Annotated in this window: 51 protein-coding genes and 2 pseudogenes (1 of these 53 running past the window's edge); 12 read left to right on the top strand and 41 right to left on the bottom strand. The window is 69.7% G+C overall.

Features of this window, described 5'->3' with window-relative positions:
* From flhB to Tther_RS02520, 19 genes are all read right to left on the bottom strand, one after another.
* On the bottom strand, positions 1–210 hold the start of the coding sequence (gene flhB / locus Tther_RS02610) for a flagellar biosynthesis protein FlhB (RefSeq protein ID WP_143900594.1). It extends 930 nt beyond the left edge of the window; only the first 210 of its 1,140 coding nucleotides appear in the window; its start codon is at positions 208–210; its stop codon lies off the left edge, out of view.
* Positions 211–324: 114 nt separating this feature from the next.
* Entirely contained in the window at positions 325–975 is a 651-nt protein-coding gene (locus Tther_RS02605; protein WP_143900592.1) for a protein phosphatase CheZ, read from the bottom strand.
* 23 nt (positions 976–998) lie between these two features.
* Positions 999–1,385: a chemotaxis response regulator CheY gene (cheY, locus tag Tther_RS02600; protein ID WP_143900589.1), complete on the bottom strand. Its 387-nt coding sequence runs from the start codon at positions 1,383–1,385 to the stop codon at positions 999–1,001.
* Between the two features lie 23 nt (positions 1,386–1,408).
* Positions 1,409–2,395: a flagellar motor protein MotB gene (gene motB, locus Tther_RS02595; RefSeq protein ID WP_143900587.1), complete on the bottom strand. Its 987-nt coding sequence runs from the start codon at positions 2,393–2,395 to the stop codon at positions 1,409–1,411.
* Between the two features lie 68 nt (positions 2,396–2,463).
* On the bottom strand, positions 2,464–3,321 hold the full coding sequence (motA, locus tag Tther_RS02590; protein ID WP_143900585.1) for a flagellar motor stator protein MotA: 858 nt from the start codon (positions 3,319–3,321) through the stop codon (positions 2,464–2,466).
* A 72-nt stretch (positions 3,322–3,393) separates the two neighbouring features.
* Entirely contained in the window at positions 3,394–3,723 is a 330-nt protein-coding gene (locus Tther_RS02585; protein WP_143900583.1) for a YqjK family protein, read from the bottom strand.
* Positions 3,710–4,126 (bottom strand): phage holin family protein, encoded by a 417-nt coding sequence (locus tag Tther_RS02580; protein WP_143900581.1) that lies wholly within the window; start codon positions 4,124–4,126, stop codon positions 3,710–3,712. Before Tther_RS02580 ends, Tther_RS02585 begins: the two co-directional genes overlap by 14 nt.
* A gap of 40 nt (positions 4,127–4,166) precedes the next feature.
* Positions 4,167–4,478 (bottom strand): ElaB/YgaM/YqjD family protein, encoded by a 312-nt coding sequence (locus Tther_RS02575; RefSeq protein ID WP_143900578.1) that lies wholly within the window; start codon positions 4,476–4,478, stop codon positions 4,167–4,169.
* A gap of 45 nt (positions 4,479–4,523) precedes the next feature.
* Positions 4,524–6,317: an aspartate--tRNA ligase gene (aspS, locus tag Tther_RS02570; protein WP_143900576.1), complete on the bottom strand. Its 1,794-nt coding sequence runs from the start codon at positions 6,315–6,317 to the stop codon at positions 4,524–4,526.
* A 43-nt stretch (positions 6,318–6,360) separates the two neighbouring features.
* Positions 6,361–7,008: a DUF502 domain-containing protein gene (locus tag Tther_RS02565; protein WP_143900574.1), complete on the bottom strand. Its 648-nt coding sequence runs from the start codon at positions 7,006–7,008 to the stop codon at positions 6,361–6,363.
* 13 nt (positions 7,009–7,021) lie between these two features.
* Positions 7,022–7,327: an FmdB family zinc ribbon protein gene (locus tag Tther_RS02560; protein ID WP_143900572.1), complete on the bottom strand. Its 306-nt coding sequence runs from the start codon at positions 7,325–7,327 to the stop codon at positions 7,022–7,024.
* Between the two features lie 92 nt (positions 7,328–7,419).
* Positions 7,420–8,973 carry a ubiquinone biosynthesis regulatory protein kinase UbiB gene (gene ubiB / locus Tther_RS02555; protein ID WP_143900570.1) on the bottom strand — a complete coding sequence of 518 codons (1,554 nt, stop codon included), beginning with the start codon at positions 8,971–8,973 and terminating at the stop codon, positions 7,420–7,422.
* The gene (locus Tther_RS02550; protein WP_185974981.1) at positions 8,970–9,614 is read right to left on the bottom strand and encodes a hypothetical protein; all 645 of its coding nucleotides are present in this window, start codon (positions 9,612–9,614) and stop codon (positions 8,970–8,972) included. The genes ubiB and Tther_RS02550 overlap by 4 nt, the downstream gene beginning before the upstream one ends.
* A 42-nt stretch (positions 9,615–9,656) precedes the next feature.
* On the bottom strand, positions 9,657–10,652 hold the full coding sequence (locus Tther_RS02545) for a Tim44 domain-containing protein (protein ID WP_143900645.1): 996 nt from the start codon (positions 10,650–10,652) through the stop codon (positions 9,657–9,659).
* A 74-nt stretch (positions 10,653–10,726) separates the two neighbouring features.
* Positions 10,727–11,458, bottom strand: a complete 732-nt coding sequence (gene ubiE / locus Tther_RS02540) for a bifunctional demethylmenaquinone methyltransferase/2-methoxy-6-polyprenyl-1,4-benzoquinol methylase UbiE (protein WP_143900567.1) — start codon at positions 11,456–11,458, stop codon at positions 10,727–10,729.
* Positions 11,459–11,481: 23 nt separating this feature from the next.
* On the bottom strand, positions 11,482–11,895 hold the full coding sequence (locus Tther_RS02535; protein WP_143900565.1) for a gamma-butyrobetaine hydroxylase family protein: 414 nt from the start codon (positions 11,893–11,895) through the stop codon (positions 11,482–11,484).
* 18 nt (positions 11,896–11,913) lie between these two features.
* Complete coding sequence (locus tag Tther_RS02530; RefSeq protein WP_143900563.1) at positions 11,914–12,375, bottom strand: HIT family protein; 462 nt, start codon at positions 12,373–12,375, stop codon at positions 11,914–11,916.
* Complete coding sequence (locus tag Tther_RS02525) at positions 12,372–16,280, bottom strand: DUF3683 domain-containing protein (RefSeq protein WP_143900561.1); 3,909 nt, start codon at positions 16,278–16,280, stop codon at positions 12,372–12,374. The genes Tther_RS02530 and Tther_RS02525 overlap by 4 nt, the downstream gene beginning before the upstream one ends.
* 132 nt (positions 16,281–16,412) lie before the next feature.
* On the bottom strand, positions 16,413–16,685 hold the full coding sequence (locus Tther_RS02520; RefSeq protein WP_143900559.1) for a hypothetical protein: 273 nt from the start codon (positions 16,683–16,685) through the stop codon (positions 16,413–16,415).
* Between the two features lie 34 nt (positions 16,686–16,719).
* Between Tther_RS02520 and hemA the strand changes: the two genes are divergently transcribed.
* The 5 genes from hemA to Tther_RS02495 all read left to right on the top strand — a co-directional run bounded on the left by hemA (position 16,720) and on the right by Tther_RS02495 (position 21,639).
* Complete coding sequence (gene hemA / locus Tther_RS02515; protein WP_143900557.1) at positions 16,720–18,036, top strand: glutamyl-tRNA reductase; 1,317 nt, start codon at positions 16,720–16,722, stop codon at positions 18,034–18,036.
* Positions 18,033–19,145, top strand: coding sequence for a peptide chain release factor 1 (gene prfA / locus Tther_RS02510; RefSeq protein ID WP_143900555.1), 1,113 nt, complete (start codon positions 18,033–18,035; stop codon positions 19,143–19,145). The genes hemA and prfA overlap by 4 nt, the downstream gene beginning before the upstream one ends.
* Positions 19,146–19,159: 14 nt before the next feature.
* Entirely contained in the window at positions 19,160–20,161 is a 1,002-nt protein-coding gene (gene prmC / locus Tther_RS02505) for a peptide chain release factor N(5)-glutamine methyltransferase (protein ID WP_143900553.1), read from the top strand.
* Positions 20,162–20,197: 36 nt separating this feature from the next.
* Entirely contained in the window at positions 20,198–20,524 is a 327-nt protein-coding gene (gene grxD, locus Tther_RS02500) for a Grx4 family monothiol glutaredoxin (RefSeq protein WP_143900551.1), read from the top strand.
* Positions 20,525–20,631: 107 nt separating this feature from the next.
* Positions 20,632–21,639: an AAA family ATPase gene (locus tag Tther_RS02495; RefSeq protein WP_143900549.1), complete on the top strand. Its 1,008-nt coding sequence runs from the start codon at positions 20,632–20,634 to the stop codon at positions 21,637–21,639.
* 33 nt (positions 21,640–21,672) lie between these two features.
* Here the strand turns inward: Tther_RS02495 and Tther_RS02490 are convergent, their stop codons facing one another.
* Positions 21,673–22,353: a lytic transglycosylase domain-containing protein gene (locus tag Tther_RS02490; RefSeq protein ID WP_246098878.1), complete on the bottom strand. Its 681-nt coding sequence runs from the start codon at positions 22,351–22,353 to the stop codon at positions 21,673–21,675.
* A gap of 3 nt (positions 22,354–22,356) precedes the next feature.
* On the bottom strand, positions 22,357–24,102 hold the full coding sequence (locus Tther_RS02485; RefSeq protein ID WP_143900548.1) for a proline--tRNA ligase: 1,746 nt from the start codon (positions 24,100–24,102) through the stop codon (positions 22,357–22,359).
* Between the two features lie 62 nt (positions 24,103–24,164).
* On the opposite strand from Tther_RS02485, the gene Tther_RS02480 reads away from it, so the two are divergent.
* Together Tther_RS02480 and Tther_RS02475 are read left to right on the top strand one after the other, a co-directional pair.
* Positions 24,165–24,860: an RNA pyrophosphohydrolase gene (locus Tther_RS02480; protein ID WP_143900546.1), complete on the top strand. Its 696-nt coding sequence runs from the start codon at positions 24,165–24,167 to the stop codon at positions 24,858–24,860.
* 16 nt (positions 24,861–24,876) lie between these two features.
* Positions 24,877–25,416, top strand: a complete 540-nt coding sequence (locus Tther_RS02475) for a CNP1-like family protein (RefSeq protein WP_185974980.1) — start codon at positions 24,877–24,879, stop codon at positions 25,414–25,416.
* Between the two features lie 93 nt (positions 25,417–25,509).
* Here Tther_RS02475 and proB read toward each other — a convergent pair whose 3' ends face one another.
* The 4 genes from proB to rplU all read right to left on the bottom strand — a co-directional run bounded on the left by proB (position 25,510) and on the right by rplU (position 28,561).
* Positions 25,510–26,724: a glutamate 5-kinase gene (gene proB / locus Tther_RS02470; protein ID WP_425472794.1), complete on the bottom strand. Its 1,215-nt coding sequence runs from the start codon at positions 26,722–26,724 to the stop codon at positions 25,510–25,512.
* 25 nt (positions 26,725–26,749) lie between these two features.
* Entirely contained in the window at positions 26,750–27,865 is a 1,116-nt protein-coding gene (gene cgtA, locus Tther_RS02465) for an Obg family GTPase CgtA (protein WP_143900542.1), read from the bottom strand.
* Between the two features lie 112 nt (positions 27,866–27,977).
* On the bottom strand, positions 27,978–28,235 hold the full coding sequence (rpmA, locus tag Tther_RS02460) for a 50S ribosomal protein L27 (protein WP_143900540.1): 258 nt from the start codon (positions 28,233–28,235) through the stop codon (positions 27,978–27,980).
* A gap of 14 nt (positions 28,236–28,249) precedes the next feature.
* A complete protein-coding gene (rplU, locus tag Tther_RS02455) occupies positions 28,250–28,561 on the bottom strand; it encodes a 50S ribosomal protein L21 (protein WP_143900538.1) in 312 nt (103 codons plus the stop codon).
* Positions 28,562–28,766: 205 nt separating this feature from the next.
* Here rplU and Tther_RS02450 point away from each other — a divergent pair, with 205 nt between their 5' ends.
* Positions 28,767–29,981: an MFS transporter gene (locus Tther_RS02450; protein ID WP_143900536.1), complete on the top strand. Its 1,215-nt coding sequence runs from the start codon at positions 28,767–28,769 to the stop codon at positions 29,979–29,981.
* Positions 29,982–30,025: 44 nt separating this feature from the next.
* Here Tther_RS02450 and Tther_RS02445 read toward each other — a convergent pair whose 3' ends face one another.
* From Tther_RS02445 to Tther_RS02385, 13 genes are all read right to left on the bottom strand, one after another.
* On the bottom strand, positions 30,026–31,135 hold the full coding sequence (locus Tther_RS02445) for a YeeE/YedE family protein (protein ID WP_143900534.1): 1,110 nt from the start codon (positions 31,133–31,135) through the stop codon (positions 30,026–30,028).
* Between the two features lie 206 nt (positions 31,136–31,341).
* Positions 31,342–31,647, bottom strand: coding sequence for a hypothetical protein (locus Tther_RS02440; protein ID WP_246098877.1), 306 nt, complete (start codon positions 31,645–31,647; stop codon positions 31,342–31,344).
* 26 nt (positions 31,648–31,673) lie between these two features.
* Complete coding sequence (uvrA, locus tag Tther_RS02435) at positions 31,674–37,505, bottom strand: excinuclease ABC subunit UvrA (protein WP_143900530.1); 5,832 nt, start codon at positions 37,503–37,505, stop codon at positions 31,674–31,676.
* Positions 37,506–37,594: 89 nt separating this feature from the next.
* Positions 37,595–38,038, bottom strand: a complete 444-nt coding sequence (locus Tther_RS02430; RefSeq protein ID WP_143900528.1) for a universal stress protein — start codon at positions 38,036–38,038, stop codon at positions 37,595–37,597.
* Positions 38,039–38,130: 92 nt separating this feature from the next.
* Positions 38,131–40,998, bottom strand: a complete 2,868-nt coding sequence (gene fdhF / locus Tther_RS02425; protein WP_143900526.1) for a formate dehydrogenase subunit alpha — start codon at positions 40,996–40,998, stop codon at positions 38,131–38,133.
* Positions 40,995–42,752, bottom strand: a complete 1,758-nt coding sequence (locus Tther_RS02420) for an NADH-ubiquinone oxidoreductase-F iron-sulfur binding region domain-containing protein (protein WP_143900524.1) — start codon at positions 42,750–42,752, stop codon at positions 40,995–40,997. The genes fdhF and Tther_RS02420 overlap by 4 nt, the downstream gene beginning before the upstream one ends.
* 95 nt (positions 42,753–42,847) lie before the next feature.
* Positions 42,848–43,090, bottom strand: a complete 243-nt coding sequence (locus tag Tther_RS02415) for a DUF1289 domain-containing protein (RefSeq protein WP_143900522.1) — start codon at positions 43,088–43,090, stop codon at positions 42,848–42,850.
* Positions 43,091–43,099: 9 nt separating this feature from the next.
* The gene (locus Tther_RS02410) at positions 43,100–43,606 is read right to left on the bottom strand and encodes a YbaK/EbsC family protein (protein WP_143900520.1); all 507 of its coding nucleotides are present in this window, start codon (positions 43,604–43,606) and stop codon (positions 43,100–43,102) included.
* Position 43,607: 1 nt separating this feature from the next.
* Positions 43,608–44,540 (bottom strand): hydroxymethylglutaryl-CoA lyase, encoded by a 933-nt coding sequence (locus Tther_RS02405; RefSeq protein ID WP_143900518.1) that lies wholly within the window; start codon positions 44,538–44,540, stop codon positions 43,608–43,610.
* A gap of 33 nt (positions 44,541–44,573) precedes the next feature.
* On the bottom strand, positions 44,574–45,494 hold the full coding sequence (locus Tther_RS02400) for a 2-hydroxyacid dehydrogenase (protein ID WP_143900516.1): 921 nt from the start codon (positions 45,492–45,494) through the stop codon (positions 44,574–44,576).
* Between the two features lie 45 nt (positions 45,495–45,539).
* Positions 45,540–47,579 (bottom strand): acetyl/propionyl/methylcrotonyl-CoA carboxylase subunit alpha, encoded by a 2,040-nt coding sequence (locus Tther_RS02395; RefSeq protein WP_143900515.1) that lies wholly within the window; start codon positions 47,577–47,579, stop codon positions 45,540–45,542.
* Between the two features lie 13 nt (positions 47,580–47,592).
* Entirely contained in the window at positions 47,593–48,372 is a 780-nt protein-coding gene (locus tag Tther_RS02390; protein ID WP_143900513.1) for an enoyl-CoA hydratase/isomerase family protein, read from the bottom strand.
* Between the two features lie 10 nt (positions 48,373–48,382).
* Positions 48,383–49,990: a carboxyl transferase domain-containing protein gene (locus Tther_RS02385; protein WP_143900511.1), complete on the bottom strand. Its 1,608-nt coding sequence runs from the start codon at positions 49,988–49,990 to the stop codon at positions 48,383–48,385.
* A gap of 78 nt (positions 49,991–50,068) precedes the next feature.
* On the opposite strand from Tther_RS02385, the gene Tther_RS02380 reads away from it, so the two are divergent.
* Positions 50,069–51,166: an AraC family transcriptional regulator gene (locus Tther_RS02380; RefSeq protein ID WP_143900508.1), complete on the top strand. Its 1,098-nt coding sequence runs from the start codon at positions 50,069–50,071 to the stop codon at positions 51,164–51,166.
* A gap of 72 nt (positions 51,167–51,238) precedes the next feature.
* Positions 51,239–51,613 carry a carboxymuconolactone decarboxylase family protein gene (locus tag Tther_RS02375; RefSeq protein ID WP_143900506.1) on the top strand — a complete coding sequence of 125 codons (375 nt, stop codon included), beginning with the start codon at positions 51,239–51,241 and terminating at the stop codon, positions 51,611–51,613.
* Between the two features lie 67 nt (positions 51,614–51,680).
* Here Tther_RS02375 and Tther_RS02370 read toward each other — a convergent pair whose 3' ends face one another.
* The gene (locus tag Tther_RS02370; RefSeq protein WP_143900504.1) at positions 51,681–53,141 is read right to left on the bottom strand and encodes a TrkH family potassium uptake protein; all 1,461 of its coding nucleotides are present in this window, start codon (positions 53,139–53,141) and stop codon (positions 51,681–51,683) included.
* A 54-nt stretch (positions 53,142–53,195) separates the two neighbouring features.
* On the bottom strand, positions 53,196–54,587 hold the full coding sequence (gene trkA, locus Tther_RS02365) for a Trk system potassium transporter TrkA (RefSeq protein ID WP_143900502.1): 1,392 nt from the start codon (positions 54,585–54,587) through the stop codon (positions 53,196–53,198).
* Positions 54,588–54,840: 253 nt separating this feature from the next.
* Here trkA and Tther_RS13410 point away from each other — a divergent pair.
* Positions 54,841–55,332: pseudogene (locus tag Tther_RS13410) on the top strand (IS630 family transposase); the annotation flags it as partial.
* 442 nt (positions 55,333–55,774) lie between these two features.
* Positions 55,775–55,942 carry an ATP-binding protein gene (locus Tther_RS13720; RefSeq protein WP_425472793.1) on the top strand — a complete coding sequence of 56 codons (168 nt, stop codon included), beginning with the start codon at positions 55,775–55,777 and terminating at the stop codon, positions 55,940–55,942.
* 150 nt (positions 55,943–56,092) lie between these two features.
* Here the strand turns inward: Tther_RS13720 and Tther_RS02345 are convergent.
* Positions 56,093–56,702: pseudogene (locus Tther_RS02345) on the bottom strand (IS5 family transposase); the annotation flags it as partial.

Genomic DNA, 56,702 nt, shown 5'->3' with positions numbered 1-56,702 from the left:
CACCGTGGCGGCATCAAAGCGCAACCCCACGCGCATGACGCCGCGCAGCCGTTCGTACGCCCAGGGCAGCGTCGTCCACAGCAAGAGCAGCCCGCCGCCCAGCACCGCCAGGTGCGTCAGGTCGCGCGAGCGCGGCACCTGGCCCTCTTCGCGCGCCTTTTGCAGGCGCCGCGGCGTGGCGGGTTGGTTCTTGTCCTGGGTGGATTCCATGGCGGCCGATCGGGTCTGACGGCCGCATTGTCCCGGCGTGGCCGGGGTTTCTAAAGCGCCAAAAGGCGGTCAAAACCGGCTACTTTCCCCGCTGGGATCGCCAGAACCGAACGCTCAAAACCCCAAACTGGCCAGCAGGTCGTCCACCTGTTGCTGGTTGGTGACGACGTCGCTGCGGCCTTCGGGGTTGACCACGGGGCCGGAGAGCTCCGAGCGGCGTTCATTGGGTGACGGGTGCTCGGTGGGGGCCACCGGCTCCATCGAGCCGGGCGGGGCGGTCTCGATGAGCAGCTGCACCAACTGCTGCTCGAGCGTGCCGGCCAGCGCCACGACCTTTTTGATCACCTGACCGGTGAGGTCGTGAAAATCCTGCGCCATCATGATTTCGGTGAGGTGGTGGTCGGTGCGCTCGGCCGCCGTCTGGATTTTGTGCGACCACTCCAGCAGCTCGGGCATCGCCCACTTCAGGCCCGGGACGGCGCCGATCGTTTCGACCAGTTGGCGGCTGCTGTCGATGACGACCTGCTGCTCGGCCTTGGCCTCATCGACCCGGTTGAGCACCTTCTCTGCCGCCTCGCCGGTCAGGCGCGCGATGTATTCGAGCCGACTGCGCGCATCGGGCAGCTCACCCACCGCATCCTTGAGCGCGGGCATGTAGCCCAACGCTTTGAGGGCCTCGTGCAGCTCGCGCGTGATTTCGCCAAGCCGTTGGTAAATGTCGCCCTTGCCATCGGTCTTGGGCGCTTCGGACGTGGTGTCGGTCATGGCCTCCCCTTCCGGACCCATCCTCAGGCCCAGCCCATCTTGCGAAAGATGTTGGTGAGCTTTTCTTCCAAGGTTGCTTTGGTAAACGGCTTGACGATGTAGCCGGCCGCGCCGCCCTGCGCGGCAGCGATGATGTCCTCCTTGCGCGCTTCGGCGGTCACCATCAGCACGGGCAGGTGCTTGAGCTTTTCGTCCGACTTGATCTGCGTCAGCAGCTCAAAGCCGTTCATGTTCGGCATGTTGATGTCGGTGATCACCATGTCGAATTTGCCGTTGCGCAGCTTGTGCAGCGCCGCCGCACCGTCCTCTGCCTCGTCGGCGTCGGCATGCCCGAGCTCCTTGAGCAGGTTGCGCACGATGCGGCGCATCGTGGAAAAGTCATCGACAATCAGAAAACGCACATCGGCCATGGAAGACTCCGTCCGGGATCCTCTTAGTTTAAGGGCACGCTCTGGCGTGCGGCAGCGCCCGGCGGCGGCGCAGCGGGTTTTCCCTGGCCCTGAACGGCCGCCGGCACGTCCTGCGCGTCGTCCACCACCGGCGCGGCCTCGAGGGACTTGGACATGCGCTCTTCCGCCTCCCGCGTGAGCACGAGGATGCTGATGCGACGGTTGCGCGGGTCGAAGGGCTGATCGGGCAGGAGCAACTGCTTGTCCGCCATGCCCACCACGCGCGCCAACTTGCCCTCCGGCAGGCCGGCAGCCACCAATTCGCGCCGGCTGGCGTTGGCCCGGTCAGCCGACAGCTCCCAGTTGCTGTAGGCGCGTTCGCCGCTGCCGTACGGCGTGGCGTCCGTGTGGCCGGAGAGCGAAATGCGGTTGTCCACCTCGGCCAGCGCCTGCGCGATGGCGCGCAGGATGTCGCGCATGTAGGGTTTGACCAGCGCGCTGCCGGTGTCGAACATGGCGCGGTTTTGGTCGTCGACGATCTGGATGTTGAGGCCGTCTTGCACCATCTCCAGGCGGATCTGGTTTTTGTATTCCGCCAGTTGGGGGTTGATGTTGATGATGTTTTCGATCTTGTCGCGCAGCGTGGCGATGCGCTGCTTGTCCTGGCGGATGGCTTCGGCACGCGCCAGTTGGGCGCCAAGCTCGCGCACCTTTTGCTCGACTTCGCCGCTGGCCACTTCACCCACGCTCTTGGTCAGGTCGTCGCCGCCGCCGTCCAGGATGCTGGTGGCGCCGCCCGAGCCCGGCCCGCCAAAGAGCATGACCTTGAGCGGCTGGTTGAAGTAGTCGGCAATCCCCTTGCGGTCGCCTTCGGTGGTCGAGCCGAGCAGCCACATCAGCAGGAAGAACGCCATCATCGCCGTCACGAAGTCGGCGTACGCGATCTTCCACGCCCCCCCGTGCGCGCCGTGCCCGCCTTTTTTGACGCGCTTGACGATGATCGGTTGCAGCGGCTTGCCGGAGGCGGCCATGGGCGGTGCGGTAACGGGGTTTGGGGTAGGGGATCGGTGGGCGCAACGGGGTCAGACGCTGCGCCGCATCACTTCTTCTTGACGTGGGCTTCGAGTTCGCTGAAGGTCGGCCGTTCGGTCGAGAACAACACCTTGCGACCAAATTCGATGGCCGTCATCGGCGCGTACCCCTGCATGCTGGCCAGCAACGTGGTCTTGACGCACTGAAACTCCTTGCTGGCCTCCTCCACCTTTTGCTCGAGCAAACTGGCCAACGGCTCGGCAAAACCGTACGCCAGCAAGATGCCAAGGAATGTGCCCACCAGCGCCGAGCCGATCATCCCGCCCAGCACGGCGGGCGGCTGGCCCACCGACCCCATGGTGTTGACCACCCCCAACACCGCCGCCACGATACCGAATGCCGGCAGCGCACCGGCCAGGCGCTGCAGCGCCGCCACCGCCGCGTGCTCCTCGGCGTGGTGGGTTTCGAGCTCGGCGTCCATGATGGACTCGATCTCGTGCGCGTTGAGGTTGCCCGAGACCATGAGCCGCAAATAATCGGTGATGAACTCCACCGTGTGGTGGTCGCTGGCGATGGTGGGGTATTTTTGGAACAGCGGCGAGGCGTCGGGGTTTTCCACATCGCCCTCGATCGCCATCAGCCCTTCTTTGCGCGCTTTTTGCAAGATGTCGTAGAGCAGCGCCAGCAGATCCATGAAGCGCGCTTTGGTGTACTTGGAGCCTTTGAAGCACGCGCCCAGGCCGCGGCCCACGCCCTTGAGCACCTTCATCAGGTTGCCGGCGATGAAAGCGCCGATCGCCGCCCCGAAGATGGTGATCATCTCGAAGGGCAGCGCCTTCATGATCACCCCGATGTTGCCACCGTGGATGATGAAGACACCAAAAATACAGCCGATGGCCACCAGCCAGCCGACGATGACGAACATGGACGCGTCTCAACTAGTCAGTCGAACCCATTCTATCGGCATGGACGGATGCATCATGAAGCGGCGTGCGGCTCAACGGGGCGGCCAACGACCGCCAGCGCCAGCGCGCCAGCCCCGCACCATGCCACCGTAGAGCAGCCACAGCCGCCAGCCGCGCCAGGACAGTCGCAGACCGCGCCACAGCAGCCGCGGCCGGCGCAGCACCAAAACGCCCGTCAGCGCCAGCGGCACCCAGGGGTGCGCCCGCACCCAGCGCCAGCCGTCGCGCGCACGGTCGGCCCAGGTAAAGGCCGGCGCCAGCGCCACCGCGTGCCCGGCCAGGCGTTCGCGCAACTCGGCCGAGCGCTGCTGCAGCGTGTGCTGGCGCGCCGCCAGGCGCTCGCGCAGGTCAGGCGGCGCCATCTCGGTCACCGCGCAGCCGCTGCACGTCGCGCTGCAGCTCGGCGGCGCTGGCGGCAAACCAGCGCACACCCAGCAGGCGGCGGCGCGCCCACAACAGCGTCACCACCCCCAGCGTGAGGAAGACGGCCGCAAACAGCGCCAGCGCCAGCACGCGCTGCCCCTCCCAGAGCAGCACGGTCAGCAGCACGGCCAAAAACCCCAGCCCAAGGCAGAGCAACACCGCCGCCGCCACGGCGGCGGCCAGCGCCTGGACGACATCGAGTGCATGCGCGCCAGCCTCGACGCCCAGCAGCGCCAGGCGCACGCGCAGCAGCTCCGCCGCGTCGCGCAGCCAGCCGCGGCTGGCGCTCCAGAGCGACTCGCGCGTCGCGGCATCGTGCGCCGCGTCGGTTTGCCGTGCCATGCCGGCGGCGTACCCGCAATCCCTGCCTCGGTCGGCAGGATCAGCGACGACCGATCAGCATGCCCACCAGCAGGCCAATGCCCGCGGCCACGCCGATCGCTTTCCAGGGGTGTTCGTGTACGTAGTGGTCGGTGGCCTTGGCCACTTCGCGCGTGCGCTCGCGCAGCGCCGCTTCGGCATCGGCCAGGCGGTAGCGCGCCGAGCGCAGGTTTTCCTGCAGCCGCTCGCGCAGCTCGGCCACCTTCTCGCCCGTCGAATGGGCGGTGGCCGCGAGCAGCTCCTCCGCGTCGGAGACGACGACCTTGAGGTCGGCAACCAGCTTGTCTTTCGGGGCCATCGTGGTATCGGTCATGACACGCTCCTTCCTGTGCGTTGATGGGGAACTCGGCTCACTGTATCACGCCGGCTGCGGGTTGCGCAGCCGGATGTGGAGCTCGCGCAACTGCTTTTCGTCCACGGGGCTGGGAGCATGGGTCAACAGGCACTGGGCGCGCTGGGTTTTGGGGAAGGCGATCACGTCGCGGATCGACTCCGCCCCGGTCATGAGCGTGATCAGGCGATCCAGCCCAAAGGCCAGCCCGCCATGCGGTGGCGCGCCGTACTGCAACGCGTCGAGCAGGAAGCCGAATTTGGCGCGCGCCTCCTCCGGCCCGATCTTGAGCGCCGCAAACACCTTGCTTTGCACATCGGCGCGGTGGATGCGTACCGAGCCGCCGCCGAGCTCCCAGCCGTTGAGCACCATGTCGTAGGCCTTGGCCAGGCAGGCGCCGGGGTTGGTGTCCATCAGGTCCTCATGGCCGTCCTTGGGCGCGGTAAAGGGGTGGTGCACCGCAACCCAGCGCTGCTCGTCCTCGTCGTACTCGAACATCGGGAAGTCCACCACCCACAGCGGTGCCCAGCGGTCTTCGAACAGGCCATGAGCCTTGGCAAAGGCACTGTGACCGATCTTGACGCGCAGCGCCCCCATCGCGTCGTTGACGATCTTGGCCTTGTCCGCGCCGAAAAACAGCAAATCGCCGTTGGCCGCCCCGGTGCGCTGCACAATCGCCTGCAGCGCCGCGTCGTGCAGGTTTTTGACGATGGGCGACTGCAGCCCGTCGCGGCCGGCCGCCACGTCGTTGACCTTGATCCAGGCCAACCCCTTGGCGCCATAGATCTTGACGAACTCGGTGTAGGCGTCGATCTCGCTGCGCGTAAACGCCCCGCCGCCCGGCACGCGCAGGGCCACCACGCGCCCACCGGCCATTTGCGCCGGCGCCGAGAACACCTTGAAGTCCACGTCCTTCATGACGTCGGTGAGCTCGGTGAACTCGAGCTTGACGCGCAGATCCGGCTTGTCCGAGCCAAAGCGCGCCATCGCCTCGGCATACGGCATGACCGGAAACGTCCCCAGGTCCACGCCCAAGGTGTTGGCAAACACGGTCTTGATCATGCCCTGGAACAGGTCACGTATCTCCTGCTCGGTCATGAACGACGTTTCGATGTCGATTTGCGTAAACTCGGGCTGCCGGTCGGCGCGCAGGTCCTCGTCGCGGAAGCACTTGGTGATCTGGTAGTAGCGGTCAAACCCCGCCACCATGAGCAGCTGCTTGAACAACTGCGGCGACTGCGGCAAGGCGTAGAACATGCCGTCGTGCACGCGGCTGGGCACCAGGTAGTCGCGCGCGCCCTCGGGCGTGCTCTTGGTCAGCATCGGCGTTTCGATGTCGATGAAGCCGTTGGCGTCCAGGAACTTGCGCACCTCCATCGCCACGCGGTAGCGCAGCATCAAATTGCGCTGCATGTACGGCCGGCGCAGATCCAGCACGCGGTGGGTCAGGCGCGTGGTCTCGGAGAGGTGCTCGTCGTCGAGCTGAAACGGCGGCGTCACCGAGGGGTTGAGCACCGCGATCTCGTGGCACAGCACCTCGACCTTGCCACTGCGGATCGATTCGTTGACCGTGCCCTCGGGCCGGGCGCGCACCACCCCTTTGACCTGAATGCAAAACTCGTTGCGCAGCCCTTCGGCGGTGGCAAACATCTCGGGGCGGTCGGGGTCGCAAACGACTTGCACGGTGCCCTCGCGGTCGCGCAGGTCGACGAAGATGACGCCGCCGTGGTCGCGGCGCCGGTTGACCCAACCGCACAGGGTCACGGTCTGCCCCATCAGGGCCTCGGTCACCAGACCGCAGTAGGTGGTGCGCATGTGCATGGAAATAACCTTCGATAGCAACGGTCAACAGGGTCCGGGCGGCTCATGCCGGCCCGGCGGGTGACACCGGGGCCGCCAGCGGGGGCTTGCGCCCCCCGGGCACGATGACCCCCATGGAAATGACGTAGGTCAGCGCCTCGTCCACGCTCATCGCCAGCGGCACGACATCGCGCCGGTGCACCATGACGAAGTAGCCGCCGGTCGGGTTGGGCGTGGTCGGCACGTACACGCTGTAGTAGTCCTGCGGCGGCAGGTGGCGCGCCACATCGCCGCCCGGGGCGCCGGTCAAAAAAGCGATGGTCCACATGCCCTCGCGCGGCCACTGCACCAGCAGCGCCTGGCGAAAGGCATTGCCCTTCTCGGACAGCAACGTGTCCGACACCTGCTTGACGCCCGAATAAATCGAGCGCACCACGGGGATGCGCTGCAGCAACGCGTGCCACCACGCGATGAGCTGGTTGCCCACGTAGTTGGACGCGATCGCGCCGATGCCCAGCACGATGGCCAGGGCCAGCAGCACACCCATGCCGGGCAACCGCATGCCCAGCCAGCGCTCCGGCTGCCAGGCCGCGGGCAGGATGTTGAGCGTCTGGTCCAGGGTCGAGACGACCCAGTCCAGCACCCACAGGGTGACGATCAGGGGGACGAGGACGAGCAGCCCGGACAGCAGCCAGCGCCGCAGGGCGCCCACGACCCGCGACCGCTCAATGACAGCCACAGGCGGCCCCGCACGGCGTCGCGCCTGCATCGCTGCTGGACGACGCGCTGCTTTGCGCGCTCGCCGTCGTGGCCGCAGCGCCCGCACCCGCGGCCGCCCCCGAGTCGCCGCTGTTGCGGAAATCGGTCACGTACCAGCCGGTCCCTTTGAGCTGAAAACCGGCAGCGGTCAACTGCTTGCGAAACGTCGACGCGCCGCACGCCGGGCACGTGGTCAGCGGCTCGTCCGACACCTTTTGCAACACGTCCTTGGCGTGGCCACAGGACTCGCACTTGTACGCGTAGATGGGCATGGCTGCACCTGCAAGGAAGTCTGGGTTGGAACCGGGATTCAGCAAAACTTTGCATTATAAGTGGGGCGCACCACCCCACCCTTCAAGCCCACCTACCACAGGCGCAGCCGCAACCACCACTGCATGGCCATGAGGCCGGCGACGAACCCAAACAGCACGTAGATCACCATCATCAGCAGGCGCTGGGTGCGCCGCTGCTCCCGCACCAGGCGGTCGATCTCGTGACGCAAGTCGGTGGGCCGCTGGCGCAGGTAGTCGTGCAGCAAGCGTGGCAGCTCGGGCAACAGCTTGGCGTAATGCGGCGCCTCGGCCTGGAGCTGGCGCCAGAATTTTTTCGGCCCAACCTGCTCGAGCATCCACTTTTCCAGGAAGGGCTTGGCCGTGCTCCAGAGGTCGAGGTCGGGGTCGAGCTCGCGGCCCAGCCCCTCGATGTTGAGCAGCGTCTTTTGCAGCAGCACCAGCTGCGGCTGGATTTCGACATTGAAGCGGCGCGAGGTTTGAAACAGCCGCATCAGCACCAGCCCCAGCGAAATGTCCTTGAGCGGCCGATCGAAGTACGGCTCGCACACGGCGCGAATGGCGGCTTCGAGCTCGTCGACACGCGTGCCGGCCGGCACCCAACCCGATTCGATGTGCAGCTCGGCCACGCGCTTGTAGTCGCGCCGAAAAAACGCCGTGAAGTTTTGCGCCAGGTACTCCTTGTCGAACTGCGTGAGCGTGCCGACGATGCCAAAGTCGAGCGAAATGTAGCGCCCAAAGGTTGCCGGCTCGAGCGAGACCTGGATGTTGCCCGGGTGCATGTCGGCGTGGAAAAAGCCGTCGCGAAACACCTGGGTGAAAAAGATCGTGACGCCGTCGCGCGCCAGGCGCGGGATGTCCACGCCCGCCTCGCGCAGGCGCTGCACCTGGTTGATCGGCACGCCGCGCATGCGCTCCATCACCAGCACGTCGCTGCGGCACCAGTCCCAATACATCTCGGGGATGAGCACCAGGTCCAGCCCGGCCATGTTGCGGCGCAACTGGGCGGCGTTGGCCGCTTCGCGCAAGAGGTCGAGCTCGTCGTGCAGGTATTTGTCGAACTCCGCCACCACCTCGCGTGGCTTGAGACGGCGGCCGTCACGCGACAAACGCTCCAGCCATGCGGCCATGGTGCGCATCAAGGCCAGGTCTTTTTCGATCACCGGCAGCATGTTCGGGCGCAGCACCTTCACCGCCACCTCGCGCCCATCGCGCAGGGTGGCAAAATGCACCTGGGCAATCGAAGCGCTGGCCACCGGCTGGCGCTCGAAATGGGCAAAGACCGCATCCAGCGGCCGCCCAAAGGCGCGCTCGATGGTGGCGATGGCCACGTCACTCGGAAACGGCGGCACGCGGTCCTGCAGCCGTGCGAGCTCGTCCGCGATATCGGCCGGCAGCAAATCGCGCCGGGTGGAGAGCACCTGGCCAAACTTGACGAAGATCGGCCCCAGCCGCTCCAGCGCCTCGCGCAGGCGCTGACCGCGCGGGGCCGACAGGTCGCGCCCGATGGTCAGCACACGGCGCACCAGCCCCAGCACCGGGTGCCGAAAGCCCGACAGCGCCAACTCGTCCAGGCCGTAGCGCAGCACGACCCAGACAATGAACCAGCCGCGCAGCCAGCGCCTCATGCGTCGGCTCCGCCCGCGGGCGCCGCCGACGGCGGCGCTGGCCGCACACCCGCGCGCAGGGCCTGCGCGCGCTCGCGCGCGGCCTGCACGGCGGGTTGCAGCCCGGAGCGCAACGCCGCCACCGCACGGCGCACCGTCTGCACCAGGGTGTGGGCCATGGCATCGCCCATCAGGCGTGCCAAGTCCTCCTCGACGTCCCAGCGCACGTTGTCGACCAGCCACGCCACCTCGGCGGCCAGCTGCACATCGCCTTCGATGGCCACCGTGGGCTTTTCGCCGCGCGCGAATTTGCCGGCCAAGGCCAGCGGGGAGGGCTCGGTGACGGTCAGCACCAGGTCGTTGGCACGCCCCTCCTCACGGCTGATCTGGAGCAACCCCGCTGGCGAAATGTCCAGGGGCAGCTCCAGCGTCGGCAGCTGCACCGGCATGGCCGCGTCCGGCCCGGCACGCAGGCACAGGCGCACGCGCTTGCCCGCCTGCCGGCGCAGGCGCTGGGTGGCCTCGGGCTCCTGCTGCAGCACGTGGTTGAGCCCAAGCACGAGGCGGTTGCGCAACTCGTCGCGCAACCACGCCGGCGGGGTGGGCAGGGGCCACGGCCCCGCCGCGGGGCGGGATCGAAAGAAAAACGGGGGCTCGCTCATGCCCCCGATTCTGCCGGATTGGACCGCGCCCGCACCGCGCGCTCATTGCAGGGCCTGCACGCCCGCCACCAACCAGCCCCCGCGCCCGTCTTTGGGGCGGGTGATGTTCCAGACCTCGCGAAACGGCTGCGGCCCCAGCGCCGGGTTCTCGCGGATCAGGCCGGAGAATTCGACGCTGGCCATGTACGCGTGGCCCAGGTCCTCGATGCCCAGCAGTTGGGCGTCCAGCGTCACGACCTCGGTGACGTTGGGCACGCCGGGTTGGGCGGCTTCGCGCTCGGCCAGCTGGGCCTCGATTTGCGTCAGCATCTCGTCGGTCATGAGCGCGCGCAGGGCGGGGATATCGCCGCGGTCCCAGGCGGCTTGCAGGCGCACGAAGTTGTCTTTGGAGGCGCGCAAAAAGCCCTCGGTGTCGAAGTCCGCCGGAATGCCCCACGTCTGCGCGCCGGTCAACGCCGCGCCCGCGCCGAGCGCGCTGCCGATCAGGCTGCCCGAGGCGCCAGACGCCCCCGCGTCACCACCGAACTGCGTGCGCTCCCACGGACGCGCGGAAGCGTCGTTGCCGACATGGCCTGGCTGGTAGCTGCGCGGCGTCACGGGCGGGGTGCCCGCACCGGCGCCAGCGCCCTGCCACGCCAGGGGCGAGCGCGCCGCGCCCGTGCGCGCGCGGCGCACCCAGGCGACGACCGCCCACACCGCCACCACCAGCAGCAGGATCAGCAAAAACTGGGCAAACGCCTCGCCCAAGCCCAGCGCCGAGGCCAGCCACGCCAGGCCCAGGCCCGCCGCCAATCCCCCCAGCATGGCACCCCAGGGGCGCTGCGGCTTGGCCGCCGCACCGGCGGCCCCAGCCGCCGCGCCAGCAGGCGCGGCCGGGGCGGACTGCGCCTGCGCCTGCGCCTGCGCCTGCGCGGGCGCCGGGGCGGGCGCAGGCGGCTGCGGGGCGCTGTTGCGCTGCACCACATTGCTGGACTGCTTGCCCAGCGAGCCACCGCCACCCAGGCGCTTGGCCCACACCTCGGCCGACGACAGCGTCATCGCCGCCACCAACAGCCACGTCCCGAGTTTTGTGTTCACGGTGCCTCCGTCATGCCCCGCACGGGGCGCAGATATCAGACCTTCAAACCCACGTGCAGCGCAACGACGCCAGCGCTCAGGTTGTGCACGTCGACATGACCGAAACCGGCGTCGCGGATCATGGCGCGCAGCGTTTCCTGATCGGGGTGCATACGGATCGACTCGGCCAGATAGCGATAGCTGGCCTCATCGTTCGCCACCCAGCGGCCCAGGCGCGGCAACACGTGGAAGCTGTACCAGTCGTAGGCTTTTTGCAGCGGGGGCGCGACCTTGGAAAACTCGAGCACCAGCAGCTTGCCGCCGACCTTGAGGACTCGATGCATCTCGCGCAGCGCAAGTTCCTTGTGCGTCATGTTGCGCAGGCCAAACGCCACCGTCACGAGGTCGAAGTGGCCATCCGGAAACGGCAGGCCTTCGGCGTCGCACACCACCGTGGGCAGCACGATGCCGTGGTCGAGCAGCCGGTCGCGCCCGTGGCGCAGCATGGCTTCGTTGATGTCGGTGTGCACCACGGTGCCGCCCGGCCGCACCTTGGGCGCAATGGCCAGCCCCAGGTCGCCCGTACCGCCTGCGATGTCGAGCACGCGCTGCCCTGGCTGCGGGTTGGCGACCATCACGGTGTAGGCCTTCCACCAGCGGTGCAGGCCGGCCGACATCAGGTCGTTCATCAGGTCGTAGCGCGGCGCGACCGAGTCGAACACGGCGCGCACGCGGTGCGCTTTTTCGCGCTCGTCGACGGTCTGGAATCCGAAGTGGGTTTGGCTCATGCCGCTATCGTAGCGGGCTTCGCTCAGTGTTGGCCACAGCCGTGGCCGGCTTTGGGGGGCATGGGCGCATCGCGGTCGACGCCGGCTTCGGCCAGGCGTCGCTCGTAGTCGGCCCACAGCGCCTCCTGCTGCGAACCCAGGAAGTACAAATAATCCCAGGTAAAAATGCCCGAGTCGTGGCCGTCCGAAAACGTTGGCTGCACCGCGTAGTTGCCCACCAGCTCCAGCGCCACGATGTCCACGTTGCGCTTGCCGGTTTGCAGCACCGCTTGGCCGGGGCCGTGGCCCTGCACCTCGGCCGACGGCGAATACACGCGCATCAGCTCGAACGGGATGCGAAAGCGCGCGCCGTCGGCAAACGCAATCTCGAGCACGCGCGAGGCGCCGTGAACGGTGATCGACTCGGGCACGGGGGCGGTAGCGGGATGGGCAGCCATAGCGGTTTCCGTCAGCGGTCAAGGGTGGGCGGACGCTCGCGGGGTGAGCGCCTCAACGATCGCGGCGTCGCACGCGGGCAACGCCGCCCGCAGCGCCGCCAACCGGGTGCCGTCGGCGCTGCGGCGCGGGGCGTCCCACACCGGCGCCGGAAAACGGCTGTCCCAATCAAAGCGGGCGATGACATGCCAGTGCAGATGCGGCACCACATTGCCCAGCGCGGCCAGGTTGACCTTGGTCGGCTGCAGGGTGCGGCGCACGGCGCGCTCCACGGCGGTGACGATGGCCATGGCGTCGGCCTGCGCGGCCGGCGGCAGATCGGACCATTCGGCCACATGGTCGGTGGCGATGACCCGGTACCACGCCGGGGCCTCGGCCACCTCGGCGCCCAGCGCGCGCACCACGCGCCAGTCGCGACCGCGCCACAGCAGCAGCCCGCCGTCGTCGCGGCACAGCGGGCAGTCGGCCCCAACCTCGCTCACACCAGCACCCGTTCGATGCCACCGGCGTTGGCGCGCGCCACGTAATCGGGCAGCCAGTTTTCGCCCAGCACCTGGCGCGCGATCTCGACGACGATGTAGTCGGCCTCCAGCAGCCCGTTGCTCAGGTCCTCGCCGTAGCGGCTCAGCCCCTGCAGACAGCTCGGGCACGAGGTCAGAATCTTGGTCCGCCCTGGCGTGGTCGCCACCCCATGGCGCTCGGCCACCGCGGCAAGCTCGCGCTCGTTTTTGCGCAGCTCCTGCTCCTTGCGGAAACGCACCTGGGTGGACACGTCCGGGCGCGTGACCGCCAGCGTCCCGGACTCGCCGCAGCAGCGGTCGCTGGCGACCACGGCCGGGCCCACCAGGGCCTTGACGGTCTTGAGCGGGTCTTGCTGCTTCATGGGGCTGTGGCAGGGGTCGTGGTAGAGGTAGGCGCCCTTGCCTTCCAGCTTCACACCCTTTTCCAGCAGGTACTCGTGGATGTCGACAATGCGGCAGCCGGGGAAGATCTTGTCGAATTCATAGCCCTGCAGCTGGTCGTAGCAGGTGCCGCAGCTCACCACCACGGTCTTGATGTCGAGGTAGTTGAGCGTGTTGGCCACACGGTGGAACAACACCCGGTTGTCGGTGATGATTTTTTCCGCCTTGTCGAACTGGCCGCTGCCGCGCTGCGGGTAGCCGCAGCACAGGTAGCCGGGTGGCAGCACGGTCTGCACGCCCACGTGCCACAGCATGGCCTGCGTGGCCAGACCCACCTGGCTGAACAGCCGCTCCGAGCCGCAGCCGGGGAAGTAAAACACCGCCTCGGCGTCGGCGCTGGTGCGCTGCGGATCGCGGATGATGGGCACGTAGGCCTTGTCCTCGATGTCCAGCAGCGCGCGTGCGGTTTTCTTGGGCAGGTTGCCCGGCATCTTTTTGTTGATGAAGTGGATCACCTGCTCTTTGATGGGGGCGGTGCCCACGGTGGCCGGCGGCGCGCTGGTCTGGCGGCGCGCCAAGCCCTTGAGCGCCTCGTGCGCCAGGCGCTGCGCCTTGTAGCCCACGTCCACCATGGCGGTGCGCATGAGCTTGATCGTCTCGGGGTTGGTGGCGTTGAGGAAGGCCATCGCCAGCGCATTGCCCGGCCGCCACGACTTGCGCCCCATCTTGCGCAGCAGGTTGCGCATGTTCATGGACACGTCGCCAAAGTCGATCTTGACCGGACACGGACTGAGGCACTTGTGGCACACCGTGCAGTGGTCGGCCACGTCCTCGAACTCCTCCCAGTGCTGCAGCGACACGCCGCGGCGCGTCTGTTCCTCGTACAAAAAGGCCTCGATCAGCAGGCTGGTGGCCAAAATCTTGTTGCGTGGGCTGTACAGCAGATTGGCGCGCGGCACGTGGGTGGAGCACACCGGCTTGCACTTGCCGCAGCGCAGGCAGTCTTTGATGCTGTCGGCAATGGCGCCGATGTCGCTTTGCTGCATGATGAGCGACTCGTAGCCCATGAGGCCAAAGCTCGGCGTGTACGCCTGGCTCAGGTCGGCGGCGTGCACATCGGGGCCAAGCGCGGCGGCGTCGCGCAACAGCTTGCCGCGGTTGAAGCGCCCTTGCGGGTCCACGCGGCGCTTGTACTCGGCAAACGGCGCCAGCTCAGCGTCGCTCAGGTATTCGAGCTTGGTGATGCCGATGCCGTGCTCACCCGAGATGACACCGTCGAGGCTGCGCGCCAGCGCCATGATGCGAGCGACCGCCTCGTGCGCGGTCTGCAGCATGTCGTAGTCGTCGCTGTTGACGGGGATGTTGGTGTGCACGTTGCCGTCGCCCGCGTGCATGTGCAGCGCCACCCACACGCGCCCCTTGAGCACGCGCTGGTGGATGGCCTCGCACTCCGCCAGCACGGGGGCGAACACCGCACCGGTGAACAGGTCGCGCAGCGGCTGGCGCAACTGGGTCTTCCAGCTTGCGCGCAGGCTGTGGTCCTGCAACTGCTCGAACAGGCTGCGCCCGCCCGGCGGCGCGGGGTCGTCCAGGCCCTCTTTCCACGCCTGCCACTGGGCGCGCACCGCGCGGATGAGCGCCAGCGCCTGTTCGGTGCGCTCGGCCAACCACTCGGGCCCGGGCATGTCGTTGGGGTCTTCGGCCTTGCCCAGCGGCAGCGCGCCGCGCGCAAAAAACGCCTCCAGCTCGTCGCAGAGCCGGATTTTGTTGCGCAGGCTCAGCTCGATGTTGATGCGCTCGATGCCCAGGGTGTACTCCCCCATGCGCTCGAGCGGGATCACCACGTCCTCGTTGATCTTGAAGGCGTTGGTGTGGCGGCTGATGGCCGCGGTGCGCTTGCGGTCGGCCCAGAACTTCTTGCGCGCCTCGGGGCTGACCGCGACAAAGCCCTCGCCCGCGCGCGCATTGGCCAGGCGCACCACCTCGCTGGTGGCACGCGCCACGGCGTCGGGGTCGTCGCCCACGATGTCGCCGATCAGCACCATCTTGGGCAGCGTGCCGCGCTTGCTCTTGGTGGTGTAGCCCACCGCTTTGAGGTAGCGGTCGTCCAAGTGCTCCAAGCCCGCCAGCACGGTGCCGGTGCGCTTTTGTTCGGCGAACATGAAGTCTTTGATCTCGACGATCGAGGGCACCGCATCCTTGGGGTTGCCAAAGAACTCCAAGCACACGGTGCGGGTGTGCGCGGGCATGCGGTGCACCACCCAGCGGGCGCTGGTGATGATGCCGTCGCAACCTTCTTTTTGCACGCCCGGCAGGCCGCTCAAAAACTTGTCGGTGACGTCCTTGCCCAGACCGGCCTTGCGAAAGCTTCGGCCCGGGATGTCGAGCCGCTCGGTGCGCAGCGGCGTCTTGCCATCGGCCGCCAAGTAGCGCAGTTCGAAGCTGGCCACCTCGGTGTCGTGGATCTTGCCCAGGTTGTGGCCGATGCGGTGCACCTCCAGCCATTCGGCATTGGGCGTGACCATGCGCCAGCTGGCCAGGTTGTCCAGCGCCGTGCCCCACAGCACCGCTTTTTTGCCGCCGGCGTTCATGGCGATGTTGCCGCCGATGCACGACGCCTCGGCCGAGGTGGGGTCAACCGCAAAGACGAAACCGGCGCGCTCGGCCGCATCGGCCACGCGCTGCGTCACCACCCCAGCTTCGGTCCAGATTGTGGGCACCGGCTGCGCCAGGCCGGGCAGCTGCACGTGCTCGACCTCGGTCATCGCCTCCAGTTTTTCGGTGTTGATGACCGCACTCTTCCAGGTCAGCGGCACGGCGCCGCCGGTGTAGCCGGTGCCGCCGCCGCGCGGAATGATGGTCAGGCCCAGCTCGATGCACCCCTGCACCAGGCCGGCGACCTCGGCCTCGGTGTCGGGGGTCAGCACGACGAACGGGTACTCCACCCGCCAGTCGGTGGCATCGGTCACATGGCTGACGCGGCTCAGACCGTCGAACTTGATGTTGTCCTTGTGGGTGTGGCGGCGCAGCACCTTGACGACGCGCTGGCGCAGCGCCGCCATCTCGTCGAACGACTGCGCAAACGCCTGCACCGCGCGCCGGGCATGGTCGAGCAGTTCCCCAACCAGCGCATCGCGCTGCCGGTCCTCCTGCGGGCGGCGGCGTTTTTCGATTTCGCCCAAGCGGTGGTGCAACGCTTCGATGAGCGCCGCGCGGCGCTTGGGGTTGGCCAGCAGGTCGTCCTGCAGGTACGGATTGCGCTGGACCACCCACATGTCGCCCAGCACCTCGTACAGCATGCGCGCGGAGCGGCCCGTGGCGCGCTCGCGGCGCAGCTGCTCGAGCACGGTCCAGGCGCGCTCGCCAAGCAGCCGCAGGACGATTTCCCGGTCCGAGAACGAGGTGTAGTTGTAGGGAATTTCGCGCAGGCGGGGGGCGTCGGGCGCGGCGTCGAGCAGGGCGTGGAGGGGCGTCGGAGCGTTCATGGGCGAAAGCGGCTGGCAGACCGCGCGTCGCCCCGCCTGGGGGCGCGGCGGCCGACACGGGCTGTGGATGTTACCGCAGCGCAACACGGCCGCGGGGCGGGCGGGGTCCGGCGTCCCTCCCGGCGGTAGGGATCATCGGGTGCGGCCGCGGTCGCGCCAGGCGGCCAGCGCGCCCATCACCGCCACCAGGGCCGCGTAGGTGACCATGCGGCCATCGCGCCCCTGCAGCACCAGGCCCGCCACCATCACCGCCGAGCCCGTCAGCCCCAGCCAGGCCCCATGCGCCAGCAGGGCGCGCGCGCGTGTGCCGGGCAGCGCGCGCCACGCCAGCGCGGGGGCAAGCAGGGCCGCCACACCCCAGGCCGGCGCCACGAGGTTGAGCCCATGCCAAAACAAGGCCAGCATATCCACAAGGGGCGCAATTTTATAATCCGACACCATGGCAGCAGTCTGGGCGCTCGGCATCAACCACCAAACGGCCCCGCTCGATGTGCGCGGGCGGTTTGCGTTCGCCCTCGACCAAGTGCCCGAGGCGCTGCGGCGTTTTCGCGCCGCGCTGGCGCGCCAGCCGGAAGCCGCGCTGCTGTCCACCTGCAACCGCACCGAACTGTATTGCGCGGCCGACGAACCGCTGATCGAACCGGCCATCGACTGGCTGGCCCAAACCGGCGGCGTCAGCGCCGACACGCTGATGCAGCACGCCTACGTGCTGCGCGAGGACGCGGCGGCGCGCCACGCGTTTCGCGTCGCCAGCGGGCTCGACAGCATGGTGCTGGGCGAGGCGCAAATCCTGGGCCAGCTCAAGGACGCGGTGCGCGCCGCCGATGCCGCCGGGGCCCTGGGCACCACGCTGCACCAGCTCTTTCAGCGCTCGTTTGCCGTGGCCAAGCAGGTGCGCACCAGCACCGACATCGGCGCCCACTCGATCAGCATGGCGGCAGCGGCCGTGCGTCTGGCCAGCCAGCTGTTCGAGGATTTGCGCGACATCCGCATCCTGTTCGTGGGCGCGGGCGAAATGATCGAGCTGGCCGCCACGCACTTTGCGGCGCGCCAGCCGCGCGCGATGGCGGTCGCCAACCGCACGCTGGAGCGCGGCGAAAAGCTGGCCGCCCGCTTTGGCGCCGAGGTCATGCGCCTGTCCGACCTGCCGGCGCGCTTGCACGAGTTCGACGCGGTGATCAGCTGCACGGCCAGCACCCTGCCGCTGATCGGCCTGGGCATGGTGGAGAGCGCGCTCAAGCGCCGGCGCCACCGCCCGATCTTCATGGTGGATCTGGCGGTGCCGCGCGACATCGAGGCCGAGGTCAAGGCGCTGGATGACGTCTACCTCTACACCGTGGACGATCTGGCCGCCGTGGTGCAGGCCGGCAAGGACCACCGGCAAGCCGCCGTGGCGCAGGCCGAGGCCATCATCGACGCCGGGGTGCAGAGCTTCATGCACTGGCTGCGCCAGCGCGACCCGCACGCCGGGGTGGTGGGGCTGATCCGCGACCTGCAGGCCCAGTCCGAGGCCTGGCAACAGGCCGAGCTGGCGCGCGCACGGCGGCTGCTGGCCAAGGGCGCCAGCCCCGAAGAGGCGCTGCAAGCCCTAGCGCGCGGCCTGACGCACAAGATGCTGCACGGTGCGCTGGCCGAGCTGCACAGCGGCGACGAAGCCAGCCGGCGCCACACGGCCGACGTGGTGGCGCGCCTGTTCCTGCGCGGACGGCCGCAAGGGGCCGCGACCCCGCCCGAGCCGAGCGCGATGCCCCGATGAAGCCCTTCGTCCGCGAATCGCTCGAGCGCTTGCGCCTGCGGCTGCACGAGCTCGACGCCCAGCTCTGCGCGGCCGATGCCACCGCCGACCGGGAGCGCTTTCGGGCCCTCACGCGCGAGCACGCCGACACCGACGCCATCGTGCAGCCCTACCTGCGCTACCTGCAGTGCGAAGCCGCGCTGGCGCACGCGCGCCAGCTCGCGGCGGACGCTCAAGCCGGTGGCGACGCCGAGCTGGCCGCGCTGGCCGAAGACGAAATCGCCAGTGTGCAAAGCGAACTCGACGCCCTGGCCGCCGAGCTGCAGACACGGCTGCTGCCGCGCGACCCGGACGACGAGCGCCACGCTTTCGTCGAAATCCGCGCCGGCACCGGCGGCGAGGAAGCGGCGCTGTTTGCCGCCGACCTGGCGCGCATGTACACCCGCTACGCCGAGCGCAACGGCTGGCGGGTGGAAGTCATCAGCGAATCGCCCAGCGAGCTGGGTGGCTACAAGGAGGTCGTGCTGCGCATCGTCGGGCACGGCGCGTATGGCCGCCTGCGCTTCGAGTCGGGGGGGCACCGCGTGCAGCGCATTCCGGTCACCGAATCGCAGGGCCGCATCCACACCAGCGCCTGCACCGTCGCCGTGCTGCCCGAACCGGACGAAGCCCAGGCGGTGCAGATCAACCCGGCCGAGCTGCGCATCGACACCTTTCGCGCCAGCGGCGCCGGCGGCCAGCACGTCAACAAGACCGACTCGGCGGTGCGCATCACCCACTTGCCCACCGGGATCGTCGCCGAATGCCAGGACGACCGCAGCCAGCACCGCAACCGCGCCAAGGCGCTGCAGGTGCTGCTGGCCCGCCTGCAAGAGCGCGAGCGACGCGAGCGCGAGGCGCGGGAGGCCGCCACGCGCAAGGGCCTCATCGGCAGCGGCGATCGCAGCGACCGCATCCGCACCTACAACTTTCCGCAAGGCCGCGTCACCGACCACCGCATCCACCTGACGCTGTACAAGCTGCCGGCGGTGCTGGAGGGGGATTTGGACGAGCTGGTGCACGGCCTGCAACTGGCCCGCGGCGCCGAGCTGATGGCGGAGCTGGAGGCGCGCGCGGGCCAGCCCGCCTGAGCGCGGCACGGGCCATGGCGGCTGTCCCCCTCCCCCCGCAACCCCGCGCTGGCGCCCCCGCAGGCGCGACGCTGCGCGCCGCCTTGCAGCACGCGCAGGCCCGTGGGCTGCAACGCCTGGACGCGCAATGGCTGCTGCTGCACGCCCTGGGGCGGCCGCCAAGTGACCGCGCCTGGCTGCTGGCGCACGACGATGCCCCCCTGGACGCCGCCACCGCCGACCACTATGCCGCGCTGTGCCAGCGCCGGCTGGACGGCGAGCCACTGGCCTACCTGACCGGCCAGCGGGGGTTTTACGGTTTGACGCTGCAGGTCGATGCGCGTGTGCTCGACCCCCGCCCCGATACCGAAACGCTGGTGGACTGGGCGCTGGCGCTGCTGCCCGCCGACGCGCACGCGCAGGTGTTGGATTTGGGCACCGGCAGCGGCGCCATCGCGCTGGCCGTGCAGCACGCGCGGCCCCGTGCCCGCGTGTGGGGCCTGGACAGCAGCGCCGACGCCCTGCAGGTGGCCGCCGCCAACGGCCGGCGGCTGGGGCTGCCGGTGCGCTGGCTGTGCGGCCACTGGTGGGCGGACTGGGCCGCGTGGCCCGCCGCAGCCGGCGCGGCGCCAGCCGCCACCCACGCCCCTCGCGATGCGCCCGCCTGGCCGGCGCGCTTCGACCTCGTGCTGGCCAACCCACCCTACCTGCGCGCCGACGACCCGCACCTACCCGCGCTGCGGCACGAGCCGCGCTCGGCGCTGGTCGCCGGCGACGATGGCCTGGCCGACTTGCGGGCCATCATTGCGGGGGCGCCGGCGCGCCTGGCCACCGGAGGCTGGCTGCTGCTCGAACACGGCTGGGACCAAGCCGACGCCGTGGCCGCCCTGCTGCGCGCGCGGGGCTTTGCCGACATCGACCACCGACACGACCTGGGTGGGCACCGGCGCTGCACCGGCGGCCGCTGGCCCCACGACACCCCTGCCGACACGGATATCCCGCGCGCCGCCAGCGGCGCGCCCCGTCAGTGGCGATAATTCGCACACGTTCACGACTTTTTCCACAGGGACGCCATGAGCGACGTTCAACAGCGCATCGACCAACTCGTCAAGAACCACGACATCGTGCTGTTCATGAAGGGCACGGCCAGCTTTCCCATGTGCGGCTTTTCCGGCCGCGCGGTCCAGATCCTGAAGGCCTGCGGCGTCGATCCCAAGACCCTGGTGACGGTCAACGTGCTGGAAGACCCCGAAATCCGCCAAGGCATCAAGGAATACAGCAACTGGCCCACCATCCCGCAGCTCTATGTGCGCGGCGAGTTCATCGGCGGCTCGGACATCATGATGGAGATGTACGAAAGCGGTGAACTGCAAAAGCTCCTGACGGCTCCAACCCACTGAGCCGGTTGTGCGGCCGGGGCAGCCCCATCGGGGATAGCCCGGGTTGGAGCGCTGGCATGGTCCATGCTTCAATGACCGCAACACCGGTCGTCGAAGGAGAACGTGCCATGGAAGCGAACCCCGTTCCCGCCATCCCCACCCCGCGCGGCCTGCCGATCGCGCACGTGCGCGACGTCTTCAGCCCGGACGAGGTCGAGCAGCGCTTGCGGCGCCTCAAGGCCCAGGGCAACGAGCGCGAGCAGGCCGTGTTGTGCCAAACCTACGAGCGCATGCTCGAACGCGGCCCGCAGCGCTTTGCGGTCAAGCCCTCGGGCATCCCGGACGTCGAGCCGCTGTACGAGCAACTGCCCAACTTCCGCGCCGTGCTCGACGACGTGCGGCGCCACATCGCGCTGGCGCAGGAAAGCCGCGACAGCCTGGAGATCACGCCGCTGCTGCTGCTCGGGCCGCCCGGCGTGGGCAAAACCCACTTTGCGCACCAGCTCGCCGAGCTGCTGGCCACCAGCATGACGCTGGTGCCGATGAGCTCGATGACCGCCGGCTGGCTGCTGTCGGGCTCGTCCTCGCAGTGGAAGGGCGCCAAACCCGGCAAGGTGTTCGAGGCGCTGATCGAGGGCAATTACGCCAACCCGGTGATCGTGGTGGACGAAATCGACAAGGCCAGCGAGGCGGCGCAGTACGACCCGCTGGGCGCCCTCTACGGGCTGCTCGAGCCGCAGACGGCGCAGCGCTTTGTGGACGAGTTTGCCGAGGTGCCCATCGACGCCAGCCAGGTCATCTGGATCACCACGGCCAACGACGAGCGCTCGATCCCGGAGCCGATCCTCAACCGCATGAACGTGTTCGAGATCGCGCCGCCGACGCGCGACGAGGCACGTGGCATCGCGCGCCAGCTCTACCAACGCCTGCGCGCGGCGCACGACTGGGGCCGGCTGTTCGACGAGGAACCGGGCGACGACGTGCTCGATCAGCTGGCGGCGCTGGCCCCGCGCGAGATGCGCCGCGCCCTCATGACCGCCTTTGGCAATGCGCGGTTGGAGCGGCGCGAGCGCATCGAGCCGCGCGACCTGCCCGCCAGCGGCAGCACGCGCACGCGCATCGGCTTTTTGCAGTGAGCGGCCCGCGCCGGGTGGGGGGCGGCGCGCCCCTCACGCCAGGCGCCAACGGCGCTCGGCGGCAAAGACGGCGTTGGGGTATGCCGCACGCCCGCGGCTGCCGTTGTAGCGCCCCAGCGCCAAAAACAGGTCGCCGCGCTCGCGGTCCAGGTAGTGGCGCAGGATGACGCAGCCGTAGCGCAGGTTGGTCTGCAGGTGAAACAGCTTGTCCGGGTCGCCGTCGCCGATGAGCCGCGTCCAAAACGGCATCACCTGCATGTAGCCGCGCGCCCCAGCGCGCGAGATGGCGTACTTGCGAAAGGCGCTCTCGACCTCGATCAAACCCAGCACCAGCGCCGTGTCCAAGCCGGCGCGCCGGCTCTCGTACCACACGGTCTGCAAAAAATCCAGACGCGCCTGCGGCTCTGGCTTGCGCCGGCGCAGCTGCCAGCTCGCGCGGGTCAACCAGTGCACATAGGCCAGCCGCGCCTCGGGGGTGGCAAACACCGGCTCGGGCGGGTCGAGCTGCTCGACCGCCGCGCGCAGCGCGTGCCGCACCGCGTCGGACAAGGGTTCCTCGATTTGCGCGCCGGCCCGGGCCGGCGCAGCCGCTGCCGCGGCCAGCCCCCCGACGAGCGTGGGCAGCGCCCGTGGCACCAGGACCGGCAGCGCCCCGGCCACCATGCGGCGCAGGCAGCCGCGCCGCTGCAGCGCTGCGCCTGGCACCCCGTCCATGCCTCACACCGCGATGCGGCCGCGCAACCACTCCACGATGTCGGTCAGCGGCACCGGCGTGGCCGCGTTGTCGCGCCGGTGCTGGTATTCGACCACACCGTCCTTGAGCCCGCGTTCGCCCAGGGTGACGCGGTGCGGCACCCCGATCAGCTCCCAGTCCGCAAACATCACGCCCGGGCGCTCGCCGCGGTCGTCCAGGATCACGTCCACCCCGTGGGCGCGCAGCGTCTCGTACAGGCGCTCGGCGGCTTCGCGCACGCTGGGGCTGCGCTCCATGCCGATCGGGCACAGCACCACCGTAAACGGCGCGATCGCGTCGGGCCAGATGATGCCGCGCTCGTCGTGGTTTTGCTCGATGGCCGCCGCCGGCAGGCGTGTGATGCCGATGCCGTAGCAGCCCATCTCGAACGGCTTGGGCTTGCCGTCTTCGTCGAGGAAGGTGGCGTTCATGGCCCGGCTGTACTTGGTGCCCAGGTAGAACACGTGCCCCACTTCGATGCCGCGCTCGATCGCCAGCACCCCTTGGCCATCGGGCGAGGGGTCGCCTGCGACGACGTTGCGGATGTCGGCCACCAGGTCCGGCTCGGGCAGATCGCGGCCCCAGTTGACGCCGGTGAGGTGGTGATCGACCTCGTTGGCGCCGCAAATCCAGTCGGCCATCACCGCCACCTCGCGGTCGGCCACCACCATCACCGGCTTGCGGGTGCCCACCGGCCCCAGGTAGCCGGGGCGGCAGCCAAAGTGCTCGACGATCTCGGCCTCGGTGGCAAAGCGAAAGCCCAACGCCAGTCCGGGCAGCTTGCCGACCTTGACCTCGTTCATGTCGTGGTCGCCGCGCAGCAGCAACAGCCAGATGCGGGTGGCGACGACTTCGTCGCGCTCGTTGATCTCGTCGGTGGCCAAGACGATGGACTTGACGGTGCGCGCCAGCGGCACGCCCAGCAGCTCGGCGACCTGGGCGCAGGTGCTGCGGCCCGGCGTGGGCACCTTGCTGAGCGCCTGCGTGGGCGCCGGGCGCGGACCCTGCGGCGGCAGCGCCTCGGCCTTTTCCAGGTTGGCGGCGTAGTCGCTGGTGGGGCAGTAGACGATCGCGTCCTCGCCGGTGGCGGCGATGACCTGAAATTCCTCGCTCAGGTCGCCGCCAATGGCACCGCTGTCGGCCGCCACGGCGCGGTAGCGCAGGCCAAAGCGGTCGAAGATGCGCCGGTAGGCCTGCGCCATGATCTGGTAGCTGCGCTGGGCGCCCTCGGCGTCGCGGTCGAAGCTGTAGGCGTCCTTCATGATGAACTCGCGCCCGCGCATCAACCCGAAGCGCGGCCGCCGCTCATCCCGGAACTTGGTCTGGATCTGATAGAAGTTTTTGGGCAGTTGCTTGTAGCTGCGCAGATCCTGGCGCGCGATGTCGGTGACCACCTCCTCGCTGGTGGGCTGGATGACGAAGTCGCGCTCGTGCCGGTCGCGGATGCGCAGCAGCTCCGGCCCCATCTTGCCAAAGCGCCCGGTCTCCTGCCACAACTCGGCGGGCTGCACGATCGGCATGGTCAGCTCGATCGCGCCGGCGCGCTCCATCTCCTCACGCACGATGCGCTCGACCTTGCGGATCACGCGCAGGCCCATCGGCATGTAGGTGTAGATGCCCGCGCCGAGCTTTTTGATCATGCCGGCGCGCATCATGAGCTGGTGGCTGACGACCTCGGCATCGGCCGGGGCTTCCTTGAGGGTGCTGATGTGAAATTGAGAGGCTCTCATGGCGACACAAATCCCGACCTGCGATGCATAATCGAGACAGTTTTTGAAAATTGGGGTCGATTATGCTTGACAGAGACGGCTTCAGGCCCAATGTCGGCATCATCCTGCTCAACCAGAAGAACCAGGTGTTCTGGGGCAAGCGCATCCGCACCCACTCTTGGCAGTTCCCGCAAGGCGGCATCGACCGCGGCGAAACCCCCGAACAGGCCATGTACCGGGAGCTGCACGAGGAAATCGGCTTGCGCCCCGAACACGTGGCCCTCATCGCCCGCACGCGGGACTGGTTGCGCTACGAGGTGCCAGAGCGCTACATCCGCCGCGACGCGCGCGGCCACTACCGCGGACAGAAGCAAATCTGGTTTCTGCTGCGCCTCATCGGCGGCGACTGGAACCTCAACCTGCGCGCCACCGACCACCCGGAGTTCGACGCCTGGCGCTGGAACGACTACTGGGTGCCGCTGGACCTGGTGATCGAGTTCAAGCGCGAGGTCTACCAGCGCGCGCTCGAGGAGCTCTCGCGCTACCTGCCGCCGCTGGGCCGTGGCGACGGCGTGCGCGACGCGCGTAACCGCTACCTGCGCGCCAACTACCGCGCGCGAGCGCCCGCAGCCGGCAAAGGCGCACGCGCGCGGGCGCTGCCCGCCCACCTGGCCATGCCCACCCACCTGGAGCTGCCGCCCGGGGGCAGCTTCGACCCCGACCCCACCAGCGCCCACACCGGCGCCGACGGGGCGCCGCTGCCGCCCCCGCAGCCCTGATCGGAAGACGCTGCCCGTGCCCTGCTCTTTTGCACCCTCCACCCCACGCGCCTTGGGGCGTGGCTTGGTGTTGGCCGCCGTGCTCGCGGCCAGCGCCGGCGGTGCCAGCGCCCAGTTGCTCACCGACCCCAACCGCGACTGGCGCGAAGCCGACGTGCCGCCCCCGCCGGCGCTGACGCTCGACGGGCTGGTGCCCTTTACGCCCTCGGTGCACAGCCAGCTGCGCTTTGGGGTCATGCCCGACTCGGTCACCCTGGGGCCGGATGGCGTGATTCGCTACGTGATCGTGGCGCAAAACGACAGCGGCGCCCTCAACGCCTGGTACGAGGGGCTGCGCTGTGCCACGGCCGAAGTCAAAACCTACGCCCACTGGAACCCCGGGCCGCCCGCGCAATGGCGCCCGAATACCGGGGCCAACTGGCGCAGCCTGGGCGGCGAATTTGCGTCACGCCCCGCGGTGGCCCTGGCGCGCGGCGGTTTTTGCGACGGTGCCACACCCAACGGCCGCCCGGCCGACATGCTGCGCGCCCTGCGCCAAGGCCGCACGGAACGCTGACGCAACCGGTGCCCGTGGCGCATGCAGCGCCGGGGGTGACGGCCCGGCGCGACGCCACGGTAAGCGCTGCGGCCGGGGCACGCGGGGAACCGCTTAGCGCACCGTGACCACCAGGTTGTCGCGGTGGATCATCTCCGGCTCGGCGGTGTAGCCAAGCAGCCGCTCGAATTCGCTGGAGGCGCGGCGGCACATCAGCCGGGCTTCGGCGGCGGCGTAGTTGGCCAGGCCACGCGCGATCTCGCGCCCGTCGGGCGCGCGCACCGCGATCACATCGCCGCGGTGGAAGTCGCCCTCGACGGCGATCATGCCGATCGGCAACAGGCTCTTGCCCTCGCGCACGATCTTGTCCACCGCGCCCTCGTCCACGGTCACGGCGCCGCGCAACTGCAGGTGGCTGGTCATCCAGCGTTTGCGCGCTTGCAGCTTGGGGGCATCGGCCACCAAACAGGTGCCGATCGGCTCGCCCGCGGCCAGACGCAGCAACACGTCGGGCTCGCGGCCCCAGGCGATCACGGTCGAGGCGCCAGAGCCGGCCGCGCGCTTGGCGGCCAAAACCTTGGTGATCATGCCGCCGGTGCCCACGCGGCTGCCCGCGCCACCGGCCATGGCTTCCAGCCGCTCATCGCCGGCGCAGGCCAGGTCCACAAAGGCCGCCGCCGGGTCCTTGCGCGGGTCGGCGGTGTACAGACCCCGCTGGTCGGTCAGGATGACCAGCAAGTCGGCCTCGACCAAATTGGCCACCAGCGCGCCCAGGGTGTCGTTGTCGCCGAATTTGATTTCGTCGTTGACGACGGTGTCGTTTTCGTTGATGACCGGCACCACCCCCAGCGCCAGCAGGGTCAGCAGCGTGGAGCGCGCGTTGAGGTAGCGTTCGCGGTCGGCCAGGTCGGCGTGGGTCAGCAGCACCTGCGCGCTGCCCACGCCCTGCTGGCGCAGTTGCGTCTCGTACATCTGCACCAGCCCCATCTGGCCCACGGCGGCGGCGGCTTGCAGCTCGTGCACCTCTTTGGGCCGGGTGCGCCAGCCCAGGCGCTTCATGCCCTCGGCGATGGCGCCGCTGCTGACCATGATCACTTCGCGTCCTTCCCGCACCAGGGTGGCGAGCTGGCGGCTCCACTGCCCGATGGCGACCGCGTCCAGCCCCCGGCCTTCGTTGGTGACCAGGCTGGAGCCGACCTTGACCACGATGCGGCGCGCGCTGCGCAGCACCTCGACAGGGTTGCGCCGGGGCTGCGCCAACCCCGTGGTGGGGTGAACCGCTGCGGCAGGCTCGGCAGGGGTGGAAGCGGGCTCGGTCGTCATGCTCATGGGGCCAAAGCGATCGTCGGGAACCTCAAGCGCGCCAACGCGGATCGTTACCATCGTCGGCCGGGGCGTCGGCGTCCTGACGCGCCGTGTCGAAGCGCGGGTCCACCTGGACCGGGGGCGCGGCGGCCTCGCGCTGCGCCGCCAGGTACTCATAGACCTTTTGCATCAAGCGCTCGCAGCCCTCACGGGTGAGGGCCGAAATCTCGAACACCGGCCCCTTGAAGCGCAGCCGGCGCACGAAATCCCGCACGCGCTGCGCGCGCTCCTCCACGGGCACCATGTCCAGCTTGTTGAGCACCAGCCAGCGTGGCTTGGCGGCCAGTTGCGGATCGTACTTCTTGAGCTCGGCCACGATGGCGCGCGCCTGCGCCACCGGATCGACGCTGTCGTCGAACGGTGCCATGTCCACCACGTGCAGCAGCAGCCGGGTGCGCTGCAAATGGCGCAAAAACTGGTGCCCCAGCCCCGCCCCTTCGGCGGCGCCCTCGATCAGCCCCGGCACGTCGGCGATGACAAAGCTCTTTTCCGGCCCGACACGCACCACACCCAGGTTGGGATGCAGCGTGGTAAAGGGGTAGTCGGCGATCTTGGGCCGCGCGTTGGAGACGGCCGCAATCAGCGTGGACTTGCCGGCGTTGGGCATGCCGAGCAGCCCAACGTCGGCCAGCACCTTGAGCTCGAGCTTGAGGCTGCGGCGCTCGCCCGGGCGGCCGAGCGTTTTTTGGCGTGGCGCGCGGTTGGTCGAGCTTTTGAAATGCAGGTTGCCAAAGCCACCGTCACCGCCTTTGGCGAGCAGCACCTTTTGGCCCGGCTGCAACAGCTCGAACAGCACCTCGCCGGTCTCGGCATCGCTGATGACCGTGCCCACCGGCATGCGCAGCACGATGTCCTCGCCCTTGGCGCCAAACATGTCCGAGCCCTTGCCGTGCTCGCCGCGCTGGGCCTCGAAGCGGCGCGTGTAGCGGTAATCGACCAGGGTGTTGAGGTTGTCGTCGGCCAGCGCCCACACGTGCCCGCCGCGGCCGCCGTCGCCGCCGTCAGGGCCGCCAAATTCCTTGAACTTTTCGTGGCGAAACGACGCACAGCCATTGCCGCCGTCGCCAGCGGCCACATCGATCCAGGCTTCATCGACGAATTTCATGAGGGCTCCTGCGCGCCGAACGCAAACGACAAGGGCCCGCAGCGCGGGCCCGTGCCGGGGTGGCCTGTGGCCGGCCGTATCCGGGGACGATGCCCCGGGCGCTGCGCCAAACTCAGGCCGGGATGACGTTGATCACCTTGCGGTTGAGCGCACCCTTGACGGTGAACTCGACCTTGCCCGCCACGGTGGCGTAGATGGTGTGGTCTTTGCCGATGCCCGTGCCGGTGCCGGGGTGGAACTGGGTGCCGCGCTGGCGCACGATGATCGCGCCGGCGCTGACGTCTTGGCCACCGAACACCTTCACGCCCAGCATCTTGGGCTTAGAGTCGCGGCCGTTACGCGTGGAGCCGCCACCTTTTTTCTGTGCCATGGTGCGTCACCTCGTCAGACGTTGATCGAGCCGATCTCCAGCTCGGTGTAGTTTTGCCGGTGGCCTTGGCGCTTTTGGTAGTGCTTGCGGCGCCGCAGCTTGAAGATGCGCACCTTCTCGCCGCGCCCGTGCGCCACCACCTTGGCCGTGACCGTTGCGCCGCTGACCAAGGGGGTGCCCACCCGGATGTCGGCGCCGTTGCCCACGGCCAACACCTGGTCGATCACGATCTCTTGGCCTACGTCCGCAGCGATCTGTTCTACTTTGATTTTTTCGCCGGCAGCGACGCGATACTGCTTGCCACCGGTTTTTATGACCGCGTACATAGGAGTCCTCTTTGCTCAATACACCAGCGGGAACAGCGCGCCCCAACCGGCCACACACTCGGCACCTTGCTTCGCGCCGAACCCACAATTCTACAGGCAACTGTGGTAACGTGCCAAGATCCCGGCCGCGCACCGCCAGGCCCACCCGGATAGGACACGGGCCACTTACACCCCTGCGCGGCCCGTCACCCGTCTGCCGTCCGCCATGACCCTTGCCCATGCCGCCCCCTCGCGCCGCGGGCTGTTCGTGATTTTTGGCTCGACCTTCTTCGAGCTGGTGGGCTACTTCATGCTCACGCCATGGCTGATCCTGCGCCTGACCGAACTGGGCGCCCCGACGGCGCTCATCGGGCTGTTTGCCGCCAGCGCCTGGGTTGGCATCCTGCTCATCACGCCCTTTGCCTCGGCGCTGACGCGCGCACTCGGGCGCCGGCCCACGCTGTGGCTGTCGGGCGCCGTGCCGGTGTTGGCGGGGTTGGGCTACGGCCTGCCATTGGAAGGTACGGCCGCGCTGGCACTGTGGTTTGGACTCAAGGTGCTGGCGGGCATGGCCTCGGGCCTGCGCTGGGTGCTGGCCGAGGCGCTGGTGGCCGAGTTCGCCCCCGCCCACTGGCGCGGGCGCGCCGTTGGGCTGTTCGAGACCATGGTCGGCGCCACGTTCGTCATCGGGCCGCTGCTGCTGGCGGCCGTGGGGCCGTCGGGGACGGCGGCGCTGTGGCTGTCGGTGGCGCTGCTGGCGGTGGGGTTGGGCTGGGCGTTGTGGGTGCCGCCACTGCCGCCAGAGCCCGACGCCCACGAGGCGCACGTGGGCTGGCGGGGTGTCTGGCGCGCGCTGCGCGCCCACCCCGTGATCATGGCGGCGGGCTTTTGCGGCGGCTTTTTTGAAAGCGGCCTGACGTCCATTTTGCCCCTGTATGGCCTGGCCCTGGGGCTGGGTGCCGCCGCGGCGGCGCTGCTGGTGTCGGCCAGTGGCCTGGGCAGCTCGGTGCTGATGCTGCCCGCAGGCGCCTTGGCCGATCGGCTGGGCCGCCAGCCCGGCCGCCGCGGTGGGGCGGCCGGCGCGCGGCTGCACCTGATGCGCGCCTGCGCCGCGGCCACCTTGGCGGCGACGGTGGCCATCCCGTGGGTGGCCGACACGCCCTGGCTGGCCTGGCCCGTGGCGTTCGTCTGGGGCGGCGCCGGCGGCTGCTTGTACACCCTGGCAATGATCGACATCGGCGCGCGCGAGCGCGGGGTGACGCTGGTCAACAGCACCGCCGTGCTGGTGATGGCCTACACCCTGGGCGGTGTGCTCGCGCCTTCACTGGCGGGTGCTGCGCTGCAATGGGCGCCGCGCGCGGGCTTTGCGCTGCTGCTGGGTGCGGTGGCGACCGTGTGCCTGGTGCTGCTGGCTCGCGCGCGGGCCGGCCGGCGGTTGTGACACCAAGGCCGTGCGCTGCCTGTCCGGCCCTGCGGACACTGGGCTCACGGCGCCCGGGCCACGTCGCCCATCGCCACCGGGACCGCCGCGGCGGGTTCGTCACGGGTGCGCGGGCGGTCGATCAGCCAATCGGCCACGCCACCCCCCACCCACATCCCGACCAGGGTCAGCCACGCGGTCAACGCAAAGATCGCCCCGCCCGTCATGCCAGCACCAACGGCGCAGCCGCCCGCCAGCATCGAGCCAAAGCCCATGAGGATCGCGCCGATGATGTAGCGCGGCATGGTGTAGGCGCCACCAAAGCCTTCCAGCTTCCACTCCCGCCCCACGAGCGCCCCGGCCAACGAGCCGAGGAACACGCCCGGCATGAGCCCGAGCCCGAAGGACCACGGCTTGTCGGGTTCGGCCAGCACGCGCATGAGCCACTCGGCCGAGGGGCCGCTGAAGGTCATGCCCTGGATCTGCACCGGCTCGAACGAGTGCGTCATGACCTGGTAGCTGAACGCCCAGGCCAGCGCCACCATGAGCCCGGTGGCCGCGCCGCCAAACCACTTCCAGAACCCCCAGCCACTGCGCACCGCAAAATAGACCGCGGCAGCCATCCACACCAGCCCGAACAGCAGCCCGACCTTGGGGCCGCCGCCCACCAGCGCCAACAGGTCGCGAGACGGGCCGCCGTCGACCAGCCACCAATCGCTGATGGTCAGGCGCCACGGCGCCAGCGCCCCGGCCAGCGAGGCCTGCGCCGTCACCGCAAATATCAGCCCCGACAGCAGCGCGCGCAGGTTGCCGTTGGCCGACAGCACCAGCAGCCGGCTGGCGCAGCCGCGCGTCATGACCATGCCAAGGCCAAACAGCAGCCCACCCACCAGCGCGCCCGACAGACTGCCGCGCGTGGCGAGCTGGCGCGCCGTGGACACATCGAGCCAGCCCAGCAGGATCATGCCCTGCACGGCCACCACCGCGGTGGAAAACGCCAACAGCCACACCGCCAGCTTGTCACCGAAACGGCGGTGCCAGAACTCGATCACCGCGGCGCGCAGGCAGAACTTGGAACGCTGACCGAAAAAGCCAAATCCCAAGCCCAGGATCAACCCGCCCCAGGCCAGCACGGCGGGCTCTCCCCACCGCTCGATCCACGCCGCCAAGTCCATCGCCTTCTCCTTGCATCGGTATATCCGCAAGGACTCATGCTAACCCTGGCGCCGTGCCCGGGGTTTGATCCACGGCAACAACCGTTGGGGTTGGGGGCGTACCCCCGCCCGCGCACACCGGTGTATCCTTGTCAGCGCCCCACCACCCACGACCCTGCCCATGTCCGGGCTGACCGCCCTCAAACGGGTGTGGGGCAGACGGCCGCTCAACGCGGGGCGGGGGCCTGCGGGTCGGGTTCCAGGGTCGCGTCGCACCCCGTGCCCGCCGCTGTCCAGCGACGTGCCAGCCGCCGCAGCAGGGGCGCGGCCCAGCGCCAGCGCGGCCCCAGCAGCGCCTCGGCATCGCGGATGGCGCCGCACCAGTAGCGGCGCTGGTCATCGTCCCAGCGCAGCGCGGCGCAGGCGCCGGTGCGCCGCTTGGACAGCGCCATGCCCAGCGGGCATGGCTCGGCCAGGCAGCAAATGCCACAGCCGTTGCAGGGCGCGCCCACCGCCGGTTTCGGTGGGGCCAAGGGGTGGATGTGGATGATGCGGTGCGTCACCGCGACAGCACCCCGGCCAGCGCCTGCCCGGTGTGGGTGCCCAGGCGCACCAGATCCTCCGGCGTGCCGGCACCGACCACGCGGCCGCCACCGGCACCGCCCTCGGGCCCCAGGTCCAGCACCCAGTCCGCTTCGGCGATCAGGTCCAGGTCGTGCTCGATGACGACCACGCTGTGCCCGGCATCGACCAGCCGGTGCAGCACGCGGATGAGCTTGTCCACGTCCGCCATGTGCAGGCCAACGGTGGGTTCGTCGAGCACGTACAGGGTGTGCGGCGCCTTTTGCCCGCGCCGGCCGACGTCGTCGCGCACCTTGGCCAACTCGGTCACCAGCTTGATGCGCTGCGCCTCGCCGCCGGACAGCGTCGGGCTTGGCTGGCCCAGCGTCAGGTAGCCCAGGCCGACGTCGCGCAGCAGTTGCAGCGGGTGGGCGATGGTGGGCATGGAGGCAAAGAAGTCGGTGGCCTCGTCCACCGACATGGCCAGCACCTCGCCGATGGATTGGCCGCGCCAGGTCACGGCCAGCGTCTCCGGGTTGAAGCGCGCCCCGCCACAGGCCTCACAGGGCACCTTGACGTCGGGCAAAAAGCTCATCTCGATGGTGCGCAGGCCCTGGCCTTCGCAGACCGGGCAGCGACCCTCGCCGGTGTTGAACGAGAAGCGCCCCGGCCCATAGCCGCGCGCTTTGGCCTCCAACGTCTCGGCGTAGAGCTTGCGAATGGTGTCCCAAAAACCGATGTAGGTCGCGGGACACGAGCGCGGCGTCTTGCCAATCGGCGTCTGGTCCACTTCCAGCACGCGGTCCACCGCCTCGGCGCCTTCCAGGCCCGCGCAACCGCTCCAGACGATGGCGCGCGTGCCAGCGGCGGCGCGGCGGCCGCGGCCTTTGCCGACGGCGGCGTCGGGCGCGCCGTGCGCGCGGCGCTGCGCCACCGCCGCGGCCACGTTGGTGAGCAACACGTCGCGCGCCAGCGTGGACTTGCCCGAGCCGCTGACGCCCGTGACCGCGACCAGCCGGTGCAGCGGGACGGTGACGTCCATGCCCTGCAGGTTGTGCCGGCGCGCGCCGCGCACCACCAGCGCGGGGCCATCGGGCGTCACCGGGCGGCGCGCCTGCAGCGGGTGGCGCATGGCCTGCGCCAAGTAGCGCCCGGTTTGGGAGTCGGCCGCGGCCATCACATCCTCGATGCCGCCTTGCGCCACCACACGCCCGCCCAGACGGCCGGCACCCGGGCCGATGTCGATCAGGTGGTCGGCGCGACGGATCGTATCCTCGTCGTGCTCCACCACCACCAGCGTGTTGCCGTGGCGCCGCAGCGCGTGCAGGGCGTCGAGCAGGATGCGGTTGTCGCGCGGGTGCAGGCCGATGGTGGGTTCGTCCAGCACGTAGCACACGCCCTGCAGGTTGGAGCCGAGTTGCGCCGCCAGCCGGATGCGCTGCGCCTCGCCACCGGAGAGGGTGGGCGCGCCGCGGTCCAGCGTCAGGTAGCCCAGACCCACCTGCAGCAAAAAGCGCAGGCGGCTTTCGATTTCGGGCAACAGGTCGCGTGCGATGTCGGCCTCACGCGCCGAGAGCGCACCGGGTGCCTGCAGGGTGCGCACCCAGTCCAGCACTTCCCCCACGCTCAGGCGCGCGATGTCGGTGATCGGCCGTCCGTGAAAGCGCACCGCCCGCGCCACCGGGTTGAGCCGCGTGCCGCCGCAGGTGGTGCAGGGCTGGTCACCCAGGTCCTCGAGCTCCGGCTCGGCAAAGGTTTGTTCACGCCCGCGGGTGTCGTCGCGCTGGCTGTCGTCGAGCGCGCGGCGCTGCTCGCGCGTCAGCTGCACGCCGGTGCCCACGCAATCCGGGCACCAGCCGTGTTTGCTGTTGTAGGAAAACAGGCGCGGGTCCAGCTCCGCATAACTGGTGCCGCACACCGGACAGGCGCGCAAGGTGGAATAAACCGTCACCGTGCCGATGCCGCGGCCGGTGCCGCCAGCGGCCAGCGCCGCCGCCAAGCCGTCGATGCCGGTGAGCACGTGCACCACCCCCTTGCCATGCTGCAGGGCCTGGGTCAGCGCGGCGCGCAGCTCACCCTCGGCGGCGGGCGTGACGCGGACGGTGGCCACGGGCAGCTCCAGCGTGTGCTCCTTGAAGCGGTCCAGGCGCGGAAAACCCTGCGTGGGCAAAAATTCGCCGTCCACCCGCAGGTGCGTGTGGCCGCGCTGGGCCGCCCACTCGGCCCACTCGGTGTAGACACCCTTGCGATTGATCACCAGCGGCGCCAGGATGCCCACGGTCTGGCCGCGGTGGCGCTGCATGAGCTGCGCCAGGATGCTCTCGGGCGTCTGCGGCTGCACGGGGGCGCCGTCGTGCACGCAGTGTTGCACCCCGAGCTTGACGTAGAGCAGGCGCAGGTAGTGCCAGACCTCGGTCACGGTGCCGACGGTGGACTTGCGCCCGCCGCGCGAGAGGCGCTGCTCAATCGCCACCGTGGGCGGTATGCCCCAGACCGCGTCCACCTCGGGCCGGCCTGCGGGTTGCACGATGCTGCGTGCGTAGGCGTTGAGGCTTTCCAGGTAGCGGCGCTGCCCCTCGTTGAACAGGATGTCGAACGCCAACGTGGATTTGCCCGAACCGCTGACCCCGGTGATGACGGTAAAGCGCCCACGCGGAATGTCCACCGACAGGTCGCGCAGGTTGTGCTCGCGGGCGTGGACGATGCGGATGGCCTCCGGCGGTGCAGCCGGCCGGGTGACGAGCGCCGGTGCAGGCGGGCGCGGCTCGTGCGCGGCCGTGACTTCGCCCAGCGCCTCGGCATACTCGCGCAACGCGGCGGCGGTGTGGCTGGTGGGGTGTTGGCGCAGCTCCTCCGGCGGGCCGGCAAAGACCAGCGTGCCACCGCCGTCGCCGCCCTCCGGTCCGAGGTCGATCACCCAGTCCGCCGCGCGAATCACGTCCAGGTTGTGCTCGATGACGACCAAGGAGTGCCCCGCCTCGAGCAGCTTGCGCAGCGCGCGCATCAGCTTGGCGATGTCGTCGAAGTGCAGCCCGGTGGTGGGCTCGTCGAACAAAAACAGCGTCCCGCGCGCCCGGGCCGGCGCCTTGCCCGCCCAGGGCAACGGCGGCGCTGGCGCGTTGGCCGTCGTGCGGGCGCGGCGCGTGGTGCGCGGCTCGGCCGCCGCCGCAGCGGCCAGGTGGCCAGCGAGCTTGAGGCGCTGCGCCTCGCCCCCCGAGAGCGTGGGCACGGGCTGCCCCAGGCGCAGGTACTCCAGCCCCACGTCCAGCAGCGGCTGCAGCGCGCGCATGACGTCGCGGTCGCTGGCAAAGCACTGCGCGGCTTCGGTCACGGTCAGCTCCAGCACATCGGCCACGCTCAGCCAGCGGCCGCCGCGCTCGAGGGTCACCTCCAGCACCTCGGGCCGGTAGCGGCGTCCGTGGCAGTCCGGGCAGCGCAAATAGACGTCGGAGAGGAACTGCATCTCCACATGCTCGAAGCCCGAGCCACCGCAGGTGGGGCAGCGCCCGTCGCCGCTGTTGAAGCTGAACTTGGCCGCCGTGTAGCCGCGCTGCTGCGCCAGCGGGGTCTGGGCAAACAGCGCGCGGATGGCGTCCCAGGCGCCGACGTAGCTGACCGGGTTGGAGCGCGCCGTCTTGCCGATCGGCGACTGGTCCACGAACACCACGCCTTCCAGGTGGTCGGCACCGAGCAGGCGGTCGTGCGCCCCCGGCGCCTCGGTCGCCTGGCCAAAGTGGCGCAGCAGCGCGGGCGCCAGAATATCCTGCACCAGGGTGGATTTGCCCGAGCCGCTGACGCCGGTCACCACCACCAGCCGCTGCAGCGGGAAAGCCACGTCCAGCGCGCGCAGGTTGTGCTCGCGCGCGCCCTCCAGCATCAGGCGCGGGGTGGCGTCCGTGACCATGCGCTTGACGCCAAAGCCGATCTGGCGCCGCCCCGACAGGTACTGGCCCGTGAGCGTGTCGGCGTGGCGCAACTGCTCGGGCGTGCCGTCGAACACGATGCGCCCGCCGCGCTCGCCCGGGCCGGGCCCCATGTCCAGAATGCGGTCGGCGGCGAGCATCACGGCGGGGTCGTGCTCCACCACCACCAGGGTGTTGCCGGCGTCGCGCAGCCGCGCCATCGCCTGGTTGATGCGCGCCATGTCGCGCGGGTGCAGGCCGATGGAGGGTTCGTCCAGCACGAACAGGGTGTTGACCAGCGAGGTGCCCAACGCCGTGGTCAGGTTGATGCGCTGCACCTCGCCGCCGGAGAGCGTGCGGCTTTGCCGGTCCAGCGTCAGGTAGCCCAGGCCGACGTCGCACAGGTAGCGCAGGCGGGTGGTGATCTCGTCGTACAGCAGGGCCTGGGCCTGGCGCTCGCCCGCCGGCAGCGTATCCAGCCGGGCCTGCAGGCGCTCGAAAAACTGGCGCAAGCGCTCGATGGGCAGGCCCATGAGGTCGTGCAAGCACAGCCCGGGCAGCGCCTGCAACTGCGCGTCGCTCCAGGCCACGCCGCGCGGGCGGAAGCGCCGCTCGGGCGGCAGCACGGCGTCGGCGTCCGCGCGCGTGCCGATGCGCCACAGCAGGCTCTCGGTCTTCAGGCGCGCGCCGCCGCAGTCCGGGCATTCGGTGTAGCTGCGGTACTTGGACAGCAGCACCCGGATGTGCATCTTGTAGGCCTTGCTCTCCAGGTAGTCAAAGAAGCGTCGGATGCCGTACCACTGGCGCTTCCAGTCTCCCGTCCAGTGCGGCGAGCCTTCCAGCACCCAGCGCTGCTGCTCGGGGGTGAGCTGGTACCAGGGTGTGTCGCGCGGGATGCCGGCCGCTTCGGCGTGGCGCATCAGGTCGTCCTGGCACTCCTGGTAGGCCGGGGTTTGGATGGGCTTGATGGCGCCCGCGCGCAGCGTGAGCTTGTCGTTGGGGATGACCAGCCCCCAGTCCACCCCGATGACGCGCCCGAAGCCGCGGCAGGTCTCGCACGCCCCCGCGGGCGAGTTGAACGAAAACAGCGATGGCCGCGGGTCGCTGTAGCGGATGTCGCTCTCCGGGCAGTGCAGGCCGGTGGAGTAGCGCCACAGGGCCGGCTCGCCCGCGTCGGCCAGCGCGTACACGGTCAGCCGGCCGCCGCCACGCTTGAGCGCGGTCTCCACCGCCTCGGCCACGCGCGCGGGATCGGCGCTGCCCAGCCGAAAGCGGTCCGCCACCACGTCCAGGCGCCGCCGCTCGCCCACGATCTGCTCGGCCTGCACGCGCGTGTAGCCGCTGGCCGAGAGCCACTGTTGCACCTCCTCGTCGGGGGTGTGCGCAGGCAGCTCGACCGCGAAAGTGACCACCAGGCGCGGGTCACCGGCCGCCGCCGCACGCGCGCGCAGGTCGGCGACGATGCTCTCCACCGTGTCGTGGCGCACCGGCAGCGCGGTGACGCGGTCGAACAATTGCCCGGCGCGCGCAAACAGCAGCTTCAGGTGGTCGTTGAGTTCGGTCATCGTCCCGACCGTGGAGCGCGAGGAGCGCACCGGGTTGGTCTGGTCGATGGCGATGGCGGGCGGCACACCGTCGATGCGGTCCACCGCCGGCTTGTCCATGCGGTCGAGAAACTGCCGCGCGTAGGCCGAGAAGGTCTCGACGTAGCGGCGCTGGCCCTCGGCGAACAGGGTGTCGAAGACCAGGCTGGACTTGCCCGATCCGCTCGGGCCGGTGACGACGGTCAGCTCGCCCGTGCGGATGTCGAGGTCGATCCCTTGGAGGTTGTGCTGGCGCGCCCCGCGGATGCGGATGACGCCCTGCAGGGGCGCACCCTCATCGTCGTCACGGGCGGGGCTGCAGGGATCGGGGTGGCGGGCGGTCATGGCGGCAGGTGGTCGGCGCAACGGCAAGGCCGATCATTCTAGGCATGCCGCCGTGACCCCATGCGGCGCCCGAGCGCGCCGCCCTGGCGTCAGGCCTGGGGCTTGACGATGAGCACCGGCACCTTGGCGTGGGTGAGCACCTTTTGCGCCACGCTGCCCAGGATCAAGGCCTGCACGCCCTTGCGGCCGTGCGAGCCCATGACAATGAGGTCGCAGCCTTCGGCGTCGGCGGTTTCCAGAATTCCCTCGTAGGTGACGTTGCGCTCGATGGTGTCCCCGGAAAACGGCACGCCGCGCTCGACGCAGACCTGGCGCAGGTCGTCCAACGCCTTGCCCGCCGCGGCCTGCGCCTCGGCCAGATAGGCCTGCAGCCCCACGGCCGAGGCGTCGCCGATGCCAATATACGGGAACGGGTCGATCACGTACACGCCCACGATCTGGGCGCCGTGCTGCTTGGCCAGGTCGGCGGCGAACACGCCGGCGGCGTGGGAGAGCTGCGAGCCGTCGACGGGAACGAGGATTTTCTGGAACATCGGTCGGTCTCCTGCGAGGTGTCGGTGGGCGCATCTTAGCCCAGGTGGCGCCGCGCGCACGCCCCCGGGCCGCCCCTGGGATTTGCGCTGGATCAAGCCAGGGCCGGGCTGGTCACGGGCTCGATGGCGACCGCGCAGTACTTGACCTCGGCAATCTTGGCCACCGGATCGAGCGCCGCGATGGTCAGCACGTTGGCCGCGGCCTCCACATAAGCAAACGGCAAAAAGGCCACATCCGGCGGCACCGCCTCGTCCACGCGTGTGGCCACGCTCACCTCGCCGCGCCGGCTGCGCAAGCGCACCGGCGCACCTGGCGCAAGCCCCAAGCGCGCCAGCGTGGCCGGGTGCAGGCTGACGTGGGGCGTGGGCTCCAGCGCATCCAGCACCGCGCTGCGCCGCGTCATGGCGCCGGTGTGCCAATGCTCGAGCTGGCGGCCGGTGATGAGCACAAAGGGGTAGTGCGCATCCGGCGGCTCGGCCGGCGCCCCCAGGCACGCCGGCACCAACCGGGCACGGCCATCCGGGGTGGGAAAGCGGTCGGTGAAGACGATGGGGTGGCCGGGGTCGTCGGCGGTGGGCACCGGGTGGGTGATCGCGCCCACGCGCAGCAGCCGCTCCCACGACAGTCCTGCCAGCGCCGGCATGAGGCTGCGCATTTCGTCGAATACGCGGCCGATGCCGTTGTCGGGCGCGCCCCCACCACCGTGGGGGTCGATGCCGTAGTCCCAGTCCAGCCCCAGGCGGCGCGCCAGCTGCTCCAAGATCCAGGCATCGGCACGGGCGTCGCCAGGCGGGGCCAGGGCTGGGCGGCCCAGCTGCACCGTGCGGTCGGTGTTGGTGACGCTGCCGGTTTTCTCGGGCCAGGCGGTGGCCGGCAGGACCACGTCGGCCAGCGCGGCGGTCTCGGTCAGGAAGATGTCGGCCACCACCAGATGCTCGAGCCGCGCCAGCGCGGCGCGCGCGTGGTGCGCGTCGGGGTCGCTCATGGCCGGGTTTTCGCCCTGGATCAGCATCGCGCGGATGCGCCCGTCGTACGCCGCGTCCAGGATTTCCACCACGGTCAGCCCCGGCTCGTCGGGCAAAAAGCCGTTGGGCAGCCCCCACGCGGCCTCGGCAGCGGCGCGCGCGGCCGGGTCTGCCACGCGGCGATAGTCCGGCAGCACCATCGGGATCAACCCTGCGTCGCTGGCACCCTGCACGTTGTTTTGCCCCCGCAACGGGTGCAGCCCGGTGCCCGGGCGGCCGATGTGGCCCGTCAGCAACGCCAGCGCGATCAGGGCGCGCACGTTGTCGGTGCCGTGGCTGTGCTGGGCCACGCCCATGCCCCAAAAGATCATGGCCGCCGGCGACGTGGCGTAGGCGCGCGCCACCTCGCGGATGGTCGCGGCGTCGATGCCACACAGGGGCGCCATGGCCTCGGGCGCAAAGGCCTGCAGGTGCGCGCGCAGCGCCTGCACGTCGCCAGCGTGCACGCGCGCGGCAACGAACGCCTCGTTGACCAGCCCTTCGGTCACGATCACGTGCAGCATGGCGTTGAGCAGCGCGACGTCGCTGCCCGGGGTAAAGGTCAGCGTGCGCCACGCGTGGCGCGACAGCTCGGTGCGCCGGGGGTCGATCAGCACCAGGCGCGCGCCACGGCGCACCGCGTTTTTGATCCAGGTGGCCGCCACCGGGTGGTTTTGCACCGGGTTGGCACCCATCACGACGATGAGGTCGGCGTGCGCGCAATCGCGCACCGGGTTGCTGACGGCGCCAGAGCCGATGCCCTCCATCAGCGCCGCCACGCTGGAGGCGTGGCACAGGCGCGTGCAGTGGTCCACGTTGTGGGTGCCAAAGGCGCTGCGGATGAGCTTTTGGAACAGGTACGCTTCCTCGTTGCTGCCCTTGGCCGAGCCAAAGCCCGCCACCGGGACCGCGCGTCCGCGCAATCCGAGCGAGCGCGCCGCATCGCGCACGCGCGCCAGACCGGCGGCGGCCACATCGAGCGCCTCGTCCCAACTGGCGGGGCGAAACTGCGCGCGCAGCGCGTGCGGATCGGGCCGCCCACCCGGCCCGCGCGTGAGCAGCGCCGGGTCCTTGGGCGCATCGGGGCGGCGGATCAGCGGCGTGGTCAGGCGCTGCGGATGGTGGACATAGTCCATGCCGAAGCGCCCTTTGACACACAGGCGACCCGCGTTGGCGGGCCCCGGCGCACCCTCGACGCGGTCCAGACGGCCGTCGCGCACGTGCAGGTCCACCGCGCAGCCCACGCCACAAAACGGGCACACCGAGCGCACCACGCGGTCGGCGCGGCGCGTGTAGGCACCGTTGGCGGGGGCCAGCGCCCCGGTTGGGCAGGCCTGCACGCACTCGCCGCAGGCCACGCAGGTGCTGTCGGCCACGCGATCGCCCTGATCGAACACGATGCGTGCGTGCGCGCCCCGGCCGGCCAGGCCCAGCACGTCGTTGCCCTGCACGTCGCGGCAGGCGCGCACGCAGCGTGTGCACTGGATGCAGGCGTCCAGCCGTACGGTGAAGGCGGGGTGGCTGGCATCGGGCACGGCCGCTGCCTGCGCGGCGCCGCGCGCCTGCCAGCGCCCCGGCCGTGCCCCCACCACCTGGGTCCAGCGCGTCAGCTCGCTGTCGGCGCGCAGGGCGGCGCTGTCGGGGGCGTCGGCGGCCAGCAGCTCCAGCACCGTGCGCCGCGCACGCTGCGCGCGCGCGCTGTCGGTGCGCACCTGCATGCCGGGCTGGGGCGCGCGGCAGCAGGCGGCCGCCAGGGTGCGCTCGCCCGCCACTTCCACCACACACGCGCGGCAATTGCCCGCCGGCGGCAGCCCGGGCCGGTGGCACAGGTGGGGCAGTTCGATGCCCAGGCGGCGCGCCACGTCCCAAATCGTCTCGCCGGCATGGGCGCTCACCACCCGCCCGTCGAGCGTGAACGATACCTCCTGGGTCGGCACGGCAGCGGGTGCGGTCATGGCGTCACCTCGTGGGGAAAGAAGCGCAGCACGCTGTCGACCGGGTTGGGCGCGGCCTGCCCCAGGCCGCAGATGGAGGCGTCGCGCAGGGTGTGCGAAAGGTCGTCCAAACGCGCGCGGTCCCACACCGGGGCCTGCAACAACGCCACCGCCTGCGTCGTGCCCGCCCGGCAGGGGGTGCACTGCCCGCAGGACTCGTGTTCGAAGAAGCGCATCAGCGACAGTGCGGCGTCCCGCGCACGGTCGGCCTCGGAGAGCACGACCACCGCCATCGAGCCGACAAACGCGCCGTAATCGGCCAGGGTGTCGAAGTCCAGCGGCACATCGGCCAGCGCCGCGGGCAGGATACCCCCTGAGGCACCCCCAGGCAAATAGGCATAGAGCCGATGCCCGTCGGCCATGCCGCCGGCGGCGGCGATCAACTCGTTGAGGGTGCTGCCCGCCGGCAACCGGTAACACCCGGGCTGGCGCACGCGGCCGCTGACGCTGTAGTGCCGCCAGCCGCTGCGGCCGCGCACGCCCGCCGCGGCCCAGGCCGCCCCGCCGTCGCGCAACAGGGTGGGCAGCCACCACAGCGTCTCCACGTTGTGCGCCAGCGTGGGGCGGCCGAACACCCCACGCACGGCGGTGATCGGGGGCCGCAGGCGGGGCATGCCGCGCCGCCCCTCCAGCGACTCGATCAGGGCCGACTCCTCGCCGCAGATGTAGGCGCCCGCGCCACGCCGCAGCTCGATGACCGGGCCGCCCGGCGGCAGCAAGGGGCCGCCGCCTGACGTACGCGCGGTCACATCGCCAAAGGCGGCCGGGTAGCGCTGCTGCCACGCGGCCAGGCGCGCGCGCAGGTCCTCCAGCTCACGCGCCAGCAGCACGCGCACGTCGTGGTACTCGTCGCGCACGTACAGCCACACACGCTCCAGACCGACCACTGCGGCCGCGATCAGCATGCCCTCCAGCGCCGGGCGCGGGTCGTGCGCGAGCAGGTGCCAATCCTTGAAGGTGCCGACTTCGCCCTCGTCGATGTTGACCACGCCATGGCGGGGGCCGGGCTGCCCCGCCACCGTCGCCCATTTGCGCCACGCCGGAAAACCCGCGCCGCCCAGGCCGCGCAGGCCACTGGCTTCGAGCTCGCGCAGCACGTCGATGGGGCGCGGCGCACCGCTGAGCAGGCGTTCGAGCTGCGCGTAGTCCTGGGCGCGCGCCGGGGCGGCGCTGGCCGGCACGGGGCGCGGCGCGGTGTCGCCCGCCCGCACACATGCCTGGACCGCCTCGCTCGACGCGGGGGCAAGTTGTCGCTGCCCGACGCAAACCGCAGGCGCCCGGTGGCACTGACCCTGGCACGGGGCGGCTTGCACCGCCACCTGCGCATCCCCAGCCAGCGCGGTGCGCAGCCGCGCCAGCAACGCATCGCCGCCCGCCAGCGCGCATGGCAGGCTGGTGCACACGCGCACCGTCACCCGCGGCGGCGCCTGGCCATCGTCGAGCACGCGAAAGTGGTGGTAGAACGTGGCGACCTCGTACACCTCGGCCTGGCTCAGACGCAGGCGTTCGGCCAGCGCTGCCAGATGGTCGCGCGACAAGCCGCCCACCCCGTCCTGCAGCCGGTGCAGGTGCTCGATGAGCAGATCGCGACGGGGTTCGAGCCCCTCGCACCAATGGGCCACGGCCTGACGGGCGGCGTCCGAGGGCACCCGTCCCTTGGGCGTCGCCCGCCCCTTGGGCGCCAGCGGCGGTGCAGCCAATGCAGGTAAATTCACCGATCACTCCTTCCCAGCCCCGGAGGTCTGCTGTCACGGGGCGATCGACATGCACTATAGATCATGTTCGGCGCCATGGCCAGCCCGGGCGAGGTTCAGGGCGGCGTGCCAGCCTGCCGTGCCTCGACCGCCTGCCAAATGCGCAGGCGGGTGGCGTCGTCGCTCGCGCCCCAGGCCGCGATCTCATCCAGGGTGCGCCAGCAGCCGGCACACCAGCCGGTGGCCGCGTCGATGCGGCACACCCCCACGCAGGGCGAGGGCACGGGCGCACCGGCAGGGCGGCGGGCCAGGGCGTCGGCCAGCGCCACGCGCCGGCGCTCGGAGGGCTTGGCGGTCATGGCGCGATGCTAGCGCGCGGTCACGTCGGCCGCGGGCGCGCCGGTCCATGCCCGCAGCTCGGTCGGGGTCAGCGCAAAAACCGCGTGCGGGTGGCCTGCCGCCGCCCAGATGACGTCAAAGCGAAACAGCTCGGCGTCGATGAGCGTGACCGGCGGCCGCGCGTGCGCCAGCGGCGCGACGCCACCGATCGAAAATCCGGTGGCTGCCTTGACGAAGGCGGCGTCCGCCCGCCCGAGTGACTGGCCCGGCGCACAGACCAACGCCGCCACCTTGGCCTCGTCCACCCGCCGGTCGCCACTGGTGACGACGAGCACCGCCGCGTCGTCCGGCAGGCGGCGAAAGATGATGCTTTTGGCGATCTGGCCCAGCGCCACGCCCAGCGCGTCAGCCGCCTGCTGGGCGGTGCGCGCCGCATCGTCCAGCAGCACCGGCGCGTGCCGGGCGCCCAGCGCTTGCAGGGCGGCCGCCACGCGCTGCACGCCCGCGGGCAAGGGTTTGACTGCGGCGCCGCACACCCTAGCACCCCCCCATCGCGGCCGCGCGGCGCGCCAGCAGCGCGCGCCCGGCGCGCGAGCCGGTTGGACGCCCCAGCCGCTCGCTGATCCAGGCACCGGTGTCGGCCAGCGCCTCCAGATCGATGCCGGTGTCGATCCCCAGGCCGTGCAGCAGGTACACCACGTCTTCGGTCGCCACGTTGCCCGTGGCCCCTTTGGCATAGGGGCAGCCGCCCAGCCCCGCGACCGAGGACTGAAAGTTCCACACCCCCATCTGCAGCGCCGCCAGCGTGTTGGCCAGCGCCTGGCCGTAGGTGTCGTGGAAATGACCGCTGATGTGGTCGATATCGAAATGCGCCAGCGTGGCCTCGATGGCGCGCTGCACCTTCAGCGGCGTGCCCACGCCGATGGTGTCGGCCACGTCCACGCGTTGCACGCCGATGTCCTTCATCAACCGGGCCAGCATGCCCACGCGCTCGGGCGGCACGTCGCCTTCGTACGGGCAGCCCACGGTGCAGCTCATGGCGCCGCGCACGGCGATGCCGGCCTGGCGTGCGGCTTCCACCACCGGCGCAAAGCGCTCGATGCTCTCGGCAATGCTGCAGTTGATGTTTTTCTGGCTGAACGCCTCGCTGGCCGCACCAAAGACCACGATCTCATCGGGCCGGTCCTGCAACGCCGCCTCGAAGCCCTTGAGGTTGGGGGTGAGCACCGCATAGCGCACGCCCGGCCGGCGCGTGATGCCTTGCATCACCTCGTGGTTGTCGGCCATCTGCGGCACCCACTTGGGGCTGACGTAGCTCGTCACTTCGATTTCTTGGAGCCCCGCCGCCTGCAGCCGGTGCACCAGTTCGATCTTGACCGCCGCAGGCACGGGCTGCGGTTCGTTTTGCAGCCCATCGCGCGGGCTGACGTCCACCAGCCGAACGCGGGCGGGGTAGTGCGCGGTGCTCATGGTCGAATCCTCTTGCGTGTCATGGATGTGCCCTCAATATCCCCGCGCGGGGTCAACGACGCCGCGAATCGGCTCGCCGCGCTCCAGCGCCTGGATTTTGCCGGCGATCTGGGCGATGCTTTCCTCGCGCAAGGTGCGCGCGGCGGTGTGGGGCGTGACGGTGATGCGCGGATGGTGCCAAAACGGGTGGTCAGCTGGCAGCGGCTCGGTGGCAAAGACGTCGAGCGTGGCGCCACTCAAATGGCCGCTGTCGAGCAGCGCAAGCAGGTCCTCCTCGACCAGATGGGCGCCGCGCGCCACGTTGATCACGTAGGCCCCTGACGGCAGGCGGCCCAGGGTGTGGCGGTTGAGGATCCCGTGCGTCTGCGGCGTCAGCGGCAACAGGTTGACCAGCACGCGGCTGCGCGCCAGGAACGGGGCCAGCCCCGCTTCGCCGTGGAAGCTGGTCACGCCGGGCGCGGCCTTGGGGCTGCGGCTGTAGCCGATGACCGGAAATTCGAACACCTGCAGCGCCTGGGCCACGCGCGTGCCGAGCACCCCCATACCCAACAGGCCGACGGTGAAGTCGGCGCGCCGCTGCGGTTTGCGAAAGGCCCAGCGCGCCTCGCGTTGGGCGGCGTCGTAGGCGTCCAACGCGCGGAAGTGGCGGATGACGGCATGGCACACGTACTCGGCCATCTGCACGGCCATGCCGGCGTCGTCCAGCCGCACCACCCGCAGGCCCGGGGGCAGCCGCAGGCGCAGCAGCGCGTCCACGCCAGCCCCGATGTTGAACAGGGCGCGCAGGCGCGGCTGCTCGTCGAGGAAGCGCTGCGGCGGCGCCCAGACGACCGCATAGTCCGCCGGGGGCGCCCCCGGCGTCCATGCGCTGACGGTGGCGCCGGGCAGCGCGGCGCGCAGGCCGGCCAGCCACGGCTCGGCCTTGGTGTCGGTGCAACAAAAGGTGACGTGCATGCGCCACAGCCTAGCGCAGCCGCGGCGGCTGCGCCGTCCCGCGCTTTACTCGGCGCCCAGGCGCAACAGCGCCGCGCCCTCGGGCACCTGCTCACCGGGCGCATACAGCACCTCGGCCACCGTGCCGTCGGCCGGCGCGGCGATGGTGTGCTCCATCTTCATCGCCTCCAACACGGCCAGCGGCTGGCCCTTCTTCACCGCGTCGCCCGGCTGCACCAGCACCGCGACCACCTTGCCCGGCATGGGGGCGGTCAGGCTCCCGCCCTCGGCCGCGGTGTCCCCCGCATGGGCCAGCAGGTCCACCTCGACGATGGCGGCCGACCCCTGCGGCGTGAACAGGTGCAGACGCTCGCCTTGCGCGTAGACGCTGGTGCGCCAGTCTGCGCCGGCAAACGACACGCCCAGCGCCCAGCCCCCGCCCGGGGACGCGCGCCAGCGCAGGGCCCCGGCCACGGCGGCGTCGCCCTCCCCCACCACCAGCCAGTGCGTGCCGTCGCGGCGCCACGTCAGGCGTGCGGGCACGGTGTCGTCGCCCCACAGGAAGGCGAAGCGCCGGCTGCGCTCGCCGTGGCTGGCAAAGCCGTCGCGGGCGTCCCACGGGTCGTGCGCGGCCACGGCAGCGGCGCTGCACGCCTCGCTATGCAAGGTGTGGGCCACGGCGATCGCCACCGCAGCTGGCAAGGGCACCGGCTGTGGGTGGAACAACACGGCCGCCTCGCGTTCGATGAGCGCGGTATCCAGCCGTGCGCGCGCAAACGACTCGCTGCGCACCACCTGGCGCAGAAAGGCCACGTTGTTGGCCACCCCGACGATGTGCAGCTGCGCCAGCGCCTGATCCAGCCGGGCCAGCGCCTGCTCGCGCGTATCACCGCGCACGATCAGCTTGGCGATCATCGAGTCGTAGTGCGGGCTGATGGTGTCGCCCTCGGCCACGCCGTCGTCGATGCGCACGTCCGCCACGGCAAAGGCGCTGCAGGCCGGCTTGCGGTAGGCCGCCAGCGTGCCGGTGGCGGGCAAAAAGTGGTTGTCCGGGTTTTCGGCGCAAATGCGCGCTTCGATCGCGTGGCCCTGCAGGCGCAGCTCGTGCTGCGCCAGTGGCAGCCGCTCGCCAGCCGCCACGCGCAACTGCCACTCGACCAGGTCCAGCCCGGTGATGGCCTCGGTCACCGGGTGCTCGACCTGCAGCCGCGTGTTCATCTCCATGAAGTAAAAGCGCATCGCCTCCGGGTGGTCGTAGCCTTGCGGCTGCTCGACGATGAACTCCACCGTCCCCGCGCCGACGTAGCCGACGGCGCGCGCGGCAGCCACCGCCGCCAGGCCCATACGCTCGCGCAGCTGCGGCGGCATGCCAGGCGCGGGCGCCTCCTCCAGCACCTTCTGGTGGCGACGCTGCACCGAGCAATCGCGCTCGAACAGGTACACCACGTTGCCGTGCGCATCGGCAAACACCTGGATTTCGATGTGGCGCGGGCGCTGCACGTATTTTTCGATGAGCACCGCCGCGTCGCCAAAGCTGTTGAGCGCCTCGCGCTGGCACGAGGCCAGGGCGTCGTCGAAGGCCTCGGGCGCGTCCACCCGCCGCATGCCCTTGCCGCCACCGCCGGCGCTGGCCTTGATCAGGACGGGGTAGCCAATGCGCTCGGCCTCGGCCTTGAGCAGGCGCGCGTCCTGATCCGCGCCGTGGTAGCCCGGCACCAGGGGGACGCCGGCTGCCTCCATCAGGCGCTTGGACTCTGCCTTCAGGCCCATGGCGGCGATGGCGGCAGGCGGCGGGCCGATGAACACCAGCCCGGCGTCTGCGCACGCCTGGGCAAAGCCCTCGTTCTCGCTCAAAAAACCGTAGCCGGGGTGGATGGCTTGCGCACCGGTGGCGCGCGCCGCCTCCAGGATGCGCTCCCAGCGCAGGTAGCTGTCTTGGGGCGCCGCGCCGCCGATGCACACCGCCTCATCACAGGCGCTCACATGGCGCGCCTGCGCATCGGCCTCGGAATACACGGCCACGGTGCGTATGCCCAGGCGGCGCGCCGTGGCGGCCACGCGGCAGGCGATCTCGCCGCGGTTGGCAATGAGAATCTTCGCAAACATGGGGGCTACTCCATCACGCCAGCCATTGGGGCTTGCGCTTGTGCAGGAAGGACTGGACGCCCTCGCGCCCTTCGGCGCTGGCGCGAATGTCGGCAATGGCTTCGACGGTACGCGTCACCAGCGCATCGTCCAACGGCGCATCAGCCACGTCGTGCAGCAGTCGCTTGCACGCGCGCAGCGCCTGCGGGCCGTTGGCGCACAGCGCCTGCACCAGCGCATCGACCCGCGCATCCAACGCCTCGGCCGGCACCACCTCGTGCACGAAGCCGATGCGCAACGCCTCGGCGGCGTCAAAGCGCTCGGCGGTCAGGAAGTAGCGGTGCGCAGCGCGCGCGCCCATCGCCCGCACCACGTAGGGGCCGATGGTGGCCGGGATCAGGCCCAGCTTGACCTCGCTGAGGCAAAAGCCCGCCGTGGGCACCGCCACCGCGATGTCGCAGACCGCCACCAGGCCCATGCCGCCCGCGTACACGTCCCCCTGCACGCGCGCCACGGTGGGCTTGGGGCATTCGAAAATCGTGCGCAACATGGTCGCCAGCCGGCCGGCATCGGCCAGGTTCTCTGCACGGCTGTAGTCGGCCATGCGGCGCATCCAGTTCAGATCCGCCCCGGCGCAAAACGCCGGCCCCTCGGCCGCCAGCACGATGGCGCGCACATCGTCGCGTGCCCCCAGCGCGCGAAAGGCCGCGGTCAGCTCGGCGATCACCTCGTCGTTGAAGGCGTTGCGCAGCTCGGCGCGCGTGAGCGTGACGGTGGCGCGGTGGCCGCTCACGTCGATGGTCAGGTTCGCCATGGTCGCCCCCTCACATGCGGAACACGCCAAAGCGCGTGTCGGCAATCGGCGCATTCATCGCCGCCGACAGCCCCAGCGCCAGCACGCGCCGCGTGTCGGCCGGGTCGATCACCCCGTCGTCCCACAGCCGCGCGGTGGCGTAGTAGGGGTGGCCCTGGCGCTCGTACTGGGCGCGGATGGGGGCCTTGAAGGCCTCCTCCTCCTCGGCGCTCCAGGTGCCGCCTTTGGCCTCGATGCCATCGCGCTTGACCGTGGCCAGCACGCTGGCGGCCTGCTCGCCCCCCATGACGCTGATGCGCGCGTTGGGCCACATCCACAAAAAGCGCGGCGAATACGCCCGGCCACACATGCCATAGTTGCCGGCGCCAAACGAGCCGCCAATGATGACGGTGAACTTGGGCACCTGGGCGCAGGCCACCGCGGTCACCATCTTGGCACCGGCGCGGGCGATGCCACCGTTTTCGTACTTGCGCCCGACCATGAAGCCGGTGATGTTTTGCAAAAACACCAGCGGCACCTTGCGCTGGCAGCACAGCTCGATGAAGTGCGCGCCCTTGTCGGCGCTTTCGGCAAACAAAATGCCGTTGTTGGCGACGATGCCCACCGGCATGCCCTCGATGTGGGCAAAGCCGCACACCAGCGTGGTGCCATAGCGGGCCTTGAATTCGTGGAACGCCGAGCCGTCGACGATGCGGGCGATCACCTCGCGCACGTCGAAGGGCTTGCGCGTATCGGTCGGGATGATGCCGTAGAGCTCCTCGGCCGGGTACAGCGGCGCGCGCGGCGCACGGCGCTCCACCGGCCAGTCTTTGCGGCGGTTGAGCCGCGCCACCGCCTCGCGCGCCAGGCTCAGCGCGTGCAGGTCGTTTTCGGCCAGATGATCGGCCACGCCCGACAGGCGCGTGTGCACGTCGCCGCCGCCCAGGTCTTCGGCGCTGACCACCTCGCCAGTGGCCGCCTTCACCAGTGGCGGCCCACCTAGAAAGATGGTGCCCTGGTTCCTGACGATGATGGCCTCGTCGCTCATCGCCGGCACGTAGGCGCCGCCGGCGGTGCACGATCCCATGACCACCGCGATCTGCGCGATGCCCTGCGCGCTCATGTTGGCCTGGTTGTAGAAAATGCGGCCAAAGTGGTCGCGGTCCGGAAACACCTCGTCCTGGTTGGGCAGGTTGGCGCCCCCCGAGTCCACCAGGTAGATGCACGGCAGGCCGTTTTGCTGCGCGATCTCCTGTGCGCGCAGGTGCTTTTTCACCGTCATGGGGTAGTAGGTGCCGCCCTTGACGGTGGCGTCGTTGCAGACGATGACGCACTCCACGCCCGCGACGCGCCCGACGCCGGCGATCAAGCCCGCGCACGGCGCCTCGTTGCCGTACATGTCCAGCGCCGCCAGCGGCGCGATCTCCAGGAAGGGCGTGCCGGGGTCGAGCAGCATCTCGACGCGCTCGCGTGGCAGCAGCTTGCCGCGCGCGGTGTGTTTGGCACGGGCCGCCTCGCCGCCGCCCTGCGCCACCTGGGCGATGCGGGCGTGCAGGTCCTCCACCAACGCTCGCATGGCAGCGGCATTGGCCTGGAAATCGGCCGAACGGGGATTGAGTTGGGTGGTCAACACGCTCATGGTGCGCCGATTGTGACCGCGCGCCCGCGTGGACGCCAGGGCGAAAGCCCCAACCCCAGGTTGCATAATGCGCCAACCATGTCACCAACCGCGCAACGCCGCGCCGCGCGCCGTCCGCCCGTGGCCGCCACCCCGATGGCGTTCGTGCGCGCCATCGCGCTGGCTTACCGCCTGCGCGGCGCCGACCCCACCGAGGCGCTGCGCGAGCTTGGCTTGAACGCGGCCGACCTGGCCGACCCCGATGCCCGGCTGACCAGCCTGCCTTTCGAGCGCCTGGCCCTGCGCGCCATGCGCGAGCTCGACGACGAAGCCCTGGGTTGGTTCAGCCGCCGCCTGCCCTGGGGCAGCTACGGCATGCTGGCACGCGCGTCGCTGAGCGCGCCAACGCTGGACGTCGCGCTCAAGCGCTGGTGCCGCCACCACGCGTTGCTCACCGACGACATCACGCTGTCGCTGCAGCGTACCGGCGGCGTCGCGCACCTGACGCTGCACGAGCGGCTGGCCCCGGGCGCGGCGCTGGCCGACGTTGCCGAACGCGCCACACTGCGCGAATTTGCCCACGTGTCGCTGCTGCGCAACGCGCTGGGGCTGGCGGCTTGGTGGATCGATGCCCGGCTGCCGCTGCTGGAGCTGGATCTGGCCTGGCCCGCCCCGCCGCACGCCGACGTGTATGGGCTGCTGTTTGCCGGTGCGCGCCTGCGCTTTGGCGCCACGCACACGCAGGCACGGCTGGCCGCCGACGTGCTGGACGAGCCGCTGCGGCGCGACGAGGCGGCGCTGCGCGCCATGCTGCCGCAGGCCATCCGGCTGATGGTGCGCCCCTACCACGACCGCTTGTTGCTCGAGCGCGCCCGCCAGACGCTGCGCGCCCACCCCCACGCCGACACCCGCCAACTGGCCGCGCTGCTGCACGTCTCGCCACGCACGCTGCAGCGCCAGCTGGCGACGGCCGGCACCAGCGTGCACGCGCTGCGCGACCGCGTGCGCCGCGAGCTGGCCGAGCAGCACCTGCTGCGCACCAACTGGCCCATCAAACGCGTCGCCGCCGCCGCTGGCTTTGGCCACGACAAAAGCTTTTTGCGCGCGTTTCGCGCCTGGACCGGCATGAGCCCGGCCGTCTGGCGCACCCGGCACCGCGGTGCCGAACCGGGCCCCACCGACGATCACCGGTCTTGATCCCGGTCAACGCCGGATGATACCCATGTGGGTATCCTAATGCCTTTCGTCATCTGCTTGCAGGAGCCCGCCATGCCCATCGTCGACCACAACGACCTGATTTGCGACATCAGCGCCCAGCTCAACCAACTGCGCAAAGCCCAGCCCGAGGCCATGCGCGGCTTTTCCCAACTGGCGCAAGCCTCGATGGCCGACGGCGCCATCAGCGCCAAGCACAAGGAACTGATCGCGCTGGCCATCGGCATCACGCAGCGCTGCTCGGGCTGCATCGGCTACCACGTGCGCGCGCTCATCAAGCTGGGCGGCACGCGCCAAGAGCTGGAGGAGCTGCTGACGATTTGCACCTACATGGGCGGCGGCCCGGCCCTGATGTACGCGGCCGAAGCCCTCAAATGCTGGGATGCCATGACCGCCGAGCAGGTCTGCGCCACGGCGGCCACGGCCTGACCCGTCCCCAACCACGCCCCTTGCCGCCGCAGGCCGCGCCCGCCCCTGCGGCGGCAGCGGGTGGGCCTTAGCGACGCCAAAACGCGCGCGTAAACAGCACCAACACGCTCAGCAGCTCCAGCCGGCCCAGCAGCATGGCAAAGCTCAGCACCCCGAGTTGGAAGGGCGTCAACCCCCCGTAGTTGCCCGCCGGCCCCACCTCGCCCAGACCGGGGCCAATGTTGTTGACCGTGGCCACCACCGCCGAAAACGCCGTCACCACATCCAGCCCCGACAACAGCAGCAAAAACGCCAGCCCGACGGTGGCCGCGCCGTAGATCAGCATAAAGCCCAACACCCCGTTCATCACCGCCGGCGGCACCGCCTGGCCGCCCAGCGTCACCGGGTTGACGACGTGGGGGTGCAGAATGCGCACCAGCTCGCGCCGGGCCTGCTTGATCAGCAGCACCATGCGCACCATCTTGATGCCGCCCCCCGTGGAGCCGGCGCAGGAGACGAACATCCCCAAAAACAGCAAAAACACCGGGATGAACGGCGGCCACTGCAAATAATCGGTGGTGGCGTAGCCCGTGGTGGTGGCCAGCGACAGCACATGAAAGGCCGCGTGCCGCAGCGCGGTCGGAAAGTCGGCGTAGACCCCCTCCACCGCCAACATCCCCGCCACCCACGCCACGGCCGCCAGCAGCACCGCCGCGTAGGTGCGGATCTCGCGATCCGACCACAGCGGGCGCAGGGTCAGCCCGCGCACCACCATGAAGTAGCGCAAAAAGCTGATGCCCGCCAGGGCCATGAACACCACCGCCACCCACTCCACCGCCGGCGACTGGAAGTAGCCCAAACTCGCGTCGTGCGACGAAAAACCCGCCAGCCCCATGGTCGAGCACATGTGCATGAACGCATCGGCCCACCCCATGCCGGCCCAGCGGTACGCCAGCAAACACGCCACCGAAAACCCAAAATACACCGTCCACAGCCCGCGCGCGGTCTCGGCGATGCGGGGCGTGAGCTTTTGGTCCTTCATCGGGCCGGGGGTTTCGGCCTTGTAGAGCTGCATGCCGCCCAAGCCCAGCATGGGCAGCACCGCCACCACCAACAGCATCACCCCCAGGCCGCCCACATATTGCAAGAAGCAGCGCCAGACATTGACCGATACCGGCAGCGCGTCCAGACCCGACAGGGCCGTGGCACCGGTGGCGGTCAGCGCGCTCATCGCCTCGAAATACGCGTGGTGCCACGTGATGCCCGGCACCATCCAATACAGCGGCACGGCCGCGTAAGCGGGCAGCACCAGCCACACCAGATTGACCAGCAAAAAACCATCGCGCGTGGCCAGCTCGCCCCGCTGGCGCCGCGTGAGCAGCCACAGCACCACACCGCTGGCCAGCGTCAAGGCAGCGCAGATGGCCCACTGCAGCTCGTGCGTCACATCGTCGTGGAACCAGGCCCATCCCATCGGCACGGCAAACGCCAGCGCAAATGCCATCAGCACGTGCGAAAAAACATACAGAACGGGACCGAAATACGGCATGACACTTTTGCCTTCAATGCGGGGCGGCCATCGATCGCGCGCGTGTGCCGGCCGTCAGCCGAAAAACGTCGCCCCGACCTGGAACAGCTTTTCCACCTCGCGCACCAGACGCTTGTTGGGGATGAAGATCACCACGTGATCGTCGGCCTGGATCAGTGTGTCGTGGTGGGGCATCAGCACCTCGGCGTCACGCCCTTGCCCGCGCACGATGGCGCCAAAGCGCGCCCCCTGCGGCAGCTTGACCTCCTCCACCCGCCGCCCCACCAGGCGCGAGGTCTTGGCGTCGCCGCGCGCCACACCCTCCAGCGCCTCGGCCGCGCCGCGACGCAGGCTGTGCACCGCCACCACGTCACCACGCCGCACGTGGGCCAGCAGCTCGCCAATGACGGTCTGCGCGGGCGACACGGCAATGTCGATCGTGCTGCCCTGCAACATCTCGGCATACGCGCGGCGGTTGATGAGCGCCAGCACGCGCCGCGCCCCTAGCCGCTTGGCCAGCATCGCCGCCATGATGTTGTCCTCGTCGTCGCTCGTCAGGGCCAAAAACAGGTCCATGTCGGCGACGTTTTCGTCGGACAGCAGCTCCTCGTCGGTGCAGTCGCCGTGCAGCACCAGGGTGCTGGACGGCAGTTGGCTGGCCAAATATTCGCAGCGCTTGGCGCTGGCTTCCAGCACCTTGACCTGGCACTGGCCCACCAGCGAGCGCGCCAGCCGCAGCCCCACCTTGCCGCCACCGGCGATCATCACCCGCTGCACCGGCTTGTCGCGCGCATGCAGCGCGGCCAATACCTGCCGGATCTGGTCGTTGCCCGCCAAAATGAACACCTCGTCCCCGGGCAGGATGCGCGTGCCGGCCGCGGGATCGAGCTCGGCATCCTGCCGGTACAGCGCCACCACCCGCATCTCCACCTTGGGCAGCAGCTGCCGAAACTCGCCTATCGTGTGTCCCACCAGGGCGCTGCCGGCCGTCGCCCGCACCGCGATCAGGCACACCCGCCCCTCGGCAAACGCCAGCACCTGCAGCGCCTCGGGATAGTCGATGAGCTGGTGGATGTAGCGCATCACCGACTCTTCCGGGCAGATCACATGGTCCACCGCAAAGCCGCTTTTGCCCAGCAGCGCACTGCCCTCTTCGAACTCCGGCGAGCGCAGCCGCGCGATCGTCGTGGGCACCTGAAACACATCGTGTGCCAGCTTGCACACGACCAGATTGGATTCGTCCAATGCGGCGCAGGCAATCAGCATGTCAGCGTCCTTGGCGCCGGCTTCGGCCAGCACCGAGGGCTGTATGCCATTGCCCACCACGCCACGCAGGTCCAGGCGCTCCTCCAGCACGCGCACCCGCGCCGGGTCCTGGTCGATCACCGTGATGTCGTTTTGCTCGGACACCAAGCTCTCGGCCACGCTCTCGCCCACCCGGCCGGCGCCAAAGATGATGATGTTCATACTGGGCAGCATGATACGTCGGCGCACACCGACGACCATGGGGACACGCGCAGCGGGGGCTCATCGCCTCCAATGGGCTCTGCCCTGGAGGACCGGCATGGGCCCTTGGAAAGGCTGCGGTGACCTGCCGCCCGCCAGCCATACCAGCCTGAAGTTCGAGAAGTCCGTCAACCACCAGGAGAATGACGGACATGAGGAAGACCAGATTCACCGAGGAACAGGCCATTGGCTTGCTGCTGCAGGCCGAAGGCGGAATACTGATCGAGGAGGTCTGCCGCGCGGCAAGACGCCGGTGACGATGGCTGTCGGTGGCACGCGAGAGAAGCTCTCCATGATCTGCACTGTCACGAATCGGGGCCGTGTCAGCTGGATGATCATCGACGGCGCGTTCAACCACGACAGGCTCCTTGAGTTCTTGCAGGCCCTGGTGCGCGACGGTCAGCGCCGGCGCAAGAAGGTGTTCCTGATCTTGGACAACCTGGGCGTACACCACGGCCGGCCCGTCAAGGCCTGGCTGGCCCACCACAAGGCCGACATCGAGGTCTTCTACCTGCCCAGCGACAGCCCCGAACTCAACCCCGACGAGCGGCTCAATGCCGACCTCAAGCAGGCGATCGGCTCGAAGGTACCCGTGCGAACCAAGGCCAGGTTGCGTGCCGCAGCCAACGAGCACGTGCCATGCATCGCCGCCAATCCCGATCGCGTCCCCAGCTATTTCCAGGACCCCATCGTCACGTACGCGGCACGAAAACTTCATCGTGCCGGATCAATAGGATTTTTTCACCAGCACACCTCTTTCTTCTTGGCAACCCAACAAAAAAAGCCACCGGCGCAGCGGTGGCACGCACAAGCAAGGAAGGAAGGAAGGAAGGAAGGAAGGAAGTTGTTGGGACTAACGATTCAAGAGCTCTTCGAGCGAGCCAGCGCTGAGCATCGCCCCCAGCCAGGCCTCGAGCTCAGCGTCGCTGGCGTTGGCCAGCCGCTCGTGCGCCCAGGCCGGCAGCTCACCAAATCGCAGCCGCGCCTGCAGGGCCACTGCCTTGGCCAGGCCTTGGTGTTGGCCCTACTCCATACCCTCACTCAAGGCCTGCTCGTACCACAGGTCAAGCTTTTCGTGCAGCTTCATCGTCGGCTCCAGCCAGTCCGCGTATTGATCCAATTCCTCGCCTATCCTACCCCTGCGCCGCGTGCGGCGCAACCACTGCTTGAGCCACAGCGTCAGGTGCCGGCGCAGCGGCGCTGAGGCCTCAACCATCGTCACGAGCAACCTGGACTTCCCAGAGTGGGATCAGGCCTTCCCCAACAACCGCCTACTGGCCAGCGCCACCCTAGATCGCCTGCGCCACAACGCCTAACAGGCCGTTGAAAAAATACCCTTCGAACGCACCAGTGACGCTGCTTTCGAAGAAACGAGCCGCCCAGACGTGGCTGCGCAGCGATTGCGACGTGCATTTCGGCCGGTTTGCAGGCCGTTTTGCCCATTTTGGGCGCACGTACCCCAGCACTCACGCATGATGCGCATCCCACCAGCCGCCCATGGAGCCCATGCGCTACCCAAGTTGTAGGTGGCAAAGCACAGCAGCGCCTGGCCCGCGAGCTTGGCGTGGCCAATGAGCTTGGTCTTGGCCAAACCGCCCACCGTCTTGATCCAGCCAAAGGCCTCTTCGATGCGCTTGCGCACCTTCAGACTGGTCTTGTAGCCCTCGTGCCGTTTGGTGCGGCCATCGATGGCAGAGTGCTTGTCCTTGGCCGCCACGTGCGGCGTGACCTTGATCTTGCGGCAACCCGCGATGAAGTCCTTGGTGTCGTAGCCCTTGTCGGCTGCGACGGTGATCCGCTTGTTTGTGTTGCTCCGGCGTCCCAGCATCACCAGCGCCGCCTCGCGCTCGGCGGTGCCGCTGGCGTGGGTGATCTCGACATCCACGATCAGGCCGTTGCGGTTTTCCATGAGGATGTGGCCCATGTGGCACAGACGGGACTTGTCCCCTGGGGCTTTCTTGTAAAGCCGGGCATCGGCGTCGGTGGTGCTGACGTGGGTGTCGTTGCAGCGCGCCTGCCCTTTGAAGTCCACCTCGGGGTTGCGCCCAGGCGGCGTGCCGCTGTCGTCGTCTTTGC

Source organism: Tepidimonas thermarum, assembly GCF_007556705.1.
Lineage (GTDB): Bacteria > Pseudomonadota > Gammaproteobacteria > Burkholderiales > Burkholderiaceae_C > Tepidimonas > Tepidimonas thermarum.
Note: the sequence above shows the minus strand (reverse complement) of the source record. Positions and strands in the feature narration are given on the sequence as shown.

Excerpts from the sequence above, each read along its gene's own strand:
- Tther_RS02395 (WP_143900515.1), bottom strand. The coding sequence starts at position 47,579 with ATGTTTGCGAAGATTCTCATTGCCAACCGCGGCGAGATCGCCTGCCGC.
- Tther_RS02430 (WP_143900528.1), bottom strand. The coding sequence starts at position 38,038 with ATGTTCCAGAAAATCCTCGTTCCCGTCGACGGCTCGCAGCTCTCCCAC.
- Tther_RS02560 (WP_143900572.1), bottom strand. The coding sequence starts at position 7,327 with ATGCCCATCTACGCGTACAAGTGCGAGTCCTGTGGCCACGCCAAGGAC.
- trkA (WP_143900502.1), bottom strand. The coding sequence starts at position 54,587 with ATGAACATCATCATCTTTGGCGCCGGCCGGGTGGGCGAGAGCGTGGCC.
- Tther_RS02370 (WP_143900504.1), bottom strand. The coding sequence starts at position 53,141 with ATGCCGTATTTCGGTCCCGTTCTGTATGTTTTTTCGCACGTGCTGATG.
- Tther_RS02580 (WP_143900581.1), bottom strand. The coding sequence starts at position 4,126 with ATGGCACGGCAAACCGACGCGGCGCACGATGCCGCGACGCGCGAGTCG.
- ubiB (WP_143900570.1), bottom strand. The coding sequence starts at position 8,973 with ATGAGGCGCTGGCTGCGCGGCTGGTTCATTGTCTGGGTCGTGCTGCGC.
- aspS (WP_143900576.1), bottom strand. The coding sequence starts at position 6,317 with ATGCACATGCGCACCACCTACTGCGGTCTGGTGACCGAGGCCCTGATG.
- Tther_RS02415 (WP_143900522.1), bottom strand. The coding sequence starts at position 43,090 with ATGACCGCCAAGCCCTCCGAGCGCCGGCGCGTGGCGCTGGCCGACGCC.
- motB (WP_143900587.1), bottom strand. The coding sequence starts at position 2,395 with ATGGCCGCCTCCGGCAAGCCGCTGCAACCGATCATCGTCAAGCGCGTC.
- Tther_RS02575 (WP_143900578.1), bottom strand. The coding sequence starts at position 4,478 with ATGACCGATACCACGATGGCCCCGAAAGACAAGCTGGTTGCCGACCTC.
- Tther_RS02495 (WP_143900549.1), top strand. The coding sequence starts at position 20,632 with ATGGAAGCGAACCCCGTTCCCGCCATCCCCACCCCGCGCGGCCTGCCG.
- Tther_RS02520 (WP_143900559.1), bottom strand. The coding sequence starts at position 16,685 with ATGCTGGCCTTGTTTTGGCATGGGCTCAACCTCGTGGCGCCGGCCTGG.
- Tther_RS02450 (WP_143900536.1), top strand. The coding sequence starts at position 28,767 with ATGACCCTTGCCCATGCCGCCCCCTCGCGCCGCGGGCTGTTCGTGATT.
- proB (WP_425472794.1), bottom strand. The coding sequence starts at position 26,724 with ATGAGCATGACGACCGAGCCCGCTTCCACCCCTGCCGAGCCTGCCGCA.
- hemA (WP_143900557.1), top strand. The coding sequence starts at position 16,720 with ATGGCAGCAGTCTGGGCGCTCGGCATCAACCACCAAACGGCCCCGCTC.
- Tther_RS02480 (WP_143900546.1), top strand. The coding sequence starts at position 24,165 with ATGCTTGACAGAGACGGCTTCAGGCCCAATGTCGGCATCATCCTGCTC.
- Tther_RS02400 (WP_143900516.1), bottom strand. The coding sequence starts at position 45,494 with ATGCACGTCACCTTTTGTTGCACCGACACCAAGGCCGAGCCGTGGCTG.
- motA (WP_143900585.1), bottom strand. The coding sequence starts at position 3,321 with ATGTTCGTCATCGTCGGCTGGCTGGTGGCCATCGGCTGTATTTTTGGT.
- Tther_RS02375 (WP_143900506.1), top strand. The coding sequence starts at position 51,239 with ATGCCCATCGTCGACCACAACGACCTGATTTGCGACATCAGCGCCCAG.
- rpmA (WP_143900540.1), bottom strand. The coding sequence starts at position 28,235 with ATGGCACAGAAAAAAGGTGGCGGCTCCACGCGTAACGGCCGCGACTCT.
- Tther_RS02405 (WP_143900518.1), bottom strand. The coding sequence starts at position 44,540 with ATGAGCACCGCGCACTACCCCGCCCGCGTTCGGCTGGTGGACGTCAGC.
- cgtA (WP_143900542.1), bottom strand. The coding sequence starts at position 27,865 with ATGAAATTCGTCGATGAAGCCTGGATCGATGTGGCCGCTGGCGACGGC.
- Tther_RS02545 (WP_143900645.1), bottom strand. The coding sequence starts at position 10,652 with ATGACGCTGTCGTCGGCCGAGGTGTGGGCCAAGCGCCTGGGTGGCGGT.
- fdhF (WP_143900526.1), bottom strand. The coding sequence starts at position 40,998 with ATGACCGCACCCGCTGCCGTGCCGACCCAGGAGGTATCGTTCACGCTC.
- Tther_RS02485 (WP_143900548.1), bottom strand. The coding sequence starts at position 24,102 with ATGAGAGCCTCTCAATTTCACATCAGCACCCTCAAGGAAGCCCCGGCC.
- Tther_RS02390 (WP_143900513.1), bottom strand. The coding sequence starts at position 48,372 with ATGGCGAACCTGACCATCGACGTGAGCGGCCACCGCGCCACCGTCACG.
- Tther_RS02605 (WP_143900592.1), bottom strand. The coding sequence starts at position 975 with ATGACCGACACCACGTCCGAAGCGCCCAAGACCGATGGCAAGGGCGAC.
- Tther_RS02385 (WP_143900511.1), bottom strand. The coding sequence starts at position 49,990 with ATGAGCGTGTTGACCACCCAACTCAATCCCCGTTCGGCCGATTTCCAG.
- grxD (WP_143900551.1), top strand. The coding sequence starts at position 20,198 with ATGAGCGACGTTCAACAGCGCATCGACCAACTCGTCAAGAACCACGAC.
- cheY (WP_143900589.1), bottom strand. The coding sequence starts at position 1,385 with ATGGCCGATGTGCGTTTTCTGATTGTCGATGACTTTTCCACGATGCGC.
- ubiE (WP_143900567.1), bottom strand. The coding sequence starts at position 11,458 with ATGAGCCAAACCCACTTCGGATTCCAGACCGTCGACGAGCGCGAAAAA.
- Tther_RS02525 (WP_143900561.1), bottom strand. The coding sequence starts at position 16,280 with ATGAACGCTCCGACGCCCCTCCACGCCCTGCTCGACGCCGCGCCCGAC.
- Tther_RS02535 (WP_143900565.1), bottom strand. The coding sequence starts at position 11,895 with ATGGCTGCCCATCCCGCTACCGCCCCCGTGCCCGAGTCGATCACCGTT.
- prfA (WP_143900555.1), top strand. The coding sequence starts at position 18,033 with ATGAAGCCCTTCGTCCGCGAATCGCTCGAGCGCTTGCGCCTGCGGCTG.
- Tther_RS02585 (WP_143900583.1), bottom strand. The coding sequence starts at position 3,723 with ATGGCGCCGCCTGACCTGCGCGAGCGCCTGGCGGCGCGCCAGCACACG.
- prmC (WP_143900553.1), top strand. The coding sequence starts at position 19,160 with ATGGCGGCTGTCCCCCTCCCCCCGCAACCCCGCGCTGGCGCCCCCGCA.
- rplU (WP_143900538.1), bottom strand. The coding sequence starts at position 28,561 with ATGTACGCGGTCATAAAAACCGGTGGCAAGCAGTATCGCGTCGCTGCC.
- Tther_RS02490 (WP_246098878.1), bottom strand. The coding sequence starts at position 22,353 with ATGGACGGGGTGCCAGGCGCAGCGCTGCAGCGGCGCGGCTGCCTGCGC.
- Tther_RS02550 (WP_185974981.1), bottom strand. The coding sequence starts at position 9,614 with ATGAGCGAGCCCCCGTTTTTCTTTCGATCCCGCCCCGCGGCGGGGCCG.
- uvrA (WP_143900530.1), bottom strand. The coding sequence starts at position 37,505 with ATGACCGCCCGCCACCCCGATCCCTGCAGCCCCGCCCGTGACGACGAT.
- Tther_RS02380 (WP_143900508.1), top strand. The coding sequence starts at position 50,069 with ATGTCACCAACCGCGCAACGCCGCGCCGCGCGCCGTCCGCCCGTGGCC.
- Tther_RS02445 (WP_143900534.1), bottom strand. The coding sequence starts at position 31,135 with ATGGACTTGGCGGCGTGGATCGAGCGGTGGGGAGAGCCCGCCGTGCTG.